Raw genomic sequence first — 57,671 nt, 5'->3', positions numbered from 1 at the left:
ACACGCACTTCACCGACCCCTTCGTCTTCCATGTCGTCGCCATCATCATCAGAATCGTCATCACGCCTCGACTTCATCCGTTTAATCGGACGGTCGCGGAACACAGAAGAGCGTTCCTTACGGCTGGTCCACAGGCCGTGCACCAGTAAGGCTATTATGGCGATTGCGCCAACAATGATTAATATCAGACGCAAATCCTGCATCATTATATTCTCTGTTGTTCTAACACCTTGCCACTGCGGCAAACATTTACTCACTAAGAGTATTTGCCCATCTGCTCAAGTGCAAGTCCACTCACGTTTTTCTCCGCATAAAGATGAAATAAAACGTGTTTTTTGCTGTTTTTTCGACCATTTCCGAACTGGCGATATTTCCGGGCTCGGTTAAGATAGCCTGCGTTGACCCTGGCTGATATTAAAGGAGTAAGCCTCAATATGGTTTCACAATCCGGCGGCACGCCGCGTAGCGGTCTGTATTACTTTTCTCAGGGCTGGAAACTGGTCACGCTGCCAGGCATTCGCCGGTTCGTTATCCTGCCGTTACTGATCAACATTCTACTGATGGGCGGCGCGTTCTGGTGGCTGTTTTCCCAGTTTGATGTCTGGATCCCGCAGTTGATGTCCTATGTGCCTGACTGGCTGCAATGGCTGAGCTATGTCATCTGGCCGCTGGTGGTGCTTTCCGTGCTGCTGATCTTCGGTTATTTCTTTTCTACTCTGGCGAACTGGATTGCCGCGCCGTTTAACGGCCTGCTGGCGGAACAACTCGAAGCGCGCTTAACCGGCGCTACCCCGCCGGATACCGGCGTGTTCGGCATCATCAAAGACGTGCCGCGCATTATGAAGCGCGAATGGCAAAAGCTTGCCTGGTATTTGCCGCGCGCCATCGTTCTGCTGCTCCTCTACTTTATCCCCGGCATCGGCCAGACCGTCGCACCGGTGCTGTGGTTTTTATTTAGCGCCTGGATGCTGGCCATCCAGTATTGCGACTATCCTTTCGATAACCATAAAGTGCCCTTTAAAGAGATGCGCGTGGCTCTGCGCGAACGCAAGTTTACCAATATGCAGTTCGGGGCGCTGGTTAGCCTGTTTACGCTGATTCCGTTTTTAAATCTGGTGATTATGCCGGTAGCGGTGTGCGGTGCTACCGCGATGTGGGTGGACTGCTACCGCCGCCGCCATGCGCAGTGGCAATAACCGTCAGCCACTGAAACGAGACGGCTTATGCCGTCTCTTATTCTATAATGGTCATCATTATTTCTCATCAGCATATAGATATGCGAATTACTTACTTCCCCCTGGTAGGGAAGTGCGTATGCTAACTCTGTTTCCCAAATTTCATACAGTTAAGGACAGGCCATGAGTAAGATTTATGAAGATAACTCGCTGACTATCGGTCATACGCCGCTGGTTCGACTGAACCGTATCGGTAACGGACGCATCCTGGCGAAGGTAGAATCACGCAACCCAAGCTTCAGCGTCAAATGCCGCATCGGTGCCAATATGATTTGGGATGCCGAAAAACGTGGCGTACTGAAACCGGGCGTAGAGCTGGTTGAACCCACCAGCGGCAACACCGGTATCGCGCTGGCGTATGTCGCCGCCGCACGCGGTTACAAACTGACCCTGACCATGCCGGAAACCATGAGCATCGAACGCCGCAAGTTGCTGAAAGCGCTGGGCGCGAACCTGGTGCTGACTGAAGGCGCGAAAGGCATGAAAGGCGCAATTCAGAAAGCGGAAGAAATTGTCGCCAGCGATCCGGCAAAATATCTGCTGCTTCAGCAGTTCAGCAACCCGGCGAACCCGGAAATCCACGAAAAAACCACCGGCCCGGAAATCTGGGAAGACACCGATGGCCAGGTAGACGTGTTTATCTCCGGCGTGGGTACTGGCGGTACGCTGACCGGCGTGAGCCGTTATATCAAGAACACCAAAGGGAAATCCGAGCTGATCACCGTGGCGGTCGAGCCGACCGATTCCCCGGTTATCGCCCAGGCGCTGGCTGGCGAAGAGCTGAAACCAGGCCCGCACAAAATTCAGGGTATCGGTGCAGGCTTTATTCCGGGCAACCTGGATCTGAAACTGATCGATAAAGTGGTTGCGATCACTAACGACGAAGCCATCTCCACCGCGCGTCGCCTGATGGAAGAAGAAGGCATTCTGGCGGGTATCTCTTCCGGTGCTGCCGTTGCTGCCGCGCTCAAACTTCAGGAAGACGAAGCCTTTACCAACAAGAACATTGTGGTTATCCTTCCGTCTTCAGGTGAGCGTTATCTGAGCACCGCTTTGTTTGCCGATCTCTTTACTGAGAAAGAATTGCAACAATGATGCCAGATTGTTAATTGTGAATAAAAAAGCACCTTTCAGGGTGCTTTTTTGTGCCCTGCTTCAAACTTTCACCGCTCCTGGCATTGCCTCATCTCGCTGGCTCTGGTATTTAAGCATCAATTTATTTCGATGCGTGAAATTAATCATTATTGGATTAGTATCGGCTGAATCGATTTAATGATTTGGTTAAGCTTTGTTATTAGCTGCATAATGATTGATGACGAGCGAAACGCGGGTCGCTTCACGGCGCAGTGCGATTTCGCAGTTCTGGCATTCTGTGCCGCGTTGCCTTGAACGCCGGCACAACTTTCAGGCTAAAGTGTGGCCGCCAGGCTAGACTTTAGTTCCACAACACTAAACCTATAAGTTGGGGAAATATAATGTTCCAGCAAGAAGTTACCATTACCGCTCCGAACGGCCTGCATACCCGCCCTGCTGCTCAGTTTGTTAAAGAAGCGAAAGGCTTCACGTCTGATATCACTGTGACCTCCAACGGCAAAAGCGCCAGCGCAAAAAGCCTGTTCAAACTACAAACTCTCGGTCTGACCCAGGGCACTGTGGTAAGCATCTCTGCGGAAGGCGAAGACGAGCAGAAAGCTGTTGAGCATTTAGTAAAACTGATGGCTGAACTCGAGTAAGTTCCGGGTTCTTATTAATATCAGTCACAAGTAAGGTAGGGTTATGATTTCAGGCATTTTAGCATCCCCGGGTATCGCTTTCGGCAAAGCACTGCTGCTGAAAGAAGATGAGATTGTCATCGACCGGAAAAAGATTTCTGCCGATAAGGTTGATCAGGAAGTTGAGCGTTTCCTGAGTGGGCGTGCCAAGGCCTCTACGCAGTTAGAAGCGATCAAAGTCAAAGCCGGCGAAACTTTCGGTGAGGAAAAGGAAGCCATCTTCGAAGGCCACATCATGTTGCTGGAAGATGAGGAGCTAGAGCAGGAAATCATAGCCCTGATTAAGGACAAGCTCATCACTGCCGACGCGGCAGCTTATGACGTTATCGAAGGCCAGGCGACTGCGCTGGAAGAGCTCGATGACGAATACCTGAAAGAGCGTGCGGCTGACGTGCGCGACATCGGTAAACGCCTGCTGCGTAATATTCTTGGCCTCGCCATTATCGATTTAAGCGCGATTCAGGACGAAGTGATCCTGGTTGCCGTCGATCTGACGCCATCTGAAACCGCACAGCTAAATCTGAAAAAGGTGCTGGGTTTCATCACCGATATCGGTGGCCGTACTTCCCACACCTCTATCATGGCACGTTCCCTGGAACTGCCTGCCATTGTGGGTACTGGCAGCATCACCTCCCAGGTGAAAAACGGCGACTATCTGATCCTCGATGCGGTAAACAATAAAGTTTACGTGAACCCGAGCGATGAAGAGATCGAAACCCTGCGCAACATTCAAACGCAGGTTGCTGAAGAAAAAGCAGAACTGGCGAAACTGAAAGATCTGCCGGCCATCACCCTTGACGGCCACCAGGTTGAAGTTTGCGCCAACATCGGTACCGTGCGCGACGTCGCAGGCGCTGAGCGCAACGGCGCGGAAGGCGTGGGCCTGTACCGTACCGAATTCCTGTTTATGGATCGCGACGCGCTGCCAACCGAAGAAGAGCAGTTCGCTGCTTACAAAGCCGTGGCGGAAGCCTGCGGTTCTCAGGCGGTGATCGTCCGGACTATGGACATCGGCGGCGACAAAGAATTGCCGTACATGAACTTCCCGAAAGAAGAGAACCCGTTCCTGGGCTGGCGTGCCGTGCGCATCGCCATGGACCGCAAAGAGATCCTGCGCGATCAGCTGCGTGCCATCCTGCGTGCCTCCGCTTTCGGAAAACTGCGCATCATGTTCCCAATGATCATCTCCGTTGAAGAAGTCCGTGTGCTGAAAACAGCCATCGAGACCTTCAAACAGGAACTGCGCGATGAAGGCAAAGCCTTTGACGAATCTATTGAAGTTGGCGTGATGGTGGAAACACCGGCGGCGGCGACAATTGCGCGTCATTTGGCCAAAGAAGTCGACTTCTTTAGTATCGGAACGAACGATTTAACACAGTACACCCTGGCAGTTGATCGCGGTAATGATATGATTTCACATCTTTACCAGCCGATGTCGCCGTCTGTACTGACTCTAATTAAGCAAGTGATTGATGCATCTCATGCAGAAGGTAAATGGACCGGAATGTGTGGTGAGCTTGCAGGCGACGAACGTGCTACACTTCTGTTGTTGGGGATGGGTCTGGATGAATTCAGTATGAGTGCCATTTCTATCCCGCGTATCAAGAAGATAATTCGTAATACGAATTACGAAGATGCGAAGGTGTTAGCAGAGCAGGCTCTTGCTCAACCGACAACGGACGAGTTAATGACGCTGGTTAACAAGTTCATTGAAGAAAAAACAATCTGCTAATCCACGAGATGCGGCCCAAATTACTGCTTAGGAGAGAAGGCTAATGGGGTTATTTAGTAAACTGTTCGGTGACAAAGGCAATAGCGACACCGGAACCATTGAGATCGTTGCTCCACTGTCTGGCGAAATCGTTAATATTGAAGATGTGCCGGATGTAGTGTTCGCGGAAAAAATCGTTGGTGATGGTATTGCTATCAAACCAACCGGTAACAAAATGGTTGCACCGGTTGACGGCACCATCGGTAAAATCTTTGAAACCAACCACGCCTTCTCTATCGAGTCCGATAGCGGCATTGAGCTTTTCGTTCACTTCGGTATCGATACCGTTGAGTTGAAAGGCGAAGGCTTCAAGCGTATCGCTGAAGAAGGTCAACGCGTGAAAGTTGGCGATCCGGTTATCGAATTCGATCTGCCGCTGCTGGAAGAGAAAGCCAAATCCACGCTGACGCCGGTTGTTATTTCCAATATGGACGAAATCAAAGAGCTGAATAAGCTGTCTGGTAGCGTGACCGTAGGCGAAACGCCGGTAATCCGCATCAAGAAGTAATGCTGCTTTAGTAAAAATGGCGCCGAAAGGCGCCATTTTTTTATCCTGCTCACTCAGGGATGTTCCGGCAGCGCCAGTTCATCAAACCCTAACGCCAGCGTGTGGCGCATCACGTCGACAACCCGGTCGCTCGCCCCTTTCACTGCTTCGGGAAGGCTCACGCCCTGTAGCAGTTTGCCCGCCAGCGCCGAACAGAACAGATCCCCCGTCCCTTTCAGCTCCGCATTGACGCGAGGATGAACAAACACCTCGATATTTTGCGCTGTCACCAGAGCCACCTGCATACGGTCAGACGGCAGATCCTCGCCTGGCGCGCTGGTGACCGCTACCCACTTTGTGTTCCCGGTCAGCAGCGTTCTGGCGGCGTCTACCGCCTGGGCTAAGGTGGGGCTGGCGCGGCCCGTCAGGCGCTCCAGTTCAAAGGCGTTAGGCGTGATGCCGGTCGCCAGCGGCAATAGTCGTTCGCGATAGGCCTGCGGCAATTCTTGCTTCACATAGATGCCGCTGTCGGTATCACCCATTACCGGATCGATTATCACCCAGAGATGCGGATAGCGTTCGCGCACCTGCTCAAGCCAGCCGGCGAGGATCTCCGCCTGCCCGACGCTGCCGAGGTAGCCGGTAATAATCCCCTTCACATGCCGCACCGCATCGCGTTCCAGCAGGCCGTTGAGATAGCCTTTAAACCACTCGTCAGGAATGGCTCCGCCGTACAGACTGGGATAATGCGGCGTGTTGCTGAGCAGTACCGTGGGAACGGCCATAGCCCTGAAGCCTGCCTGTTGCAGCGTGGGAATGGCGATACTGTTGCCCACGCTGCCGTACACCACCTGCGACTGAACGGAAATAATATCCGTGCGCAGCGCACGCTGCCCGTCGCCAAATAAGATTGCGGTCATCCTTTTATCCTTCCCTGGTCATCAGGGCATGCTATCCGCGAACACAGAAGCGGCTTAAATGCCTGCTCCCTGCGCGTAGCTCTCTTCACCGAATACGCCGGTCGAGAGATAACGGTCGCCGCGATCGCAGATAATCGCTACAACAATTGCGCCTGGATTTTCACGCGCCACCCGCAAAGCGCCAGCCACGGCCCCGCCGGAACTCACGCCGCAGAAGATGCCTTCACGGCTGGCTAACTCGCGCATAGTATTTTCTGCTTCTCGCTGATGAATATCCAGCACAGCATCCACTAAGTCAGCATTATAAATGCCCGGCATGTATTCTTCCGGCCAGCGCCTGATGCCCGGAATGCTGCTGCCCTCTTCCGGTTGCAGGCCGACAATCGTCACGGGTTTTGCCTGTTCGCGCAAAAAGCGGCTGACGCCGGTAATAGTACCGGTAGTGCCCATGCTGGAGACGAAATGGGTGATGCGCCCATCGGTTTGACGCCAGATTTCCGGGCCGGTGGTACGGTAATGCGCCAGAGGATTATCAGGATTGTTGAACTGGTCGAGGATGTAACCTTCGCCGCGATCCGCCATTTCCTGTCCCAGATCGCGCGCGCCTTCCATGCCCTGCTCTTTAGTCACCAGCACCAGATCCGCGCCGTACGCGCGCATCGCCGCGCGGCGCTCCATGCTCATGTTGTCCGGCATCAGCAGCTTCATGCGGTAGCCTTTCAGCGCCGCAATCATCGCCAGCGCAATGCCGGTATTGCCGCTGGTGGCCTCGATTAAGGTATCGCCGGGTTTGATGTCGCCGCGCTTTTCCGCTTCGACGATCATCGACAGCGCCGCCCGATCTTTTACCGACCCCGCAGGGTTATTGCCTTCCAGCTTGACCCAAATTTCACTGCCGTTATCCGGCCCCATACGCTGTAGTTTGACCAGCGGCGTATTGCCAATCGTTTGTTCTAATGTATTCACGTCAGTCTTTCCAGAGCATAAAAAAAGCGGCTACGAAGCCGCTTTCACATCGTCGATCGCAACAAACTATCAAGCTGTCTCAGCGAGAGCAATACTCTCAATTTTCTCGTTGCCGTTATACAAGCGGGCGTGTTGCAGGCCAACAAACAGCCGCTCGCCGCGATGCGGAACATAATCTTCCCGTAAAACAACGGTTAAGGTTTCATCGTACCAGCCGAGTGGCTGTACCACCAATTGCATATAGTGGCCGCGCGGGCTCACCTCCAGCACCTGCACCGGCAGCGGCGAATCCAGGCTGGTGCGGCGGCTAACGTCGACTTCCCACGGGCGCAGGAACAGATCGACCGGTCCCTGATGTGCAGGCGCATAGCCCAGCGGCCAGCGGTGCGCGCCAACGTGGAACTGGCTGCCGCGAATGGTGCCGTGCAGGCGGTTCACTTCGCCGAGGAACTCCAGCACGAAGCGGGTTTCCGGCTCGCGCCAGACGCGCTCCGGCGCATCGGCCTGTTCGATATGGCCCTGGCTCATCACTACGACGCGGTCCGCCACTTCCATGGCTTCTTCCTGATCGTGGGTCACGAACACGCTGGTGAATTTCAGTTCTTCATGCAGTTGACGCAGCCAACGGCGCAGTTCTTTACGCACCTGGGCGTCCAGCGCGCCGAAAGGTTCATCCAGCAGCAGAATTTGCGGCTCAACGGCCAGCGCGCGCGCCAGAGCGACACGCTGTTTCTGGCCGCCGGAAAGCTGGGCCGGGAAGCGGTCTGCTAAATGCGCTAACTGCACCATCTCCAGCAACTGGGTCACTTTTTGTTTGATGGCGCTCGCGCTCGGGCGCTCGCGCTTCGGCAGCACGCTCAGGCCAAACGCGATGTTGTCGAACACCGTCATATGGCGGAACAGCGCGTAGTGCTGGAACACAAAACCCACTTTACGGTCGCGGGCGTGTAAACGGCTGACGTCAGTACCGTGGAAGCGGATATGCCCGCTGGTCTGGTGTTCCAGGCCTGCGATAATACGCAGCAGCGTGGTTTTGCCGGAACCGCTCGGCCCCAACAGTGCCACCATCTGGCCGGATGGGATATCCAGAGAAATATCATTAAGCACCTGGGTGCGGCCAAACGATTTTTTAATTCTGGAAATCTCAATGCTCATGATTGCTCTCCTGTTGCTGGCGCTTTTCCTGATTGTGCAAACGCCATTGCAACGCACTCTTTAAAAACAGGGTCATAATTGCCATTAACGTCAGCAGCGCAGCGGCGGTATAGGCGCCAACCGCGTTGTAATCCTGCTCAAGTAATTCGATTTGCAGCGGCAGCGACAGAGTCTCACCGCGAATGGAGCCAGAAACCACCGACACCGCGCCAAATTCGCCGATGGCGCGGGCATTGGTCAGCACCACGCCGTACAACAGTGCCCAGCGAATATTCGGCAGGGTCACGCGGCGGAACATCTGCCAGCCGGACGCGCCCAGCAAAATAGCGGCTTCGTCTTCATTACTGCCCTGGCTCAGCATCACCGGCACCAGCTCGCGCACCACAAACGGACAGGTCACGAATATGGTCACCAGCACCATGCCAGGCCAGGCAAACATCACCTGCAAATCGTTATCGCCCAGCCAGCCGCCGAGCGGGCCGTTCGAGCCGTAGAACAGCAGATACACCAGACCGGCCACCACCGGGGAAACCGCAAACGGGATATCCAGTAGGGTCAGCAGCAACTGGCGGCCCGGAAAGTTAAAGCGCGTCACCAGCCATGCCAGTAAGGTGCCGAACACCAGGTTAACCGGTACGGTGATCAGCGCGATAAGCACCGTCAACCAGATGGCGTGCAGCATGTCCGGCTCGGCCAGGTTTTGCAGCACCGGCATCAGCCCTTTGCTGAAGGCCTGAATGAAGATATACGCCATCGGTACGACCAGAATCAGCGCGCTTACCAGCACGCCGGTGCCAATCAGAAACCATTTTCCCCAGTTGGTGCCAGGCTTACCGTACGTTTTCAATTCTGTAACCTGCGCCATTAGTGACCTACCACGCGTCGGCCAAAGCGACTTTGCAATGTATTGATAGCAAACAGCAGCAGCAGCGAGGCCGCCAGGATCACCGAGGCGATGGCGCTGGCAGCCGGGTAATCAAACTCCTGCAAACGCACGAAAATCATCAGCGAGGTGACTTCCGTTTTCCAGGCGATGTTACCTGCAATAAAGATCACCGCGCCGAACTCGCCCAGGCTGCGGGTAAACGACAGCGCTACGCCCGCCATCAGCGCCGGAGACAGCTCCGGCAATACCACGCGGGTAAAGCTCTGCCAGCGGCTGGCACCGAGGGTTTCCGCCGCTTCTTCATATTCCGGGCCTAACTCTTCCAGCACCGGCTGCACGGTACGCACCACAAACGGGATACTGGTAAACGCCATCGCCACCGCGATACCCAGCCAGGTGTAGGTGACTTTAATATCCAGCATCGCCAGCCATTCGCCGTACAAGCCGTTGACTGAAAACAGCGACGCCAGGGTCAAACCCGCCACGGCGGTGGGCAGCGCAAAGGGTAAATCCATCAGCGCATCAAGAATGGTGCGCCCCGGAAAGCGGTAGCGGGTCAAAATCCACGCCATTAGCAGGCCGAACACGCCGTTAAACACGGAGGCGACACCCGCTGACAGTAGCGTGACTTTATAGGCGGCGACCACCTGCGGGTTGGTCACCACGTCCCAGTACTGCGCCCAGCTCATCTGGGCTAGCTGCATCACTAACGCGCTTAACGGCAATAACAAAATCAGGCAGACAAACAGCAGGCTGGTGCCCAGGCTTAACGTAAAGCCCGGAAGCACCCGGCGGGTAGCAACTGCAAACATTACTTACGCCCCGCCGCTAACAGCTTGTCCAGTTCGCCGCCGCTGTTGAAATGGGTTTTCATCACTTCAGGCCAGCTACCGAACTGGTCTTCCACGCGGAACAGTTCGGTCTGCGGGAATTTATCCTGCAGTTTCGCCATCACGTCCGGGTTATTCACACGGTAGTAATAATCAGTGATGATGGTCTGCGCTTTCGGGCTGTAGAGATAGTTCAGATAATCCTTCGCCGCTTTCTCAGTGCCGTTGGATTTGACGTTTTTATCCACCCAGGCCACCGGGAATTCCGCCAGCACGTTGACTTTCGGCACCACCACTTCGAAGCCTTCTTTAGCGTACTGGTTGCGGATGTTGTTCACTTCCGACTCAAAGCTAATCAGCACGTCGCCCAGGCCGCGCTCAACAAAGGTGGTGGTCGCGCCGCGTCCGCCGGTATCGAACACTTCAACGTTTTTCAGAAACTGGGTCATAAACTGGGTGGTTTTGGCTTTATCGCCGCCGTCTGCTTTATCGGCTGCGCCCCAGGCCGCGAGATAGGTGTAACGCGCGTTGCCGGAGGTTTTCGGATTCGGGAAGATCAGCTTCACGTCGGAACGCACCAGGTCATTCCAGTCATGAATATTTTTAGGGTTACCCTTACGCACCAGGAACGCCATAGTGGAGTAGAACGGCGAGCTGTTGTTCGGTAAACGGCTCTGCCAGTCCGCCGGGATCAGGTTGCCTTTGTCATGCAGGATCTGCACGTCGGTGACCTGGTTATAAGTTACAACGTCTGCCTTTAAGCCCTGCAAAATCGCCAGCGCCTGTTTCGACGAGCCGGCGTGAGATTGCTTGATGGTCAGCTTATCGCCGTTATTTTCCTGCGCCCATTGCGCCTCGAACGGCGGGTTAAGCGCGGAAAACAGCTCGCGAGACACATCGTAAGAACTGTTCAGTAATTCAGTTGCCTGCGCAGGGCCAGCTAACACCAGGACTGCAAGCGCACTGCAAATTTTTTTCGCTGATTTAACGGCCATTACGCACCCTTATAAATGTGATGTCGATCCTGGCCTCAGTGTATTTATAACGCGTGTTAAAGCAGTAACGCTTTTATATACCGTTTGGTGATTTGGAAGTCGAAAAGAGAATAAGCGCGGCAGAAAACCGCGCTGTGCAGAGATTACAAACTGTTGATGCGGTCCAGCGACGGCGCAAAATAGTAGCCGCCGGTCACCGGTTTAGTGAAGCGCAGCATGGCGTCGCGTTTGCCGTCCAGGTCGCCGAACATGCTCAGTAACTGCTGTTCGATGTTGCGCAGGGTGGCGCAGTAGGCGCAGAAGTAAAGGCCGTGGATGCCGCTGGCGGTGCCGTACGGCAGGCTTTGGCGGACAATCTTCAGCCCTTTGCCGTTCTCTTTGAGATCGACGCGGGTCAGGTGCGAAGTCACCGGGCGCGCATCGCCGTCGATTTCTTCGTTATCCTGTTTGGTGCGGCCAATCATCATCTCCTGATCCGGCACGCTCATCCGGTTCAACTGTTTGAGATTATGCTCCCAGCGCTGAACAAACACGTAGCTGCCACCCGCGTCCATTCCGTCGTTAATCACCGCGACGCTGCGACGCACTTCATCCCCGGCCGGGTTTTCGGTACCGTCGACAAAGCCGCTGAGATCGCGGTCTTCCACCCAGCGGAAGCCGTGAGTTTCCTCCACCACGCTAATCGCGTCGCCAAAGGCGGCGATGGCCGCCTGAGCCACGGAGAAATTCACGTCGTGACGTAGCGACAGAATATGGATCAGTAAATCGTGCTGAGTGGCGGGCGCAAGGCCTTTGCCCAACGGCGCGAAGTTTTTCAGCTCTTCGCCGCCCACGCCGCCGCTGATATCGCGCCAGACGTCGTGCCCGAAGGCCACCACCGCGCCCAAATGCGCGTCGGGGAAGGCCGCCCGTAGCCCGGCCAGCTTACTGTTAAACGCTTTACAACCTTCGCGCACCGCATCCAGATTGTCGGATACCCGCGCTTCAATCCAAATCGCGGCGCGGCAATGTTCGGGCAGAATGCCACTTTGAACCTGAGACATCTCTCCTCCTGAAAACAAGGCCACGGAACGTGACCAGAGATGCCCGGCATTTTACCTGATTTTTCGCGCCGCGCCTTGCCCACGCGCAAGATCGCCGTGCTTAACGACGCCAGACGATTTTGCTGAGTTTCCAGCTTTTTAACGCATCATCAGACGGCATCAGGCCTTCCGGCCCGCGCCACTCGCCGGTAAACAGATACGCGATGTGTTTGCTGTCCGGGGCCAGGCATTCCACGGCGCTGGCGTCATCGCCGCTGCCCTTCTGGCACGCGCCGTAGGCTTTGCTGTACAGGGCGCTAAATTGAGCGCCGATTTTCACTCCGCTGGCGGTTTGCACGTCCGGATCCAGCACCTCAATGCGGCTCACGGTGCCGTTCTCGCCGTTAATTACCATCGCCAGCTTGTCGTCTTTCAGCGCTTCGTAATAGCGCACAATGTTGCCGTTGGCGGTTTTCATCCCGCTGCGCAATCGGTAGTCACCGTCCAGGCCATCGGCGATGGCTTTCTCGTCCATCGCCGTGCTGGCGGTGATATCGCCGACGCCGTTTTCACTGACTTCAACAGAAGAGCTAAACCAGTTGACGGGGTTCATTGCGCCCCAGTTCATCCCCGAAAGGGTTGAACACCCGGAAAGTAAGAGCGGTGCCGCACACACCAGCAAACGCAGTTTCATTCGCGATTCCTTTTTTAAAAAACAACCCACGTTGGAGTGCCGTTGGGCCGAAAAGTGCCAGGTTTACTCATCAGAAGGTGAAAAACACGCTTTTACGCGCGGATTGGTCAACAGCCAGGCCAGTGCCACCCCATCCAGTACCATCAGCGCCAGGGTGATGCCATTTACTGTCTCTTCGCCAAACACCACCGCGATCTGCCAGATTAGCAGTCCAATTTGCGCCGCAATCAATACCCAGCGCCACGCCATCCAGAGCCTCGGCCAGCACCCTCGCCTGCCGCTCAGCAGAAAGGCTATCACCGCCGGAATGCCCGGCAACAGCCCCAGCCAGAACATCTCGCTGTCAGGGTAAAACAGCCGTAACAGCGCCTCACCCTGCTCGCGGGACGCGCCCGCCGCCACAAACAGCACCCATGTCCTGGCCTGTAACAGGAGCACCAGCCAGAAAAAAGCGGGCAATTTCAACCGCCCGTGCTGGTCATAGTCGTTTGGTAAAAACATGTATAGGTCCTGGACAGATGAGTCATCTGAGCGAGAATTATGTCACTGGCATTGCGTTTATGACAAAATTCTCTGCCTCATCACAAATGGAGATTGATATGAAAAAAGCATTTGTGGCAGCGTCCGTCGCTGCCGGTTTGTTATTCAGCGTGACCGCGTTTGGCCAGCAGGCCGGCGGATTTAGCGGCCCGGACGCCACTAAAACCCAAAACAGCCAAACCACGCAAAACACCCAAAAAGGCGGTTTCGTCGGCCCGGACGCCGCAACCACCACGGTCGAACAAGCGAAAGGCCTGCGCGATGATGCGTGGGTGGTGCTGGAAGGCAACATCGTGCGTAAGGTGGGTAAAGAGCGTTACGAATTCCGTGACAGCACCGGCACCGTGAATGTCGATATCGACGACGATAACTGGGGCGGCGTCTCCATCACCCCGAACGACAAAGTGCGTCTCGAAGGTGAAGTGGATAAAGACTGGAACTCGGTAGAAATCGACGTTAAGAAAGTGACCAAAGGTTAAAAAAACAAACCCGCCGCACGGCGGGTTTTTTAATACTCTTCGTCTTCGATAAGCCGTTTACCCAGGCTTAATACATCCTGGTGCTCGTAGCCGAGACGTTCATACATGCCGAGCACCACATCATTTTCTTCACGGATGAGCAGTTGAAGCTTCGGGCACCCGCGTGCGATCAGTTTCTTTTCCAGGCGGCTGAGCAGCGCATTGGCAATACCGCGCCCGCGGAATTCAGGATGCACGCCGAGATAATACGCGGAGCCGCGATGCCCATCATAACCGCCCATCACCGTGCCGACGATCTCTCCGGCAACTTCCGCCACCAGGAACAGCGACACGTCATGGTTGATTTTGCGCTCAATATCCATTTCCGGGTCGTTCCAGGGGCGAAGCAAGTCGCAACGTTCCCACAGGGTGATCACTTCCTCGAAATCGTCCTGACGAAAAACGCGTATCTCCATGGTATTCCCCATTATTTATGGAATAAAAACCGTGATTATGGCGTTAACGGCATCAATAGCCAATATCCCAGGTCAAAACTTCCCGGTTGATGGCATAATAACGGCCCCGTATTTGTCTGAAACGAGCCGTAAAACTTTTCTTATCATAGAAGGTCGTACGGACAACCACGGTAAGCTATAACTCTACTCTTTTGTTCTAACCGAAACTCAGGCCGCATGAGCACGATAAAATTTACCAAACTCACCCGACGCCAGATGCTGTTGACTGGCCTCGCCGCCCTGACCCTCTCAGGTGTGAACAAAGCCTTTGCCCGGGAAGAGAGCAAAGCGCTGAAAACTTCCAACGGACACAGCCCGGCGAAAAAGAAAACATCCGGGGCGCGCCGCGTCGTGGTGCTCGATCCGGGCCACGGCGGGATTGATACCGGCGCCATTGGCGCTAACGGCTCGAAAGAAAAACACGTGGTGCTGGCGATTGCCAAAAACGTGCGCAACATTCTCAAGAGCAAAGGCATTGACGCCCGGTTGACCCGCAGCGGTGACACCTTTATTCCGCTGTACGATCGCGTGGAAATCGCCCATAAGCACGGCGCGGATCTGTTTATGTCGATTCACGCCGACGGCTTTACCAACCCGTCTGCGGCGGGGGCATCGGTGTTTGCCCTGTCTAATCGCGGGGCCAGTAGCGCCATGGCAAAATACCTTTCCGAGCGTGAGAACGCCGCGGATGACGTGGCGGGCAGCAAGGTGAAGCAAAAAGACCAGTATCTGCAACAGGTGTTGTTCGATCTGGTGCAAACCGACACCATCAAAAATAGCCTGACGCTCGGCTCGCATATTTTGCGCCAGATTAAGCCAGTACACCGGTTGCACAGCCGCTCCACCGAACAAGCGGCGTTTGTGGTGCTGAAATCCCCGTCGGTGCCGTCGGTGCTGGTGGAAACCTCGTTTATCACTAATCCTGAAGAGGAACGGCTGCTGGGCACCCAGGCGTTTCGCCAGAAAATCGCTAACGCCATCGCCAGTGGGGTGATCAGCTACTTCAACTGGTTTGATAACCACAAAGCCCACTCCAAACGAGGCTAAGCCATGACGCCGGATATTTCAGCGGTTAAGCAGTTTTTGCTGGACCTACAGGATCGGATTTGCCAACAGCTCAGCGCCATCGACGGCGCAGTCTTCATTGAAGATAACTGGCAGCGCGACGCGGGCGGCGGTGGGCGCAGCCGCGTGTTGCGTGACGGCGGCGTATTCGAACAGGCAGGGGTTAACTTTTCCCACGTTCACGGCGATGCCCTGCCCGCTTCGGCCACCGCGCACCGCCCGGAACTGGCGGGACGCAGCTTCGAGGCGATGGGCGTTTCGCTGGTGGTGCATCCGCGTAATCCGTATATCCCCACCAGCCATGCCAACGTGCGGTTTTTTATCGCAACAAAGCCCGATGCTGAACCGGTGTGGTGGTTCGGCGGCGGTTTCGATTTAACGCCCTATTACGGCTTTGAAGAAGACGCCGTTCACTGGCACCGTACCGCCCGGGATCTGTGCGCGCCGTTCGGCGATGACGTCTATCCGCGCTACAAGAAATGGTGTGATGACTACTTCTTCCTGAAACACCGCAACGAGCCGCGCGGCATCGGCGGCCTGTTCTTCGACGATCTCAACGCCCCGGATTTTACGCGCTGCTTCGCCTTTATTCAGGCGGTAGGCCAGGGTTATCTGGATGCGTACCTGCCCATCGTCGAGCGCCGTAAAGCGCTGGCCTGGGGCGAGCGCGAGCGCGATTTCCAGCTTTATCGCCGGGGCCGCTATGTGGAGTTCAACCTGGTATGGGATCGCGGCACGCTGTTTGGTTTGCAAACCGGCGGGCGTACCGAGTCGATATTGATGTCGATGCCGCCGCTGGTGCGCTGGGAATACAACTTCCAGCCCGAAGCGGGCAGCCCGGAAGCGGCGCTAAGCGACTTTATTCAGGTTAAAGAGTGGTTGAAGCCATAAAAAAAATCAGACGCCGTGGCGTCTGATTTTCATTTCAACGCAGGGTTACAGCGGATTGGTTTGCGCTTCAACCACCGCCAGGGCCACCATATTGACGATACGACGCACCGACGCGATCTGCGTCAACACGTGCACCGGTTTCGCCACGCCCATCAGCACCGGCCCCACGGTCACGCCTTCAGAACTGGAGACGCGCAGCAGGTTGTAGCTGATACGCGCCGCTTCCACGTTTGGCATCACCAGAATGTTGGCAGAGCCTTTCAGCGGGCTGTCCGGCATACGTTCGTTGCGGATGCTTTCAATCAGCGCCGCATCGCCGTGCATTTCGCCATCAATCATCAGGTCCGGGGCGCGCTCGCGTACCAGTTCCAGGGTTTTGCGCATTTTGCTCGCCGCCGGGGAGTTGGACGAACCAAAGTTAGAGTGCGACAGCAGCGCCACTCTCGGCTCGATACCGAAGCGACGCACGGTTTCTGCCGCCATGATAGCGATTTCTGCCAACTGCTCTGGCGTCGGGTCGTCGTTGACATAGGTATCGGTGATAAAGGTGTTGCCGCTCGGCAGCAGCAGCGCGTTCATCGCCCCCGCCGCTTTCACGCCTTCGCGATAGCCGAAGATCTCCTGCACCACGCTGAAATGTTCGTGGTAATCGCCGATGGTGCCGCAAATCATGGCATCCGCTTCACCGCGATGCACCATGATCGCGCCGATCACGGTGGTGTTGCCGATCACCGCTTTCTGCGCCTGCTCCTGGGTAATCCCCCGGCGTTTCATGATGGTGTAGTACTCGTTCCAGTACTCTTTAAAGCGCGGATCGGATTCATTATTGACGATCTCGAAATCAACGCCCGCTTTAATTTGCAGCCCCAGTTTCTGGATACGCATTTCGATCACGCTCGGGCGGCCCACCAGGATCGGCTTCGCCAGGCCCAGGGTAATCAGTTCCTGAGTCGCGTGCAGTACGCGGTTATCTTCCCCTTCGGTCAGCACCACGCGTTTGGGATCTTTACGCGCCTGAGAGAAAATCGGCTTCATAAACAGGTTAGTTTTGTAGACAAACTCGGTGAGTTTATCAATGTAGGCATCGAAATCTTCGATTGGGCGGGTCGCTACGCCGGAATCCATTGCCGCTTTTGCCACCGCTGGGGCAATCTTCACAATCAAACGCGGGTCAAACGGTTTCGGGATGATGTATTCCGGGCCAAAGCTCAGGTCCTGGTCGCCATACGCTGAGGCCACGACTTCGCTTTGCTCCGCATGAGCCAGCTCGGCAATAGCATGAACCGCCGCCAGTTTCATCTCTTCGTTGATAGCGGTTGCGCCCACGTCCAGCGCGCCGCGGAAGATGAACGGGAAGCACAGCACGTTGTTGACCTGGTTCGGATAGTCGGAGCGGCCGGTACAGATAATCGCGTCCGGGCGCACCTCTTTCGCCAGCGGCGGCAGAATTTCCGGTTCCGGGTTAGCCAGCGCCAGGATCAGCGGCGCGCGCGCCATTTTTTTGACCATCTCTGGCGTCAACACTTTCGGGCCAGAACAGCCCAGGAAGATATCCGCGCCGTCAACCACATCGTCCAGCGTGCGCTTGCCGTCATCCTCGACCGCATAAGCCGCTTTGGTTTCCGCCATGTTCGGCTCGCGATCTTTATAGATGACGCCTTTGGAGTCGCATACCACGATGTTGTGTTTCTGCATGCCCAGCGCCACCAGCAGGTTCATACAGGCAATCGCCGCCGCCCCTGCGCCTGATACCACCATGCGCACATCAGAGAGATTCTTTTCCACCACGCGCAGGCCGTTCAGGATAGCGGCAGTACTGATGATCGCCGTGCCATGCTGGTCGTCGTGGAATACCGGAATATTCATGCGCTCACGCAGTTGTTGCTCGATATAAAAACATTCCGGCGCTTTGATATCTTCGAGGTTGATGCCGCCAAACGTCGGTTCCAGCGCGGCGACAACGTTAATAAATTTATCCGGGTCCAGTTCATCCACTTCAATATCGAAGACGTCGATACCGGCAAATTTTTTGAACAGGACGCCCTTGCCTTCCATCACCGGTTTACCGGCCAGCGCGCCAATATTGCCAAGTCCCAGCACCGCGGTGCCGTTGGAAATCACCGCGACCAGGTTGCCACGCGCCGTGTATTTAAAGGCCGCCAGCGGATCTTTTTCAATCTCAAGACAGGGAGCGGCCACGCCTGGCGAATAGGCCAGCGCCAAATCGCGCTGGGTAGCAAGCGGTTTGGTTGGAGAAACCTGAATTTTCCCTGGTACCGGAAACTCGTGGAAATCGAGGGCACTTTGTTTCAACTGTTCATCCATTTTTCTGGTCCTTTACCTTTCGTTCTGGGAAGTGACTGGAGGGCAATGCGTACCGCGCCCTTTTTGAGTGGGCCATAGTATGGCCCTTCGACGGCTAACAAACTTTGAACGTTGCCAAACTATCATCAATGTATGGCAAAGATTGTTAGCAATTTATAGAGACTATGTTACCTGCTGTGCCAGGCAATGCCATGCCTGTCTGCTATGCTTTTTTGTTATGCACATCGTTTCTTGTTTAAGGGAGCGCCGGGAAGCTCTCTGATAAGTATTTGTATACAAAGGAGTAAATTTCATGAACCAGCTAGAAGGTATCAAACAGTTCACCACCATCGTGGCCGACAGCGGCGATATTGAGTCAATTCGCCATTATCAACCGGAAGATGCCACCACCAACCCCTCGCTGTTACTGAAAGCCGCCGCCCTCGAGGCCTATAAGCCGTTGGTCAAGGACGCCTTACGCTACGGCAAATCCCGTGGTGATACCCAGGAACAGCAGATTGCCGAAGCCTGCGACAAACTGGCCGTCAACATTGGCGCGGAAATCCTCAAAAGCGTTCCGGGGCGCGTGTCAACCGAAGTGGATGCGCGGCTCTCATTCGATAAGCAAAAAAGCATCGAAAAAGCCCGCCGCCTGGTCGCGCTGTACGCCGAGCAGGGCATTGATAAGTCACGTATTCTGATCAAGCTCGCCTCCACCTGGGAGGGCATCCGCGCGGCGGAAGCGCTGGAAAAAGAAGGTATTAACTGCAACCTGACGCTGCTGTTTTCCTTCGCCCAGGCGCGCGCCTGCGCCGAAGCGGGCGTTTACCTGGTGTCGCCGTTCGTGGGGCGTATTTACGACTGGTATCAGGCCCGTAAACCCATGGACCCCTACGTGGTGGAAGAAGATCCGGGCGTGAAATCGGTGCGTAATATCTATGACTATTACAAACAGCACCGCTACGACACCATTGTGATGGGCGCGAGCTTCCGCCGTACTGAGCAAATTCTGGCACTGGCGGGCTGTGACCGTCTGACTATCTCGCCCGATCTGCTTAAACAGCTCCAGGCCAGCGAAGAGACCGTTCACCGCAAACTGATCCCCACCCCGCAAACCTTTAAACGCCCTGCGCCGATGACCGAAGCGGAATTCCGTTGGGAACATAACCAGGACGCGATGGCGGTAGAAAAATTAGCGGAAGGCATCAGGTCATTTGCCGTCGACCAACGCAAACTCGAGGATTTGCTCGCCGCAAAATCGTAATTCTTTTACTTTGAAAAATAACGGGTTACCCCCTTTATCAGCCATGGAGAACTCTATGTCTCGACAAGCGCTCGCTAACGCTATCCGCGCACTCAGTATGGACGCCGTACAAAAAGCCAACTCGGGGCATCCCGGTGCCCCGATGGGGATGGCGGATATCGCGGAAGTGTTGTGGAACGATTTCCTGAAGCACAACCCCAGCAACCCCACCTGGTACGATCGTGACCGGTTTATTCTCTCCAACGGTCACGCCTCAATGCTGCTGTACAGCCTGCTGCACCTGTCCGGCTATGACCTGCCGATCGAAGAGTTAAAAAACTTCCGCCAGTTGCATTCAAAAACGCCGGGACACCCGGAAATTGGCTATACCCCAGGGGTAGAAACCACCACCGGTCCGCTCGGCCAGGGCCTGGCGAATGCGGTGGGGCTGGCGATTGCCGAGCGCACCCTGGCGGCGCAGTTTAACCAGCCGGATCATGAGATTGTCGACCACTACACCTGGGTGTTTATGGGCGACGGCTGTTTGATGGAAGGCATCTCCCATGAAGTCTGTTCGCTGGCGGGCACGCTGGGGCTGGGCAAGCTGATCGGTTTTTACGACCATAACGGCATCTCGATTGACGGTGAAACCGAAGGCTGGTTTACCGACGATACTGCGAAGCGCTTCGAGGCCTATCACTGGCATGTAATCCCGGATATCGACGGCCATAACCCGGACGCGGTGAAAAAAGCCATCGAAGAAGCCAAAGCGGTGACGGATAAGCCGTCGCTGATTATGTGCCGCACCATTATCGGCTTCGGCTCGCCGAACAAAGCCGGTAAGGAAGAGTCCCACGGCGCGGCGCTGGGCGAGCAGGAAGTGGCGCTGGCCCGTAAACAGCTGGGCTGGAATCACCCGCCGTTTGAGATCCCGAAAGAGATTTATCAGCAGTGGGACGCCCATGAAGCCGGCGAAAAAGCCGAACAGGCCTGGAATGAGAAATTCGCCGCCTATAAAAAAGCCCACCCGGAACTGGCTGCGGAATTTGAGCGCCGGATGAGCGGCGGGATGCCGGAAAACTGGCAGGAAACCACGGCGCAGTACATTAAAAAGCTTCAGGCCGAACCCGCGAAAATCGCTACCCGTAAGGCATCGCAAAACGCGCTGAATACCTACGGTCCGATTCTGCCGGAACTGCTGGGCGGCTCCGCTGACCTGGCGCCGAGTAACCTCACTATCTGGTCAGGCTCCAAATCGCTGAAAGAAGACCTGGCGGGTAACTATATCCACTACGGCGTGCGCGAATTCGGCATGACCGCCATCGCCAACGGCATCGCCCACCACGGTGGATTTGTGCCTTACACCGCCACCTTCCTGATGTTTGTCGAGTACGCCCGTAATGCGGCGCGTATGGCGGCGCTGATGAAAGCGCGCCAGATCATGGTGTATACCCATGACTCCATCGGCCTTGGGGAAGATGGCCCGACGCACCAGGCCGTGGAACAGCTGGCCAGCCTGCGCCTGACGCCTAATTTCAGCACCTGGCGTCCGTGCGATCAGGTCGAAGCCGCCGTGGCGTGGAAAGCGGCAATTGAGCGCCATAACGGGCCGACGGCGTTGATCCTGTCGCGCCAGAACCTCGCTCAAATGGATCGCTCCGCCGAACAGATCGACGCTATCTCGAAAGGGGGTTACGTCCTGAAAGACTGCGACGGCCAGCCGGAGCTGATCCTGATTGCCACCGGTTCGGAGATGGAAATCACCGTTAACGCAGCCAAAACGCTGACCGACGAAGGCCACAAGGTGCGCGTGGTATCACTGCCATCCACCGATGTGTTTGAAGCCCAGGATGAAAGCTATAAAGAATCGGTATTGCCGCGTGACGCGCGCGCGCGCGTGGCGGTAGAAGCCGGGATTGCCGACTACTGGTACAAATATGTGGGCATCGACGGCGCGATTGTCGGGATGACCAGCTATGGCGAATCGGCTCCCGCCGAGAAGCTGTTCCCGTTCTTCGGCTTTACCACCGAGAACGTGGTGAAGAAAGCAAAACAGGTGCTGGGGAAATAAACCAAAAAGCCTGCCCACATGGGCAGGCTTTTTTTATTTAGTGACCCACAGCGTCGGCCAGGCGTCTGGCGTGTTCCAGTCGTCGCAGCTCGGCTCTTCAGCATATTTCACCAACCGAAAACGCTGCCCGTCGTAGCGCCAGCGCGTGGATACGCCGCAGTCGCCTTTGCCGCGCCCTTTCGCCAGCGTCACCAGTTCACGGTTGCGCTCATCAAAACTGGCGTTCATCAGCTCGACATCGGTACTTTCATTGGCGGGGGTAAACGGCAGGCGCAGACGAATTGCCCGTGCGCTCAGCGGCTTTTTACGATCTACCAGCCAGGCTAAATCCACCACGTTATACGCACCCATTTCACAGCTGATAATCATCAGCGCTTTATCGTCGGTCAGCGCGTAGACCCGCACTTCACGGCGCATCGGGTCGAGAGAACACTGGGTGTTGTTCATCTGCCAGCCGCCGTAATCCAGCAGCTCGTTCAGTTCTTCTTTCCCGAGCGGCGTGGGCGTAGGGTTTTTCACCGCCACGGCTTTTAGCGCAGGCGCAGGAGGCACGTTGAGCGGCGGTTCATCCCCTTTAGCCACCCACGCGGTTTCATTGCCTACGCGCTTTTGCTGGGTATCAATAAAGGTCACCGCGTCTTTCAGTCCTGCGAGGGAGATCTTGCCGGTGCCTTGCGCCAGGGTAATTTGTTTCGCATTCTGGATCTGGGCCAGGAAAGCAGTGATGGTGAGCGGCTCGTTATTGATTAACCGACGCGGGGTAATTTGCCATTTTGCGCCTGTGGGGAAAAACGGTTTGTCGTCGAGCAGTAAACGCGGGGCGATAGGCTGCGCATCGCTGGCAGGCTGGGAAAAATTGCCCTTTTCAATACGCATTTCAACATCGGTATGCGCGCCCGCGCTACGGCTCAGGGTCATCACCAGCCCATCGTGATTGCCGGTATTGCGGGCTTTACAGAAATTTTGATTGTTACACGTGACCTGCCAGTCATCGAATTGCTTTTGCACCGGAGCGGCAAAAGCGTGCGTAGCCCAAAAAAGGCTCGTTATGACCAACAATAAGACGCGTAGCAACATGAGGACAGATACCCTGACGAGAAAGAAGAAACAGAGAATACTCTCCGCGCCTATCTTCGTTCCCGGGGGGCCATCACTCAATCAGATTTTTCGGATAGCTTTATTCTAATTTTGTGTAACATAAGCGCCTGTATATCAAGACATAATGTTACGCATCGCCAGAAGCTGTAACAAAATCACGGTTTTTCCATCGCGAATTTGACCGTTTTTCATCATTTCCATTGCACGAATGAATGGGATTTCCAGCACCTCAATATCTTCATCATCAATACCGCCGCCTGCACTGGCGCGCTGTGAATCGTCATATTCGGCAAAATAAAACGAGATAAGCTCAGTGACGCCGCCTGGCGACATATACAGCTCGTAGACTTTTTCCACCTCGCCCACCTGGAAGCCGGTCTCTTCGATGGCTTCTTTACGGGCGCACACTTCCGGCTCGTCATCATCCAGCAGCCCCGCGCAGGCTTCAATCAGCATTCCGTCCTGATTACCGTTCACCCATGTGGCGATACGGAACTGGCGAGTCAACACCACGGTTTTTTTGTGGCGGTTATACAGCAGGATGGTCGCGCCATTGCCCCGGTCATACACTTCGCGGATATGGCGTACCGGCGGTTCGTCGCCTTTGGCGATGTCGTAGGTCACATTGCGCAGAATGAAATAATTATCGGAAAGGATTTTATCTTTAATAACGTTGATTTTGTGCGACACATTTACCACCAGGTCGGGAAGACAGGCGTCTAGTGTACGTCGAAAAGCGCAGAAAAAAAGCCGCCCGTTGCGGGCGGCTTAGCGGCATCAGAAGCCGTGCTTCACGTCGCTCATATCCGGGAGTTTATGGGCGATGCCTTTATGGCAGTCGATACAGGTTTGCCCTTCCTTGATGGCCTGGTCGTGCATTTTGGCGGCGACCGTTTTCTGGGCGGTGAAATCCATATAATCGAAGTTATGGCAGTTACGGCACTCTTGCGAGTTGTTGTTCTGCATACGCCGCCACTCGCTCTGCGCCATTTGTAAGCGGTGATCTTCAAACTTCGCAGGCGTATCGATGATGCCGAAGATCTTGCCGTACAGCTCTTTACTGGCTTGAATTTTACGGATCATTTTCGGGCCCCACTCGTGCGGTACGTGACAATCCGGACAGGTGGCGCGCACGCCGCTGCGGTTGTTGTAATGCACCGTCTCCATATACTCCTGGTAGACGTTATTGCGCATCTCGTGGCAGCTAATACAGAACTCTTCGGTGTTGGCTTTTTCCATACCGGTGTTAAAGCCGCCCCAGAAGATAATCCCCGCCGCGAAGCCGATAAGCAGCAGCGTCCCCAGCGCCAGACGGCTCGGACGTCGCCACCACTGCCAGATCCGGCGGATCAGGCCAGGTTTACGTTTGTTTTCCATATCATCCCTCACTGACCAAAGCCTTTCGAAGGCGTGAAGGTGTTTTCAATGATTGCCGGCGCGTCGGTTTGCGGCACATGGCATTGCAGGCAGAAATAACGACGCGGCGCTACACCAGAAAGCACTTTGCCGTCGCTGTCCATAAAGTGGGTCGGGCTGATGCGCGGCGCGCCGGTAGTGCGATAATGCTCGACACCGTGGCATTGCAGGCAGCGGTTAGTATTGGTGGTGACCTGATACCCGTCCACGCTATGGGGGATCATTGGCGGCTGGTTTACGTAGTTCAGCGCCATTTTCTCTTGCTGTTTAGGCATACGTATGGAGCCCTCCTGCGTGCCCGACACTTCCGGCGACTGTTTAAAGTCGACCGAATCTGCCGCCCACGCCGCACCGCTTATTAACAGCATCAATGCGGTCATCCAGGGAAAGAATCCATTTTTCAGGACTTGGCTTTTCATGATTTTGCTCCCGAACTCCATCTTGTTGTCATTTTTAAAACCTTTTCAGCACAGACATCGACGCAACGACCGCAGGTTATGCAATCGCGATCCGAAATCTCTACCGGGCTTTCCTTATTCAGCACCGGCGACCGTAAAACCTGCGGCTCCGGGCAAACGTGAAAACAATCCATACAACGCGTACAACGTTCACGACCCGCCGCACTCACCGTAAACACACCCTTCTGCCCCGCCAGCGCGTACATCGCGCCTACCGGGCACACGTGGCCGCACCAGCCGTGCTCCACCACCAGCAAATCGAACAGAAACAGCGCCAGCAGTAGCCAGATCCCCGCACCAAACCCGAAGATTAATCCGCGCCCCATCAGCGATACCGGGTTCACCCATTCCCACAGCAGCGAACCGGTGAGCACACTGGCTAACAGCACCATCGCCAGCACCAGATAACGCAGCCAGCGCGGCAGCGTGGCGGACGGCGTGATGTCGAAGCGGCGGCGCAGCCACGCAGCCAGATCGGTCAACGGATTCACCGGGCAGATCCAGCTGCAAAACAGCCGTTTTCCCGCCAGGGCATACAGCGCCAGAATCAGCACGCCGCCGAGCAATGCCAGCACGCCGGGCAGATGACCGCTCAACAGGCTCTGGGCAATCATCAGCGGATCGCTTAACGGCACCGTATCCAGCAGCAGGCTGCTGCTGTAGTTGCCGCGTAAGATCCACACCCCGAACCACGGACCGCTCAGGAACAGCGCCAGCACCAGCAACTGCGTCACGCGGCGCGCCATCAGCCAGCCGTAAGCGCCAAACACCCCTTTTACCGCCAGCGCATCGCGCCCGGCGTCCTGTTTACGATTTGCCATGGTTTCCCTCCAGCCAACCGAAACGGTAGTGATGCCCCAGCTCGCCACGCGCCAGATCCAGCGGCAGCACCTTGATGGCGGCCTGTTCCAGCACGCAGGCTTTCTCGCATTTTCCACAGCCGGTGCAGGCATCGCTGTGTACCGTCGGCAGGAAACGCGCGTGTTTGCCGGTACGGGTATTGCGTTCCAGCTCCAGGGTGATGGCGGTGTCTATTGACGGGCAAACCCGGTAACAGACATCGCAACGCAATCCCTGGAAGTTAAGGCAGTTTTCGTGATCGAGCAGGACGGCGATCCCCATGCGCGCATCGTCAATCGAGGCGATCTCTTTATCCAACGCGCCGCTTGGGCAGGCTTTGGCACATGGAATGTCTTCACACATTTCGCACGGAATATCCCGCGCCACGAAGTACGGCGTACCGGCCTCAGGGCCGGATGCCAGCGTCGCCAGCTTGAGCGTATCGTAAGGACAGGCCTGGACGCATTGCCCGCAACGCACGCAAGCGCGGGAGAACCCCGGCTCGCCCAGCGCGCCTGGCGGGCGTAACCGCACCCCAGTGGCGTGGCTACGCTGCTGCCCAAGCCCCAGCACCACGGCAACGGCGGTCAATCCGCCCGCCGCCCGCGCCATATCGCGCAGGAAGCGGCGGCGAGCCGGTCGTGGTGCGTTTTCCCTGGCCACGGTGGTTACACCTTCTCAACCTTCACGGCGCACTTCTTGAAGTCCGTCTCTTTCGAGAGCGGGTCAGTGGCGTCGAGGGTCAATACGTTAACCAGCTGTGCGGCGTCGAAGAACGGCATGTACACCAGTCCCTGCGGCGGACGGTTACGTCCACGGGTTTCCACAATGGAAACCAACTCGCCGCGACGGGAAAGTACTTTCACCTTGTCGCCGCGACGCAGGCCACGAGACTGCGCATCCAGTGGATGGATAAACAGCACGGCTTCCGGGAACGCGCGGTGCAGTTCCGGTACGCGGCGGGTCATACTGCCGGTGTGCCAGTGCTCCAGCACGCGGCCGGTGGACAGCCACAGATCGTATTCTTTATCCGGCGCTTCCGCCGCAGGCTCAAACGGCAGCGCGAAGATCACCGCTTTGCCATCCGGCTTGCCGTAGAATTTGTAGCCCTCGCCCGCTTTCACGTACGGGTCGTGGCCTTCGCTGTAGCGCCACTGGGTTTCTTTGCCGTCAACCACTGGCCAGCGCAGACCGCGTGCTTTGTGGTAATCGTCGAACGGCGCCAGGTCGTGACCGTGGCCGCGTCCGAAAGCGGCGTACTCTTCGAACAGACCTTTTTGCAGATAGAAGCCCAGCTCGCGGGATTCATCGTTCAGTTGATCTTCCGCCAGTTCGCTTACCGGGAATTTCTTGACGTTATCGTTCGCGAACAGGACGTCAAACAGGGTTTTGCCACGGTATTCCGGCTTCTGGGCCAGCAACTCTTCCGGCCAGACTTCTTCGACTTTGAAGCGCTTAGCGAAAGTCACTAACTGCCACAGGTCGGATTTTGCTTCGCCCGGTGCCTGAACCTGCTGACGCCAGAACTGCGTGCGGCGTTCGGCGTTGCCGAAGGCCCCTTCTTTCTCAACCCACATGGCGGTCGGCAGGATCAAATCCGCTGCCAGCGCGCTCACGGTCGGGTACGGATCGGAGACGATGATAAAGTTGCGCGGATCGCGCCAGCCTGGCATACGCTCTTCATTGATGTTCGGCCCGGCCTGCATGTTGTTGTTACACATCACCCAGTAGACGTTCAGTTTGCCGTCTTTCAGCGCGCGGTCCTGCGCCACCGCGTGGAGACCGATTTTCGCCGGAATGGTGCCGGTGGGGATCTGCCACATTTTTTCGGTGATATCGCGGTGTTTCTCGTTCGTCACCACCATGTCGGCAGGCAGACGGTGAGCAAAAGTACCCACTTCACGCGCAGTACCGCAGGCGGATGGCTGGCCGGTCAGGGAGAACGGTCCACAGCCTGGCTGGGAGATTTTCCCGGTCAGCAGGTGGATGTTGTACACCAGGTTGTTGGCCCACACGCCGCGAGTGTGTTGGTTGAAGCCCATCGTCCAGTAAGAAATCACTTTCTTCTTCGGATCGGCATACAACTGCGCCAGCGCTTCCAGTTGATCTTTCGGCACGCTGGTCATTTCGGCGGTTTTTTCGAGGGTATATTCCGCAACGAACGCTTTGTACTCGTCAAAGGTCATCGGTTCAGACGCATCTGAGCCCGGATTTTTAGCCGCTTTTTCCAGCGGGTGGGTCGGACGCAGGCCGTAACCGATGTCCGTTGCACCACGGCGCAGGTTGACGTGCTGTTTGAAGAACGACTCGTTAACCGCGTTATTTTGAATGATGTAGTTGGCGATGTAGTTAAGGATCGCCAGGTCGCTCTGCGGGGTAAAGACCATGCCGTTATCCGCCAGCTCGAAGCTGCGGTGCTGGAAGGTCGAGAGAACCGCGACGGTCACGTTCGGATCGGACAGGCGACGGTTGGTGATGCGCGACCACAGGATCGGGTGCATCTCCGCCATGTTGGAGCCCCACAACACGAACGCATCAGTTTGCTCGATGTCGTCGTAGCAGCCCATCGGCTCATCCATGCCAAAGGTACGCATAAAGCCAACCACCGCTGACGCCATGCAGTGACGCGCGTTCGGGTCGATGTTGTTGGTGCGCAGACCGGCTTTGAATAGTTTCGAGGCCGCATAACCTTCCCACACGGTCCACTGGCCGGAACCGAACATACCCACGGAATCCGGGCCTTTTTCCTTGATGGCGGTTTTGAATTTTTGTTCCATCACATCAAAGGCTTGTTCCCAGCTGACCGGGGTAAACTCACCCTCTTTGCTATACTGGCCGTCTTTCATGCGCAGCAGCGGCTGGGTCAGCCGGTCTTTGCCGTACATGATCTTCGGCAGGAAGTAGCCTTTAATGCAGTTCAGCCCACGGTTGACCGGTGCGTCCGGGTCGCCCTGGCAGGCGACCATTTTGCCATTCTGGGTGCCGACTAATACGCCGCAGCCGGTGCCGCAGAAACGGCACGGGGCTTTATCCCATTTAATGGCATCTTGTTGTCCGACGACCGCCCGGGCCACGGACGGTACAGTGATGCCCGCTGCCGCAGCGGCCGCGGCGACGGCGTTAGCTTTCATAAAGCTACGACGACTGAGTTTCATGGTGTTTCCTCACCTTGCTCATCCTGCTGGTGGTAAACCAGCGACACCGCCAGCACGCCTGCGAGATTACGTGCCGACTCAATTCTTTCGATTAAGGCCGCGCTACTGGCGGCTTCCATCACAACCACCAGTTTCCCGGTGGCTTCTTCACTGGCTGCGACCTCGGTATTCGCCATGGCGTTGAGCAACTGCGTCACGCTTTCGGTGGCGTCAGGGCGCGTCTGGACGAATAAACTGGATACGTGCCATTCACTACTCATGACGACTCCTTAGGGTGATAGCTGAGACCGGACAGGCCGGAATACACGCCCCACAAGTGGTACACGAAGACACATCAGGTTCAGGACGGGCGATGCCGTTCAGCGTTGGGCGAAAACGTATCGCCTGAATTTCACAGGCGTCCTGACAACAGCGGCACTCCACCTGGCGGTGCGCCAGGCAGCGTTCGCTAACAGATAACTGGTAATCCCAGGGCGTTGCGCTTTGCGGTAAAAACAACGTTTCCGGACAATGGGCGGCGCAGGCGTAGCAAAATGTGCATTCCGCCTGGTCGAAATCCATTTTCGGGTAACCGCCCGCGCCGATAGTCAGGACGCGGGTCGGGCAGGCGGTAACGCATTGCTGGCAGCGGGTGCAGTGCTCGACGAAATGATCTTCGCCGCCACTCCAGGGCGGACGAAATTCGGGTGCGTGGGTACGCCAGCCCGTTAATAAACGTCGTCTCGACACTTCTGCCATTGGCAATCCTTGCAATCCAGTCGTACTTATAAAGAGGGTGTCCGCATTAACGATGCGGTTATAGGAGTGTGGTAACAATATGTGACAAGGGGTAGAGGGGGCATCACCCTAAGGGGGTAAATCCTGTTGTTGGATCAAGGATGAGGTGGGTTTGGGGCTGGGGGCGGCTTTTTGGCTGAAGCCAGAGGTATTTATTTGTTTGGTGGAATGTTTCGTTCGCTCAGAGTGTGTACATTCATGTGACATCGGAGTACGCGAACGAGTCAGGGATGCTCGCCGCCGCGCCCCCAACCCGTTCGCGTACACCTGCGCTTAAGATTAACTCGAAAGCCCAGGCGAACGGAACAATTCCACCGAACGGAACGTTCTCAATGGGCCACCTGCTCCTCCAACGCCAGATACTTCAAAATCCCCCTCGCCGCATGGCGCCCTTCCGCCATTGCCGTCACTACCAGATCCGCCCCGCGCACCGCATCGCCCCCTGCGAAAATCTTCGGATTGGTCGTCTGATACCGATACTCGCTCTGCACATTCGCCTGAATCCGACCCCAGTCGTCAAGCCTCACGCCCTGGGCTTCCAGCCACGGCATCGCATGAGGATGGAAGCCGAACGCCATCACCACCGCATCGGCAGGCATCACAAATTCACTGCCCGGGATCGGCTGCGGACGGCGGCGACCCTGCCCGTCTGGCTCACCCAGCGCGGTACGCAAAAACCGTACCCCGCAGGCCTTACCAGATTCATCCAGCACCACGTCCACAGGCTGCACGTTAAACTCAAACTGCGCCCCCTCCTCCCGCGCGTTTTTCACCTCTTTGCGCGAGCCGGGCATGTTTTTCTCATCGCGACGGTAGGCGCAGGTGACTTTCGCCGCCCCGTGGCGCAGCGAGGTGCGCACGCAGTCCATCGCGGTATCGCCACCGCCCAACACCACCACCGCTTTACCCGCCATATCGACATACGGCTGGGTATCCAGTTCCGCCAGGCCCATCACCTGTTTGGTGTTGGCAATCAGGAACGGCAGCGCGTCATAGACGCCCGGCGCGTCTTCATTGGGCAAGTCGGCCTTCATTGAACGATAAGTGCCAACGCCGATAAATACCGCGTCGTACTCTTCCACCAGTGTGGCGAGCGGAATGTCTTTACCGATTTCGCAGTTCAACTGGAAGGTGATGCCCATCGACGTGAAGATTTCCCGCCGCCGCTGCATCAGGCTTTTATCCAGTTTGAAAGATGGAATGCCAAAGGTCAGCAAGCCGCCGATTTCCGGGTGCAGATCGTAAACCGTGGTTTGAACGCCGCTGCGCGCCAGTATATCTGCGCACGCCAGCCCCGCCGGGCCCGCACCGATAATCGCCACCCGTCCCGCTTTCGGCTGTACGTGAGAAAGATCGGGCCGCCAGCCGCGGGCAAAGGCGCGGTCAGAAATATAGCGCTCGATATTACCGATGGTCACCGCGCCGTGCTCATCGCGTACCGTACAGGCCCCTTCGCACAGACGGTCCTGCGGGCAGACGCGCCCGGTGATTTCCGGCAGGCAGTTGGTTTGATGGGACAGTTCGACTGCTTCGCTTTCCCGGCCCTGCTTCACCAGCTCAATCCACTGCGGGATGTGGTTATGCAATGGGCATGTCCATTCGCAGATGCTGTGTTCGCCGCAACTCAGGCAGCGTTCAGCCTCTGCGCCCGCCTGTTGGGCGCTGAACGGCAGGTAAATCTCATCGAAACCGGTTTTACGCTGCTCGAGGGGCAGTTTGTCCGGCTCGCCGCGCGGCGGTGTCGCCGCCATCTGACGCACTTTATCACCCACGTCCGGCACGCGGCGTAATGCCAACCCGCCGTGGGGCGACTGCGCTTCGCGACAGGCGGTGTCCACGCGGCGACTGCGCGCCAGGCTCTGGAGCGACTCGCCGCCCACCACGCGCAGGGCATTAGACGGGCACTGCTCCACGCAGGCCGGACCGGCGTCGCGCTGATGGCACAGATCGCATTTATGGGCGTGAGTCGTAACGGTATCGTGCGGGCCGCACGCACTTTCCACCATCTGCATTACGCCAAATGGGCAAGCCAGCATACAGGATTTGCAGCCGATGCATTTGCGCTCATCAAGCTGGATGCTCTGCTGGGTTTTGGTCAGCGCGCCGTTGGGGCAACTGCCCAGGCAGGGTGCGGATTCACAATGATGGCAGGTCACCGCATTGCGCAGGTTCCCCTGTTTCAACACGGTAATACGCGGGCGAAAAGCTGATGCCGTCAGCACGTGCTGCTCGTTATTATGTGCCATCACGCAAGCCACTTCACATGCATGGCATCCAATGCAGCGCGACGGATCTGCAAACACAAATCGGTTCATCATACTCACCCCGTCGATACTCGTATTGTTATAGGGGGTATTTCTTAACCAGTCTGGGGCGGCGGCGCAACGGGCGTTTGCACGAAAAGAGAACAAATTGCCCGGTATGCTGAACCAGATCAATTTATTTTGCTGAAATTGAAACCCCGTTTTGCTGAAATTTTTGTTATCAGGATGTCAGCAGTGTTTTAGCGGCTGGTTATAGATCGAAAAATGCTGCTAGCTGGCGCGAAAGTTTCCTGAAAGGCTGTTTCACGTCCCGTTAGATTCTGGTAGGTTGCGACCACCTTTGCAGTGAGGGAACAGATCGGTGATTGTTCAACGTCCGGTATCCACAAGCCTTGCCCGCGCCTTTTTTTACATCATGCTGCTGTCGCTCTTGTCGACGGGCGTCGCCCTGCTGACCCTCGCCAGCAGCCTGCGCGATGCCGAAGCGGTGAATATCGCCGGTTCGCTGCGGATGCAAAGCTACCGCCTCGGCTATGAGTTGCAGGCCAACGATCCGCAGCTTGAGAGCCATCGGCAGCAGTATGACACCGCGCTGAATTCGCCGGTGCTGATGTTGCTGAACCGCTGGTATGTGCCAGGGGAAGTGCGGGAGCGCTACGCGGCGCTGCACGAGAACTGGCAGGAGATGAACAACCGCCTGCTGGCGCGGGATCTGACCTGGTACCACAACAATATTTCCGGCTACGTGCACCAAATCGATCTGTTTGTTCTGGCCTTGCAACACTATGCCGAGCGGAAAGTGATCCTGGTAGTGCTAACCTCGCTATTTGGCTTTATGGCGATTTTCACGCTGGTGTTCTTTACCCTGCGGCGCATTCGCCAGCAGGTGGTGGAACCGCTGAACAGCCTGGTGCACGCCAGCCGCAGCATTGAGCAGCAGCAATTTGATTACCCGCCGCTCAACACCGAACTGGATAATGAACTGGGCCTGCTGGGCCGTTCCTTTACCCGCATGTCCGGCGAACTGCAAAAGCTGTATCGCTCGCTGGAAGAAAACGTGCGGGAAAAAACCCTGAGTTTACAGGAAGCCAACCGCATGCTCGGCGTGCTGTATCACTGCTCCCAGGCGCTGAACGTCAGCACCATCGACCAGCACTGTTTCCGGCGGATTTTACAAATTGTCCGCCAGCATGAAGCCATCGGCGCAATCGAGATGGAAGTCGGCAGCCACTGGCGGCTCAGCGAAGGCGCAAGCGAACTGATGGCCCCCTGGCATACGCTGCCGCTGGCGATGCAGGAAACCATTTTTGGCCAGTTGCGCTGGCAGTCGCAGGGGAAAAACCCTTCCCCGCAGTTAATGGAAAGCGTGGCTAATATGCTGGGGCGCGGGCTGTTCTTCAACCAGGCGCAAAAGCATTATCAACAGTTATTATTGATGGAAGAACGCGCTACTATTGCCCGGGAACTCCACGATTCGCTGGCGCAGGTACTTTCCTTTTTACGCATCCAGTTGACGTTACTGAAACGCGCAGTGCCGCAGGAAAATGATAAAGCGCAGCAGATTATCAGCGATTTCGACCGCGCGCTGAACGACGCCTACCGTCAACTGCGCGAACTGCTGACCACGTTCCGCTTAACGCTGCAACAGGCAGATTTACCGTCGGCGTTGCAGGAGATGATCGAACCGCTGCGCGGGCAGACCGCCGCCGCGATCCATCTGGATTGCAAAATGTCGCCGCTGGCGCTGGACGCGCAACAGCAGGTGCATTTGCTGCAAATCGTGCGCGAAGCGGTGCTGAACGCCATTAAGCACGCCAACGCCAGCGAGATTTCCGTGAGCTGTTTGACCTCGCCGGACGGCAGTCATGCGGTCTATATCCGTGATAACGGAACCGGGATCGCCAGCCTTGATGAACCTGCCGGTCATTATGGGCTAAATATTATGCATGAACGTGCCGAAAGATTAGGTGGGGTGCTAACCATTTCGCGTCCGGTCAATGGCGGAACCATGATCGGCATCAGCTTTACCACACCCCAGGCAATGTCTGACGTGGCAAACGTCTAATTACAATAATCACACCGTATTACAGGGAGACCAGGATGACGGAAAAACAACAGCACCAGGTATTGATTGTCGACGATCATCCGCTGATGCGCCGCGGGATTCGCCAATTGCTGGAAATCGACGACAGTTTCAATGTGGTCGGTGAAGCCAGTAGCGGGACGGAAGCCATCAGTCTCGCTAATCGTCTTTCACCCGATGTCATCCTGCTGGATCTCAATATGAAAGGGCTGAGCGGCCTTGATACTCTGCATGCCCTGCGCCGTGATGGCGTCAGCGCGCGGATTATCGTGCTGACCGTCTCCGATGCCCGGAATGACGTGTATGCGCTGATCGACGCGGGCGCGGATGGCTATTTGCTGAAAGACAGCGATCCGGAAGAACTGCTGGCAGCGATCCGCCACGGCGCACTGCACGGCGACGCGTTTAGCGAGCAGGTGCGCGAATACTTAAATAATCGTAAAGATAGCGTAAAAAGCGACGATCCCTTTACCACGCTGACCGAGCGGGAACTGGACGTGTTGCAGGAAGTGGCGCGCGGCCAGTCGAATAAACAAATCGCTATGGTGCTGCATATTTCTGAAGAGACCGTAAAAGTCCATATTCGCAACCTGTTACGCAAACTTAACGTGCGTTCCCGTGTGGCGGCGACGGTGCTGTTTCTGGAAACTCGCGGGCTATAACGACCTTCGCAGGCTGGGCCTTCAGCCTGCAAAAACTGAATACTAATTTACACTATCTCCTCAATTTCTCCACGTTTGCCTCGGGGTTAGCGGATACAGTGAAGCGGCCCCTAATAATAACGTCGCGAAGCATTAAGAGGTTTTGACACACATGGCGAATTTTTTTATCGATCGCCCCATTTTTGCCTGGGTGCTGGCCATCATTTTGTGTCTTACTGGCACGTTAGCCATTTTTTCGTTACCTGTTGAGCAATATCCCGACCTGGCGCCGCCGAACGTGCGGATCACCGCCAACTACCCTGGCGCGTCGGCGCAAACCCTGGAAAATACCGTCACCCAGGTCATTGAGCAGAACATGACCGGCCTCGACAATCTGATGTATATGTCGTCGCAAAGCAGCGCGACCGGGCAAGCCTCGATTACGTTAAGTTTTGCCGCCGGGACCGACCCGGACGAAGCCGTCCAGCAGGTGCAAAACCAGTTGCAGTCGGCAATGCGTAAACTCCCCCAGGCGGTGCAGAACCAGGGGGTGACGGTGCGTAAAACCGGCGATACCAATATTCTGACCATCGCGTTTGTCTCTACCGACGGCAGCATGGATAAGCAGGATATTGCTGACTATGTCGCCAGTAATATTCAGGACCCGCTCAGCCGCGTGGATGGCGTGGGGGATATCGACGCTTACGGTTCGCCCTACTCCATGCGCATCTGGCTGGAGCCGGGCAAGCTGATCGGCTATCAGCTCACCACGCAGGACGTGGTGGACGCGATTGAATCCCAGAACAGCCAGATTGCCGTCGGCCAGTTGGGCGGCACGCCGTCGGTGGATAACCAGGCGCTGAATGCCACCATCAATGCCCAGTCGCTGCTGGAAACCCCGGAACAGTTCCGTGACATCACCCTGCGGGTCAATCAGGACGGCTCAGAAGTAAAACTCGGCGATGTCGCCGTGGTAGAGATGGGCGCAGAAAAGTATGACTACCTGAGCCGGTTTAACGGCAATGCGGCATCCGGCCTGGGGATCAAACTGGCCTCTGGTGCCAATGAAATGGCGACAGCGGAACTGGCGCTGAAAAAGCTCGATGAACTGGCCCAGTATTTTCCTCACGGGCTGGAATACAAAGTCGCTTATGAAACCACCTCGTTTGTTAAAGCCTCGATTGTCGATGTGGTGAAAACGCTGCTGGAGGCCATCGCGCTGGTGTTCCTGGTGATGTACCTGTTTTTGCAGAACTTCCGCGCCACGCTGATTCCGACTATCGCCGTTCCGGTGGTGTTAATGGGCACCTTTGCGGTGCTTTACGCCTTTGGCTACAGCATCAACACCCTGACAATGTTCGCCATGGTGCTGGCTATCGGCCTGCTGGTAGACGACGCTATCGTGGTGGTGGAAAACGTCGAGCGCATTATGAGCGAGGAAGGCTTATCCCCCAGGGAAGCCACCCGCAAATCGATGGGGCAGATCCAGGGCGCGCTGGTGGGGATCGCCATGGTGCTTTCCGCCGTGTTTATCCCGATGGCTTTTTTCGGCGGCACGACCGGCGCAATTTACCGGCAGTTCTCCATCACTATCGTTTCCGCCATGGTGCTCTCGGTGCTGGTGGCGATGATCCTCACCCCTGCCCTGTGCGCCACCATGCTAAAGCCGCTGCACAAAGGCGAGCACCACGGCCAGCGCGGCTTTTTCGGCTGGTTTAACCGGATGTTCAGCCGCAACGCGGCGCGCTATGAGCGTGGCGTGGGCAAAATTTTGCACCGCAGCGTGCGCTGGATGCTGATTTATGTGCTGTTGCTCGGCGGTATGGTGATTATCTTTTTACGGCTTCCGACCTCGTTTCTCCCGCTGGAAGACCGGGGGATGTTTATCACCTCGGTACAGTTGCCCAGCGGGGCGACTCAGCAGCAGACGCTGAAAGTGGTTCAGCAGGTGGAGCAGTATTTCTTCACCAAAGAGAAAGAGAACGTGATGTCGGTGTTTGCCACCGTGGGTTCCGGGCCGGGCGGCAACGGGCAAAACGTGGCGCGGATGTTTGTCCGTCTGAAAGACTGGGACGACCGCGACGCCAAAACCGGCAGTTCCTTCGCCATCATCGAACGCGCCACCAAAGCGTTTCAGGGCATCAAAGAAGCACGTGTCTTTGCCAGCAGCCCGCCTGCGATTAGCGGCATGGGCAGTTCGGCGGGCTTTGATATGGAACTTCAGGATCACTCCGGGGCTGGTCACGATGCGCTAATGAAAGCGCGCGACCAACTGCTGGCGCTGGCCGGGGATAATCATCAGTTGACCCGGGTTCGCCACAACGGCCTGGACGACAGCCCGCAGTTGCAAATTGATATCGACCAGCGTAAAGCCCAGGCGCTGGGCGTCTCCATTGACGATATCAATAACACCCTGCAAACCGCCTGGGGTTCCAGCTATGTGAACGACTTTATGGATCGCGGGCGCGTGAAAAAGGTCTACGTTCAGGCCGCCGCGAAATACCGCATGTTGCCGGAAGATATTAATCAGTGGTATGTGCGCAATAAAGACGGCGGGATGGTGCCCTTCTCGGCGTTCGCGACCTCGCGCTGGGAAACCGGTTCGCCGCGCCTTGAGCGTTACAACGGCTATTCGGCGGTGGAAATTGTCGGCGAGGCCGCGCCGGGCGTCAGTACCGGTACTGCGATGGATATCATGGAGAAGCTGGTAAAAGAGCTGCCTGTTGGCTTTGGCGTGGAGTGGACAGCGATGTCCTATCAGGAACGGCTTTCCGGTGCGCAGGCGCCGGCGCTGTATGCCATCTCGCTGCTGGTGGTCTTCCTGTGCCTTGCGGCGCTGTATGAGAGCTGGTCGGTGCCGTTCTCCGTGATGCTGGTGGTGCCGCTGGGCGTAATCGGCGCGCTACTGGCGACCTGGATGCGCGGGCTGGAAAACGATGTCTATTTCCAGGTGGGGTTACTTACGGTGATTGGGTTATCGGCCAAGAACGCCATATTAATCGTCGAGTTTGCTAATGATATGAATGCGCGCGGTAAGGATCTGATAGCGGCTACGCTGGAAGCCTGTCACCAGCGTCTGCGCCCGATACTGATGACGTCGCTGGCGTTTATCTTCGGCGTGTTGCCGATGGCAACCAGCAGCGGCGCGGGCTCCAGCAGCCAGCACGCTGTGGGCACCGGGGTGATGGGCGGCATGATTTCCGCTACCGTGTTGGCCATTTTCTTCGTGCCACTGTTTTTCGTGCTGGTGAGGCAGCGTTTCCCGCTGAAGGAACGTCAGGAAAAGTAAGAATTTTTGTTCAAAAAAAAGCGGCCTGAACAGGTCGCTTTTTTAGTGGGTTTACCCACGATTTATTATTCGAAGAACGTCGTGTTCTTGATTTCATACTGGATGGTTACTTACGCAGCATCCCATCAATAAAATCTTTCCAGTTCCCTAGTTCACGATCAATCATAATTACCTCTCTTATTATATTTCCATTATATGAAAATATATCTTCTTCTGCAGATATTTTAGCCAACTGCTTCACACTTCTTTTTTTGTATTCAGCGTTGTTGGAAAGTACTATGCCGCGTTTCTATTACATAAGTCGTGACAGACCGCAATATTTTGAAATTTGCTTTAAAATAAGAACTTACCCATAAAACAGGTTACAAACCTGTGTAAAACCGGCGTGTTAGCGGCGCGGATGATAACAGACATTTTTCTTTTCCATCACACTTTTCACTGAAATGATTAAACTACATTCATTGCGACGATAATCATTGCTTCTGTTAATATCTATCACCCACAGTATACATTACGGTTATTATTCAGGATTTATTCATCGCCTGTGATAAGCTGTATATTGTCTGCACTATTTAAGCCGGACCGTTATATTACAAGGCGCATAATATTACCCTTTAATTATTCTAAAAATTTGATTTAATAAACTCCATTACTACAAAAGGACTCAATATGGTCATCCTGCACGGCATCAAAAATTGCGACACCATCAAAAAAGCACGCCGATGGTTAGAAAGTCATCAGATCGATTATCAGTTTCACGATTATCGTGTTGATGGGATTAATGCAGAAATGATGCATAAGTTTGCCCATGAACTGGGTTGGGAAGCGCTGTTGAATACCCGTGGCACCACCTGGCGCAAACTGGATGAATCCCGGCGTAACGCCGTTACCGACGCCGCGAGCGCAATTGACTTGATGGTTGAAATGCCTGCAATTATCAAACGCCCATTGCTCTGCGCGCCCGGTAAGCCTATGCTGCTGGGTTTCAATGAAACTCAGTATCAGCAGTATTTCAACGAGGTGTAGTGTTATGTCCTGCCCGGTTATTGAGCTGACACAGCAGCTTATTCGTCGCCCTTCTCTGAGCCCCGATGACGCGGGCTGCCAGGCGTTGCTCATCGAACGATTGCGCGCCATTGGTTTTACCGTCGAGTCGATGGATTTTGGCGACACCCAAAACTTCTGGGCATGGCGCGGTCAGGGCGAAACGCTGGCCTTCGCCGGGCATACCGATGTGGTGCCCGCTGGTGATGCCGACCGCTGGATCAATCCGCCGTTTGAACCCACTATCCGCGACGGCATGCTGTTTGGCCGCGGCGCAGCAGATATGAAAGGCTCCCTCGCCGCGATGGTTGTCGCAGCGGAGCGCTTTGTCGCCCAGCATCCGCGCCATAAAGGACGCCTCGCGTTTTTGATCACTTCCGATGAAGAAGCCAGCGCCAAAAACGGCACCGTCAAGGTGGTAGAAGAACTGATGGCGCGTAAAGAACGCCTGGATTACTGCCTGGTCGGCGAACCGTCCAGCACCGAAGTGGTGGGCGACGTGGTAAAAAACGGTCGTCGCGGCTCGTTAACCTGCAACCTGACCATTCACGGTGTTCAGGGCCATGTGGCCTATCCGCACCTGGCGGACAATCCGGTTCACCGCGCCGCGCCGATGCTGGCGGAGCTGGTGGGCATTGAGTGGGATTGCGGCAACGCCTTTTTCCCGCCGACCAGTATGCAGGTTGCCAATATCAAAGCTGGCACCGGCAGCAATAACGTGATCCCCGGCGATTTGTTTGTGCAGTTTAACTTCCGCTTCAGTACCGAGCTGACGGATGAGCTTATCAAACAGCGCGTGCTCGAAATTCTCGATCGCCATCAACTGCGCTACAGCGTGGACTGGTGGCTATCCGGCCAGCCGTTCCTGACCTCACGCGGTAAACTGGTGGATGCGGTAGTGAATGCGGTTGCGCACTATAATGAAATCAAACCCCAACTGTTGACCACAGGCGGCACCTCTGACGGGCGTTTTATCGCACGGATGGGCGCACAGGTTGTGGAGCTTGGGCCGGTTAACGCCACCATTCATAAAATCAATGAGTGCGTGAACGCCGCCGACCTGCAACTGCTGGCCCGCATGTATCAACGCATTATGGAGCAGCTCGTCGCCTGACGGGCCGTTTCGGGAGGAACTACATGGATTGGTTTGCGAAATATTGGTGGATACTGGTGCTGGTTTTTCTGGTTGGCGTGCTGCTGAACGTCATCAAAGACCTTAAGCGCGTCGATCATAAGAAGTTTTTGAATAACCGACCGGAACTGCCCCCGCACCGTGACTTCAACGATAAGTGGGACGATGAAGACGACTGGCCGAAGAAGAAGCCTTAATACGTCATGCTGAAATGAAAAACCCTCTTGCGAGGGTTTTTTTATATCATCTCAATAATATCGTCATCATTCGGCTTGCCGCCGCTGAGCGCCTCGTCGAAATAGCGCTTCGGTACGGTATAACGCAGATGATCCAGCGCGGCCTGCATACTGCGTCCATCAATGGCATGGCCTAAATCCTCAATGACGTCCAGCGTCACGTCACCACCCGCCTGGGTCAGCGCCTCTTCAGCGTTGACGGCATGAGACAGTTCAATAACCCGGTCTTCATCACCGTGGATCAGATGCACCGTAGTCGCGGTGGTCACTTTCTCTGGAAGCCGGGCAAAGCGCCCGTTAAACGCCACAACGCGTGAAACCAGACCCGGCTGTGCCTTGATACTTTCCAGCGCCATAATCGCCCCCTGCGAGAAGCCGATAAGCGCCGTTGCGCCCGCATCCACACCGCTCTGCTGCTGCCAGTAACGTACGGTTTCGATAAACAGTGGCATGATGTCGTCGATGCGCTGTTGACGATTATCTTCGGTCACGCCAGCCACGGAAAACCACTGTCGGCCTGGCGCTGGCCCGCTCGGGTTGGGGCCGCCGATGCTGACAACCAGCGCGTCAGGAAACAGCGGCGCGAAGTGGCGGCCAATTTCGCCCATGGAGACCGGATTATCGCCCACGCCATGAAATAGCAGCAGCAACTGTTTAGCGGGTGCGGCTGGGCTTTGAATAACAACGTGGTCATGATTCATGGCTATCTCCTTGGTTAGTAAAAGCAGTCTACGCCCGGGAAAAACAATGACCATGCCATTTCACTGAACAAGTCAGTGGAAAAATTGCAATTGCAAAACCTGGTTCTTTAACGCGTCGTGTCGGGCGGGGTCGAGCTGATATAACGCTTGCGACGTTTCCTGACGACATCGCGCCAGCAGCGCCCTGCGCCCGCTCAGACGCAGCATCTGGCACAGTGACGGAACAGACTGGCGAACGTCGAGGCGGCCACGCAGCGCAGAAACGGGCAGTTGGCTTGCGATAACCAGCCTGTTTACGCTTCCCAGACAGGTTTCCAGCGGACGATGGGCGAATGCGAATCCGCCAAGCTCAAGCCAGTCGTCATCATTAAGCGTAGTCGCCATCACGGTTTCTACAGGCAATTTTTCCTCAATCCAGGGTTGCAGAAAAGCCGCATCCCTCTCAAAACGCGCCCGTTCATTCTTCACCAGCGCCTCGCCTGCCGGGGTGAGCGGCAGTAAGGCGATGGCGTTATAACAGCCGCTGCTGGCTTCCCGGTGGCTGCCAATGCGCACCAGCGTAAAACCGCATCGCTGCCAGAAGCGCCACAGGGTTTGGGTATAGCCGAAACTCACCGAAAGATAGTCAATGTCTTTTACGTGGTGCACTCGCGCCCAATGGATTAACGCCTGCCCCAGCCCTTCACGCTGGCGGGCGGGATGCACTGCGATCCGGCTGACCCGTAACCCTTTTAACGTTGCCGCAAAGGGGTCGCCGCCGTGCGCCGCCAGGGATTGCGCCACCAGATTGCCGCGCGGTCGGCGATAGCCCGCCCACACCGCCTGGCTCAGCGCCGGGCTAAGGCCGCCCTCCTCCAGCAGCCACAGCGCCGCCGCCGTTTTATCACCGGCCACTCCGGCGATAATCTGCTGGCCCGGCGCATCCATCATGCGGCGTAAATCAAGGGGAGATGTGCGGTAGTGCGCACCGCATAATAACTGGTATACCGAGGCCATTCGTTCAGGCCCGTTGTCCCACTGCGCCTGCCCCAGGGCGCTGAACTGGACGTCTCCCCGTGGTGCGCGGGTGAAATCCTCATCCTTAAACAGCAAGAGGGTATCCAGAACCCGTTCAAGCGGATCGTTATCTGCCCAGCGGATCGGATGGGACAGCGCGAACTGCCGGATACCCGGCACGCCCGCGCAAAACTTAAGCATAAAACCGCGCCCGGTGCCTTCGTAGCCCTGAATGGTGGTCACCAGCAAAACGCGCGGCCAGGCGGCAATCAGCGCGCTTAACAGCGGGCCAGGAATGGCAGCGGCTTCATCAATCACCAGCCAGTCGGCTTGTGGAGCTTGCGCGGTCTGGATCAGTTCATACAGCGCATCCGGCGCAAAAAAATGAAATTTTTCGGCGGCGTAGTGGGCCAGCACATCCGTGGCGGCGCGGGACGGCGCGGTCACGATGCAAGTGCCCGTACAGTTATTTATCAGCATTCCGGCCAAGGCCGATTTACCACGTCCACGCGGCGCCGTTACCACGGCTACGCCGCTGCGCATAGTCTGCAATGCCCGAAGGATGTCCGCCTGCTGGCGCAGCGGCGCACCGTCTGCGGGATGCCAGTCGGGGCGCGGCAATGAAGGCATAAAATACACGGGTTGATGCTGATGCCAGCACACCACCTCACCGTCCTGCGAGAACGCACGTTGAAGACGGGAAATAAAATGCGGAGTGGCAATGCTGGAAGGACTGTCAGACCAGCGGCGGGAATCTTCATCCGGTGTTTGCAGCCAGCGTTCCCAGGGGGGTGTCAGCAGCACCAGCCAGCTTCCGGCCTTCAACGTCCCGGCGACAATCGCCAGGGCTTCGACATCCAGCCCCTGTCTGGCATCAAAAACGGTATGCCCGAATTCACGGCCTAACAGTGTACGAACGCGGGAGGTGGGAGAATGCAGCTCAAATAGCGGGTTTTCGCCCACCCACAGCCAGTGGGCGGGCAATGCCTCAGCAAGATCGGTAAGGATCGCGTTGCTCCAGTGGCTTTCACCCGCCAGCACCAGCAAACGACGAATACCCGCTCGCGCCATCGCAGCAGTAACAGCGATCAACGAATCCATACCGGCTTCCTTGCTGAATGCGTCAGTTAAAGCTTATTGCCAAAGGTATTACACTGCGCCGGATCGCCACTGTCAAAGCCGCGTTTAAACCAGGTGTAACGCTGTTCAGACGTCCCGTGGGTGAAGCTGTCCGGGATCACGCGCCCCTGGCTTTGCTGTTGCAGGCGATCGTCGCCAATCGCCTCCGCCGCGTTCAGCGCTTCCTGCAAATCTCCCGCTTCCAGCACGCCCTGCTGCTGCATACTGTGGCCCCAGACGCCAGCGAAGCAGTCGGCCTGAAGTTCCATACGCACGGAGAGACGGTTCACTTCCGCTTCAGAAGCGTTACGCTGCATTTCGCGTACTTTCGGCTCAATGCCCATCAGCTTCTGCACGTGGTGCCCCACTTCATGGGCAATCACATAGCCCTGCGCGAAATCGCCTTCCGCACCCAGCTTGCTGTTCATGTCGTCATAGAAAGAGAGGTCGATATAGACGGTGCTGTCTGCCGGGCAATAAAACGGCCCCATTACTGACTGCCCGGTGCCGCAACCGGTACGGGTCGCGCCGCGATACATTACCAGTTTGGGTTGCTGATAAGTGCGGCCCTGACGCTCGAAAATCTGGCCCCAGGTATCCTCAGTCGTTGCCAGAATGACTGAAGTGAATTTGGCTGCTTCATCCTCATTGGGGCTGATAGAACGGCTGGTTTGTTGAGAAACGGGCTGCCCGCCGGTTAACAGCGAGGTGAGATCCACCCCATAGAAACTGGCAATCACCACGATCACCAGCAGGACGACGCCGCCTTTGCCGCCGGGTAAACGAAAACCGCCGCCGCCCATCATCGGGCCACGGGATTCGCCACGTCTGTCATCGATATTGTCGCTGCCGCGACGCCCTTGCCAACGCATGAACCACCTCGAACTTTTATAATAATATTGACTGATCGTAGGCGGTTAACGGACGGATTTCCATAAGAAAAGGGAGCCAGATCGACAAGGGCACGTTAATACGTGCCCCTTAAGCGGTAAACGATTGCGCGGTTAGTCTATATTTACGCCCAGACGACGAGCAACTTCTTCATACGCTTCAATCAGTCCGCCCAGGCTCTGGCGGAAACGGTCTTTGTCCATTTTGTCCATGGTGTTTTTATCCCACAGGCGGCTGCCGTCCGGGGAAAACTCGTCGCCCAGCACCACTTCACCTTTGAACAGGCCGAATTCAAGTTTGAAATCCACCAGGATCAGGCCCGCATCGTCAAACAGCTTTTTCAGCACGTCATTGGCTTTGTAGGTCAGCTCTTTCATGCGCGCCAGATTTTCTTTATTCACCCAGCCGAAGGTTTCGCAGTAGGACTCGTTGACCATCGGATCGTGCATGGCGTCGTTTTTCAGGAACATGTCGAACAGCGGCGGATTCAGTTCGATGCCTTCTTCGATACCCAGGCGCTTCACCAGAGAGCCTGCCGCACGGTTGCGCACCACGCATTCTACCGGCACCATCTCCAGTTTTTTCACCAGGCATTCGGTATCGGAGAGCAGCGCTTCCATTTGGGTCGGGATGCCCGCTTCTTCCAGTTTGGTCATAATGAAATGGTTGAACTTATTGTTCACCATGCCTTTACGATCGAACTGTTCAATGCGCGCGCCGTCTCCTGCTGACGTATCGTTACGGAATTCGAGCACCAACAGATCGGGGTTCTCCGTGCTGTAAACGGTTTTCGCTTTGCCGCGATACAACTCAGCTTGCTTTTGCATCTTTATTACTCCAGGTGTGATGATTCAAAGGTTTTACGCAAAAAATGGGGTGTTTCCGGTGACGCACACGATTGCGTCTGTTCAATAAAAAAAGGCCGGAGTGATCCGGCCCTGGTATTACTTGCTGAATGCGGCCTGGAATACGGCCACCAGCGCATCGTTTTGCGACTGGGTCAGCGTGTGTCCTTTCGGATCGATAAATTGCAGGCTGCTGCGGTTATCCAGATCGCCGACCTGAAGTTTGTAATCGCCGCTGCTCAGGCCCGGATCGCGTGCGCCCAGTGCCTGCCAGTCGCCGTCAGACAACCGTTTGTAGGTTAACGCTACGCTACCGGTTGAACGGGTGGAGTCCGTCACCTTCATACCCACTTTTTCGAGGGTTGCAGGCAGGCGGTTCCATACCACGCTGAACGGCGCGCGTACCACCAGCATTGGCAAACCGGTGTCATCGGCAGCGCTTTGCACGTCAATCTGGCTGGTGCTGCGGTTATCTGCCGCGTTCTGGTTAGCCGTTTGGGTTTTATCCAGCGACGAGGCGATGCTGTTAAGCATTTCCGCGCTATAGCGCTGGAGCGAAGCCGAGTCGGCGACAGGTTTACCGCCCTGCTCCAGATTAACCAGTTTCACCACCAGCGCCTGCTGGTAGCCCTGCGGCTGAACGGTGATCTGATAACGGCCACGGTATTGCTGATCTTCATCCGCACGGTTCCACTGCACCCAGTCGGTGCTGAGGGTCTGGGCGGCATCGTCGCGTTTAGTGATCGCGTAGTTATGAGACTGGACAGCGCTTACTACCTGCGGCCAGAGCGAACCGCTGCGGCCGTTTTCCAGCAGCAACGTGGCGGTATCCCCGGTGAACTGCGTGCGTGCGCCGGTCACCAGAGCCAGCGGCTGTGCTGGCGGACGAATATCCAGTTCTTTACCGACCCGACCGCTGCCGTTGGTCACAGGAATGTTATAGTCGCCGTTTTCAACCGGCAGAATTAACCCCGCCGGGGCATGAAGTTCCGCCAGCGGCGCGGCATCCAGATAAGACTCATCCCCGCTCACCTGGCGCTTATAGCGCGAATCGGAACTACAGGCGGCGAGCAGCATCACCAGTGATACGGTTGCTACTTTCGCCACACGCGACTTCTGTACTGAGTAAGCCATCAAATCTCCCTAAACTTTACAGCAGACCAGCATGCTTAAGCGCGCCCGCAACCTCGTCACGACCGTGGTCGGTGATCGGGGTCATCGGCAAGCGTAGCGTATCGGTCGCCACAAGTCCCAACGCCTTACATGCCCATTTGGCCGGGATCGGGTTGGGTTCAACAAATAGTTTATGATGCAGCGGCATCAAACGCTGGTTAATCACGCGAGCTTCACGGTACTGGCCGGCTGCGGCAAGTTTGCACATTTCAGCCATGTCACGCGCGGCAACGTTAGCGGTAACCGAAATCACGCCATGACCGCCCAGTTGCATAAAGTCCAGCGCGCTGGCGTCATCGCCGCTCACCAGAATGAAGTCGTCTGAAACCAGCTCTTTGATCTGGTTAACCCGCGTTAAGTTCCCTGTCGCTTCTTTAATACCGACAATATTTTTAACTTTCGAGAGTCTGCCTACCGTTTCCGGCAGCATGTCACAGCCGGTACGAGACGGCACATTATACAGGATCTGCGGCAAATCGGTGTGTTCAGCGATGGCTTTGAAATGCTGGAACAACCCTTCCTGGGTAGGACGGTTGTAGTACGGCGTCACGGTCAGGCAGCCCACAATGCCGCTATCGTTGAAACGCTGCGTCAGGCTAATGGCCTCTGAGGTCGCGTTTGCACCGGTACCGGCGATCACCGGGATACGGCCGTCAGCCAGTTCGAGCGTCATCATCACAACGTCGCCATGCTCGTCATGGCTCAGGGTTGCGGACTCGCCGGTAGTCCCTACAGAAACAATCGCCGAGGTTCCGCTGGCGACATGGTAATCAATCAGTTTTTTCAGGCTCGACCGACAGATATTACCTTTGAGATCCATCGGTGTAATCAGCGCGACAATACTTCCCGTGAACATGGGCCATCCTCTGTGCAAACAAGAAACTCAATGGTACGTTTGCTGCCAATATAAAAGCAAGCGCACAAGGGCGTCCAGGTTGTTGTATGGCGGTTTTTTTTATGGTTTCCTTATAATTATTCACAGAGGCACAGGAAGAATCCGTTTGGCACTCTCATCACAACACTATCTTGTCATTACCGCGCTGGGCGCTGACCGCTCGGGTATCGTGAATACCATTACCCGCCATGTCAGCAGCTGCGGCTGTAACATTGAAGACAGCCGACTGGCGATGCTGGGCGACGAGTTCACGTTTATTATGCTGCTTTCCGGGAGCTGGAACGCAATCACGCTGATTGAATCCACGCTGCCGCTCAAAGGCGCGGAGCTTGATTTACTGATTGTGATGAAACGCACCACCGCCCGTCCACGCCAGGCGATGCCCGCCACCGTATGGGTGCAGGTGGAAGTGGAAGACTCCCCGCATCTGATTGAACGATTCACCGCGCTGCTGGACGCGCACAATCTCAATATCGCCGAACTGGTGTCGCGCACCCAACCTGCCGATAACGGTAAAAGCGCCCAGTTGTATATTCAAATGACCGCCCACAGCCCCGCGCTGGATAATGCGACAATAATCGAGCAAGCGTTCAAGGCTCTCTGTACAGAACTGAATGCGCAAGGCAGTATTAACGTCGTTAACTATCAACAGCAAGATGAACAGGACGGAGTGTCGTAATGAACCCACTGAAAGCCGGAGAGAACGCACCAAAATTTAGCTTGCCCGATCAGGACGGTGAACAAGTAAATTTGACCGACTTCCAGGGACAGCGTGTTCTGGTTTACTTTTACCCGAAGGCCATGACGCCTGGTTGTACCGTGCAAGCTTGCGGGCTGCGCGACAACATGGACGATTTGAAAAAAGCCGGTGTTGAAGTATTAGGGATCAGCACCGATAAACCCGAGAAACTCTCGCGTTTCGCAGAAAAAGAGTTGCTTAATTTCACCCTGCTTTCCGATGAAGACCATCAGGTTTGCGAACAGTTTGGCGTATGGGGCGAAAAATCATTTATGGGGAAAACCTATGACGGTATTCACCGCATTAGTTTTCTGCTGGACGGCAACGGCGTCGTTGAACACGTGTTTGACGATTTCAAAACCAGCAACCACCACGATGTGGTCTTAGCCTGGCTGAACGAAAACCGTTAAATACCTTTGATGTAAAAAGCCGACGCGATGTCGGCTTTTTTGTCTGCGTTACGGTTTATCTTCAACCGACAACCCATCCGGCCAGGCATGAACCACGGCCTTAATCAACGTCGCCAGCGGGATGGCGAAAAACACGCCCCAGAATCCCCATAGCCCGCCGAAAATCACCACCGACAGAATAATCACCAGCGGGTGCAGGTTTACGGCTTCCGAGAACAACACCGGCACCAGCAGGTTGCCGTCCAGCGCCTGGATAATCAGGTAAACCGCGAAGCAGCTCCAGAACTCGGTGCCCAGCCCAAACTGGAACAGCGCCACGCAGACGACCGGGATAGTCACCACAAACGCGCCGATATAGGGGATCAAGACTGATAACCCAACAAGCACTGCCAACAGTAGCGAGTAATTCAGGCCAAAGATGCGAAAGCCAATCCAGGTGGCGACGCCGACCACGACCATTTCCAGCACTTTGCCGCGAATATAGTTGGTGATCTGCTGGTTCATTTCAGTCCAGACCTGGCCCGCCAGCCCGCGATTGCGCGGTAAAACCCGGCGCACCGCATTGAGCATCTGCTCTTTGTCTTTCACCAGGAAAAACACCATCAGCGGCACCAGGATCAGGTAAATGGCGAGGGTTAATAACCCCACCAGCGACGCCAGCGAGAATTTCACCACCGAATCGCCGACCACGGTCATGCGGGCGCGCATATTTTCCGCCATGGCGTCGATAATCCCCGCGTCCATCAAGGCCGGGTAGCGTTTCGGCAGGGTAGCGGCAAAATCTGAGAGCTTATTCAGCATCCCCGGCATATCGCGGATTAAATAAATCCCCTGTTGCCAGGCCACCGGGATCACCACAAACGCCATCACCAGCACGATGCCGATAAACAGCACCAGCACCAGCGTTGCCGCCAGAGTGCGAGAACAGCCGATGCGCTCAAGGCGTACCGTGGGCCACTCCAGCAAAAATGCCAGCACGATAGCCACCAGCAGTGGGGCTAACAGGCTGTGAAAAAAGAACAGGATGCAGAAACCCGCAACCAGAATAACCAGCAGCGCTATCGCTTCCGGGTCGGAAAACCGGCGGCGATACCACTGCATTAACATATCGAGCATCTTTCTTTCCCTGAGGTACCAGCTAAAGCGCTATTCGGATTGTATCTAAACGAAACAAAAAAAGAGCCCATTTTTTCTGGCCCCCTCAAGACAATCGCATTCAGGCTAACTAAGATATCTTTTCCTCGCTCAGACGGCCTTTTGCTCTGCAATGAACAAAGCGGCGTCGCGCAGGTCAAAATCAGAGATTCCAGACAGACAGGACGTGGTTATGTTCAGGCAGTTGAAAAAGACACTGGTTGCAACGCTCATTACCGCCATGGTGGCGGGCTCACTGGTTCCCGCATTCGCGCATAGCGCCACTGAACTCCCTGATATGGGCACTTCGGCGGGCAGTACGCTCTCCATTGGGCAAGAGTTGCAGATGGGCGATTACTATGTGCGCCAGCTGCGCGGTAGTGCGCCGCTAATCAACGATCCGCTGTTAGTGCAATATATCAACGGGCTGGGGATGCGCCTGGTCGCCCATGCGGACTCGGTACGCACGCCGTTTCATTTCTTTTTGATCAATAACGACGAAATCAACGCCTTCGCCTTTTTCGGCGGCAACGTGGTATTGCATACCGCGCTGTTCCGCTACGCCGATAATGAAAGCCAACTGGCCTCGGTGATGGCGCACGAAATTTCTCACGTCACCCAGCGCCATCTGGCGCGCGCGATGGAAGATCAAAAGCGTAATGCGCCGCTGACCTGGGTAGGCGCGCTGGGCTCGATTCTGCTCGCCATGGCCAGCCCGCAAGCCGGTATGGCGGCGCTGACCGGTACGCTTGCCGGTACTCAGCAGGGCGTGATCAGTTTTACCCAGCAAAACGAGCAAGAAGCGGACCGCATCGGCATTCAGGTGTTGCAGCGTTCCGGCTTCGATCCTCAGGCGATGCCGACATTTCTGGAGAAACTGCTCGATCAGGCGCGCTACTCCTCGCGCCCGCCGGAGATTTTGCTGACGCACCCGCTGCCAGAAAGCCGTTTATCCGATGCGCGTAACCGCGCCAACCAGATGCGTCCGGTGGTGGCGCAGTCGTCGGAAGATTTCTATATGGCGAAAGCGCGTACCCTGGGGATGTACAACTCCGGGCGCAATCAGCTCACCAGCGATATTCTCGACGCCTGGTCGAAGGGCAACGTTCGTGAACAACATGCCGCTGCCTATGGCAAAGCGTTGCAGGCGATGGTGGCGAAAAACTTCGCCGAAGCGCGCACGCTGTTGCAGCCGCTGATTACCGCCCAACCCGGAAATCCGTGGTATCTGGATCTCTCAACCGATATCGATTTAGGGCTGAATAAAGCCAACGATGCGGTTAATCGCCTGAAAAATGCCCCGGATCTGAAAAATAATCCGGTGCTGCAATTGAACCTGGCGAACGCCTGGCTTGAAGCGAAACAGCCGGGGGAATCGGTGAAAATCCTTAACCGTTATACCTTCTCTCATCCCGATGATTCCAACGGCTGGGATCTGCTGGCACAGGCCCAGGCTGCGCTCGGCAACCGCGACCAGGAACTGGCGGCTCGCGCAGAAGTCATGGCGCTACTGGGCAGGCTCGATCAGTCTATTTCGCTGTTAAGCAGCGCCAGTTCGCAAGTGAAAGTCGGCAGCCTGCAACAGGCGCGCTACGATGCGCGTATTGATCAGTTCCGCCAGTTGCAGATGCGATTCCGCCCCTATGAGAAAATGTAAAAGGAGAAAGAATGTCTCGTAAGGTCACGATTTACCATAACCCACGCTGTTCCAAGAGCCGCGAAACGCTGAATTTACTGAAAGAGAACGGCGTTGAACCGGAGGTGGTGCTGTATCTGGAAACGCCACCGGATGCAGAAACGATCAGACAGCTGCTTAAGCAACTGGGATACAGCAGTGCACGTCACTTAATGCGCCAGAAAGAAGAGATTTATAGCGAGTTGAAGCTCGGCGATCCGGCACTGACGGAAGAACAGCTTATCGCCGCGATGGTTGAAAACCCGAAACTGATTGAGCGCCCGATAGTGGTGACTGACGGGAATGCCCGTATTGGCCGGCCGCCGGAGTCGGTGCTGGAAATCCTTTAACACGCCTTAACCGCAGGCGCAGCAGCCTGCGGTTACAGTCCGAGAATATCTTTCACAAACGGAATCGTTAATTTGCGCTGTGCGGTAATCGAGGCGCGATCCAGCTGATCGAGCGTCATAAACAGCGTGCGCATTTCCCGGTCCAGCCGCTTGAGTAAAAAACGCCCCACATCTTCCGGCAGTTCAAACCCGCGCTGGCGCGCCCGCAGCTGTAGCGCCAGCAATTTATCGTCATCCGACAGCGGCTGAAGCTTGTATATTTGCCCCCAGTCGAGGCGGGAGGCTAAATCAGCAAGCTGGAGATTAAGCTGGCGCGGCGGTCTGTCGCCGGTGATCAACAATCGCGTTTTGCCGGATTCCAGAATGCGGTTATAGAGATTAAAAATCGCCATTTCCCACAGCTCATCGCCCGCGATGCATTCAATATTATCAATGCACACCAGCGACAATTGTTCCATACCATCAAGCACTTCCGGGACAAACCAGGTGCGTTTATCGAGAGGAACATAGCCTACCGCATCGCCGCGCGCCGAGAGTTCCGCGCACGCCGCATGCAGCAGATGGCTGCGCCCTGCCCCTTCGCGAGACCAGATGTAGATATAACCGCTGTGCTCCTGACGTAACACGTTTTGCAGCGCGGCTAATAAAGAAGGGTTATCACCCGGCCAGAAACTTGCGAAAGTTTCATCATCGGGTAGATAGAGTGGCAAAGAGAGCTGTGCCGGTGTGTTCAGAGAGACCTCAACCAGTGCCTGAGTAAAATCGCGCTGAGTTTATCACAGAAAAGGCCGCGTATTGAACCGGGCGGCAGATCCGCCCGGTTTACTACGATCAGGAGGCTTTTTCCTGATCTTCCGCGTCCAGCACCACTTCTTCCGGGCGCAGTACGCTGATTAATTTGAAAATCAGGCTCAGCAGCACACCGACAATGGTCGCCAGCGCCATGCCTTTCAGCTCCGCCGCGCCAACATGCACTTTCGCGCCGCTGACGCCGATGATCAGGATCACCGAGGTGAGGATCAGGTTTTGCGCTTTGCTGTAATCCACTTTGGAGTCGATCAGTACGCGAATACCGGACGCGCCGATCACCCCGTACAGCAGCAGCGACACGCCGCCCATCACCGGAACCGGGATAATCTGGATCGCCGCCGCCAGTTTACCGACGCAGGAGAGCAGAATCGCGATAATCGCCGCGCCGCCGATAACCCAGGTACTGTAAACGCGGGTAATCGCCATCACGCCGATGTTTTCACCGTAGGTGGTGTTCGGCGTGGAGCCGAAGAAACCGGAAATCATGGTGGAGAAACCGTTGGCGAACATGGAGCGATGCAGGCCCGGATCGCGAATCAGGTCTTTCTTGACGATATTGGCCGTTACCACCAGGTGCCCGACGTGTTCGGCAATCACCACCAGCGCCGCAGGCAAGATAGTGAAAATAGCGAACCACTCGAAGCGCGGGGTGTAGAAAGTTGGCAGCGCGAACCAGTGCGCGTCTTTAATTGGCGTGATATCAACCACGCCCATGATGAAGGAGAGCGCGTAACCCGCCAGCACGCCGATCAGGATCGGGATAATCGCCAGGAAGCCGCGAAACAGCACCGAGCCAAATACCGTCACGCCCAGCGTCACCAACGAAATGATAATGGTGGTGGAATCCGGCATCTGCCCTTCCGCTGGCAGCAGACCCGCCATATTGGCCGCCACGCCCGCCAGTTCCAGACCGATAACCGCCACAATCGCGCCCATCGCCGCAGGCGGGAACATCACGTCCAGCCAGCCAGTCCCGGCTTTTTTGACAATCAACGCCACCAGGCAAAACAGCGCACCGCAGACGATAAAGCCGCCCAGGGCCAGTTCATAACCCAACGGCAGCAGTAACAACACCGGAGAGATAAACGCAAAGCTCGACCCAAGATAGGCCGGGATTTTGCCCTTACAGATAAACAGATACAGCAGGGTCCCGATACCGTTAAACAGCAGCACGGTGGCCGGGTTGATATGAAACAGGATTGGCACCAGCACGGTTGCGCCAAACATGGCGAACAAGTGCTGCAAACTAAGCGGGATGGTTTGAAGCAGCGGTGGTCTTTCGCTTACCCCGATAGCACGGCGCGTCATAGTGTTTTCCTCTGAGTGTTGTTGTAATGATTTATGAAATAACGATTACTGATGAATAACCCAAAAAAAAGCCGACTATCGAAGTCGGCTTTTTTTATGCGTTCATTTATTTAGTACCAAAAATCTTGTCGCCGGCATCGCCGAGGCCCGGAATGATGTATCCGTGCTCGTTCAATCCCTTGTCGATAGACGCAGTGTACAACTCTACGTCCGGGTGCGCTTTCTCCAGCGCGGCGATACCTTCCGGCGCGGCAACCAGCACCAGTACTTTAATGCTGTGGCAGCCGGCGTTTTTCAGCAGGTCAATAGTGGCGATCATTGAGCCGCCGGTCGCCAGCATCGGGTCAACCACCAGCGCCATACGCTCGTCGATGTTGGAAACCAGCTTCTGGAAATAAGGAACCGGCTCCAGCGTCTCTTCGTTACGGTAGATACCTACCACGCTGATACGCGCGCTCGGCACGTGCTCCAGTACGCCTTCCATCATGCCCAGACCGGCACGCAGGATCGGCACCACGGTAATTTTTTTGCCTTTGATTTGTTCGACTTCTACCGGGCCGTTCCAGCCTTCGATAACCACTCTCTCGGTTTCGAGGTCGGAAGTCGCTTCATAGGTCAGCAGGCTGCCCACTTCCGAGGCCAGTTCACGAAAGCGCTTGGTGCTAATATCATTTTCACGCATCAGCCCGAGCTTGTGTTTGACGAGTGGGTGTTTCACTTCCACGATCTTCATACTCTTTCTCCCCAGAAAGGTGGCAGCCACAAAAAAAATCGCCGGATTATACCGCTTTTTCGCCGCTGCGCCATATCTAATGGTCATGATCGGGATCAACCGAACTGAAATCAGTCTACGCCATAAGATTTTAAATGCGCTAAATAAGAGGCTCGCAAACGTTTGCCTGCACTGTTAGAATTGCCGCGTTTTCTTACTACCGCAACCGCGTGGGGATTGTGCAGTGACCGATAAAACCTCTCTCAGCTATAAAGATGCCGGCGTTGATATTGATGCAGGTAATGCTCTGGTCGACCGTATTAAAGGCGTCGTGAAAAAAACTCGCCGCCCTGAAGTCATGGGCGGACTGGGCGGATTCGGCGCATTGTGCGCGTTGCCGCAGAAATATCGCGAGCCGGTTCTGGTATCGGGCACCGACGGCGTCGGCACCAAGCTGCGTCTGGCAATGGATTTAAAACGTCACGACACCATCGGCATCGATTTGGTCGCCATGTGCGTTAACGACCTGGTGGTACAGGGCGCAGAACCGCTGTTCTTCCTGGACTACTACGCCACCGGCAAACTGGATGTAGATACCGCAGCCAGCGTCATTACCGGCATCGCCGAAGGCTGTTTACAGTCCGGCTGTGCGCTGGTTGGCGGCGAAACGGCGGAAATGCCGGGTATGTATCACGGCGAAGATTACGACGTAGCTGGTTTTTGCGTGGGTGTGGTCGAGAAGTCAGAGATTATCGACGGTTCCAAAGTGGCCGATGGCGATGTGCTGATTGCGCTGGCTTCCAGCGGTCCACACTCCAACGGCTATTCCCTGGTGCGCAAAATTGTTGACGTCAGCGGTTGCGACCCGCTTACCACGCAACTGGAAGGCAAATCGCTGGCGGATCACCTGCTGGCCCCGACGCGCATTTATGTGAAATCTATCCTGGAGCTGATCGAGCAGGCTGATGTCCATGCTATCGCCCACCTGACCGGCGGCGGCTTCTGGGAAAACATTCCGCGCGTGCTGCCGGACAACACCCAAGCCGTGATCGACGAATCTTCCTGGCAGTGGCCTGCGGTATTTGACTGGATGCAGAAAGCAGGCAACGTCAGCAAACACGAGATGTATCGCACATTTAACTGCGGCGTCGGAATGGTTATCGCGCTGCCTGCGAGCGAGGCCGAAAAAGCGATTTCTTTACTCAATGCGCGTGGCGAAAAGGCGTGGAAAATCGGTATCATCAAGGCTTCTGATTCCGAACAACGCGTGGTTATTGAGTAATGAAACACATTGTGGTGCTGATTTCTGGCAACGGAAGCAACTTGCAGGCCATTATCGACGCCTGCCAACAGAAGAAGATCAACGGCACCATTAGCGCGGTATTCAGCAATAAGGCCGACGCGTTCGGCCTTGAACGCGCCAGAGAGGCGGGCATTCCCGCCCATGCGCTCACGGCCAGCCAGTTCGCCAGCCGCGAAGCGTTCGACCGCGAATTGATGCTGGAAATCGACGCCTATGCCCCGGATCTGGTGGTGCTGGCAGGCTATATGCGCATTCTGAGCCCGGCGTTTGTGGCGCATTACCGTGGACGGTTGATCAACATCCACCCTTCCCTGCTACCGAAATATCCCGGCCTGCATACCCATCAACAGGTGCTGGAAAACGGCGATGAAGAGCACGGCACTTCCGTGCATTTCGTAACCGATGAGCTGGACGGCGGCCCGGTGATTTTGCAGGCGACCGTGCCGGTTTTCGAAGGCGATAATGAAGATGACGTGACGGCCCGGGTGCAGGCCCAGGAGCACGCCATTTATCCGTTGGTGGTCAGTTGGTTTATGGAAGGCCGCCTGACGATGCACGGCAACGAAGCCTGGCTCGACGGCAAACCGCTGCCCGCCCAGGGCTATGCGTCCGAAGAGTAACTGCTTCACGCGTTAAACAACGATCAGGCCTGGTAGATACCGGGCCTGTTTTGTTTTCGGCTTATGGCAAATAAATGAAACAAAAAAGTCACTTAGCGCCGCCACGCTCATGTAGCTGTCATACTTTTGTGGCATCGTTGGACATCGCGGGTCTTCGCTCGCCATAATAGTATCGAGACGGATTTTCCACGTCCCGAGTGAGATAACCGGAGTGTCAGTAGTCATGGGTCAGGAAAAACTATACATCGAGAAAGAGCTCAGTTGGCTGTCATTCAACGAGCGCGTGCTGCAGGAAGCTGCGGATAAAAGCAACCCGCTGATCGAGCGGATGCGTTTTCTGGGGATTTATTCCAATAATCTTGATGAGTTTTATAAGGTTCGCTTCGCCGAACTCAAACGCCGCATTTTGATCAGCGAGGAGCAAGGTATCACCTCGCATTCCCGCCATTTGCTGGGCAAGATCCAGTCGCGGGTCCTTAAAGCCGATCAGGAATTTGACGGGTTGTATAACGATCTGCTGCTGGAAATGGCGCGTAACCAAATCTTCCTGATCAACGAACGCCAGCTTTCACAAAACCAGCAGGGCTGGTTGCGCCACTATTTCAAACACTATCTGCGCCAGCACATTACGCCAATTTTGCTGTATCGCGACACCGACCTGGTGCAGTTTTTAAAAGATGATTACACCTATCTGGCGGTAGAGATCATTCGCGGCGATGAAATCCGCTACGCGCTGCTGGAAATCCCGTCCGATAAAGTGCCGCGCTTCGTAAACCTGCCGCCGGAAACGCCGCGCCGCCGCAAGCCGATGATCCTGCTGGATAATATCCTGCGCTTCTGCCTGGACGATATTTTTAAAGGTTTCTTCGATTACGATGCGCTTAACGCCTATTCGATGAAAATGACTCGCGACGCCGAATACGACCTGGTGCATGAGATGGAATCCAGCCTGCTGGAACTGATGTCTTCCAGCCTGAAACAGCGTCTGACGGCAGAGCCGGTGCGCTTTGTCTACCAGCGAGATATGCCCGACGCCATGGTGGAAATGCTGCGCCAGAAATTATCGATTTCGCGCTATGACTCCATCGTACCCGGTGGCCGTTACCACAACTTCAAAGACTTCATCAGCTTCCCGAACGTGGGCAAAGCCAATCTGGTGAACAAGCCGCTGCCGCGTCTGCGCCATGTCTGGTTTGATAAATTCCGCAACGGCTTCGATGCGATCCGCGAGCGCGATGTGCTGCTTTATTACCCTTACCACACTTTTGAGCACGTGCTGGAACTGCTGCGCCAGGCCTCGTTTGACCCCAGCGTGCTGGCGATAAAAATCAATATTTACCGCGTGGCCAAGGATTCGCGCATTATCGACGCGATGATCCACGCGGCGCATAACGGTAAAAAAGTCACCGTGGTGGTGGAGTTACAGGCGCGTTTTGACGAAGAAGCCAACATCCACTGGGCGAAACGCCTGACGGAAGCGGGCGTACATGTGATCTTCTCCGCGCCAGGCCTGAAAATCCACGCCAAACTGTTCCTGATCTCCCGTAAAGAGGGCGAGGACGTGGTGCGTTATGCGCATATCGGCACCGGTAACTTTAACGAAAAGACCGCCCGGATCTATACCGATTACTCGTTGCTGACCGCCGATGCGCGCATCACCAACGAAGTACGCCGGGTATTCAACTTTATTGAAAACCCATACCGCCCGGTGACATTTGATTATCTGCTTGTTTCACC

Annotated in this window: 56 protein-coding genes (2 of these 56 cut by a window edge); 23 read left to right on the top strand and 33 right to left on the bottom strand. The window is 55.8% G+C overall.

Annotated features, from left to right (window positions below):
* On the bottom strand, positions 1-206 hold the beginning of the coding sequence (zipA, locus tag RT120_RS12795; protein ID WP_312982993.1) for a cell division protein ZipA. Its footprint begins 760 nt before the window's first position; 206 of the gene's 966 nt are visible here — the first part of the coding sequence; the start codon lies at positions 204-206; the stop codon falls past the left edge of the window.
* Between the two features lie 228 nt (positions 207-434).
* Here zipA and cysZ point away from each other — a divergent pair, with 228 nt between their 5' ends.
* The 5 genes from cysZ (at position 435) to crr (ending at position 5,286) form a co-directional block, all read left to right on the top strand.
* A complete protein-coding gene (cysZ, locus tag RT120_RS12790; RefSeq protein ID WP_312982992.1) occupies positions 435-1,196 on the top strand; it encodes a sulfate transporter CysZ in 762 nt (253 codons plus the stop codon).
* Between the two features lie 162 nt (positions 1,197-1,358).
* Positions 1,359-2,330 (top strand): cysteine synthase A, encoded by a 972-nt coding sequence (gene cysK, locus RT120_RS12785; protein WP_312982991.1) that lies wholly within the window; start codon positions 1,359-1,361, stop codon positions 2,328-2,330.
* 380 nt (positions 2,331-2,710) lie between these two features.
* Positions 2,711-2,968, top strand: a complete 258-nt coding sequence (gene ptsH, locus RT120_RS12780; protein ID WP_002463574.1) for a phosphocarrier protein Hpr — start codon at positions 2,711-2,713, stop codon at positions 2,966-2,968.
* A gap of 43 nt (positions 2,969-3,011) precedes the next feature.
* Positions 3,012-4,739 (top strand): phosphoenolpyruvate-protein phosphotransferase PtsI, encoded by a 1,728-nt coding sequence (gene ptsI / locus RT120_RS12775; RefSeq protein ID WP_312982990.1) that lies wholly within the window; start codon positions 3,012-3,014, stop codon positions 4,737-4,739.
* 43 nt (positions 4,740-4,782) lie between these two features.
* Positions 4,783-5,286: a PTS glucose transporter subunit IIA gene (gene crr, locus RT120_RS12770; protein WP_312982989.1), complete on the top strand. Its 504-nt coding sequence runs from the start codon at positions 4,783-4,785 to the stop codon at positions 5,284-5,286.
* A gap of 53 nt (positions 5,287-5,339) precedes the next feature.
* On the opposite strand, the gene pdxK is transcribed toward crr, so the two are convergent.
* The 9 genes from pdxK to RT120_RS12725 all read right to left on the bottom strand — a co-directional run bounded on the left by pdxK (position 5,340) and on the right by RT120_RS12725 (position 13,234).
* Positions 5,340-6,185 (bottom strand): pyridoxine/pyridoxal/pyridoxamine kinase, encoded by an 846-nt coding sequence (gene pdxK, locus RT120_RS12765; RefSeq protein ID WP_312982988.1) that lies wholly within the window; start codon positions 6,183-6,185, stop codon positions 5,340-5,342.
* A gap of 54 nt (positions 6,186-6,239) precedes the next feature.
* Entirely contained in the window at positions 6,240-7,151 is a 912-nt protein-coding gene (gene cysM / locus RT120_RS12760) for a cysteine synthase CysM (RefSeq protein WP_312982987.1), read from the bottom strand.
* Positions 7,152-7,220: 69 nt separating this feature from the next.
* Positions 7,221-8,306, bottom strand: a complete 1,086-nt coding sequence (gene cysA / locus RT120_RS12755) for a sulfate/thiosulfate ABC transporter ATP-binding protein CysA (RefSeq protein WP_312982986.1) — start codon at positions 8,304-8,306, stop codon at positions 7,221-7,223.
* Complete coding sequence (gene cysW / locus RT120_RS12750; protein ID WP_312982985.1) at positions 8,296-9,171, bottom strand: sulfate/thiosulfate ABC transporter permease CysW; 876 nt, start codon at positions 9,169-9,171, stop codon at positions 8,296-8,298. Before cysW ends, cysA begins: the two co-directional genes overlap by 11 nt.
* Complete coding sequence (gene cysT / locus RT120_RS12745) at positions 9,171-10,004, bottom strand: sulfate/thiosulfate ABC transporter permease CysT (protein ID WP_312982984.1); 834 nt, start codon at positions 10,002-10,004, stop codon at positions 9,171-9,173. The genes cysW and cysT overlap by 1 nt, the downstream gene beginning before the upstream one ends.
* On the bottom strand, positions 10,004-11,017 hold the full coding sequence (locus RT120_RS12740) for a sulfate ABC transporter substrate-binding protein (RefSeq protein WP_312982983.1): 1,014 nt from the start codon (positions 11,015-11,017) through the stop codon (positions 10,004-10,006). The genes cysT and RT120_RS12740 overlap by 1 nt, the downstream gene beginning before the upstream one ends.
* Positions 11,018-11,160: 143 nt before the next feature.
* Complete coding sequence (locus RT120_RS12735) at positions 11,161-12,060, bottom strand: Dyp-type peroxidase (RefSeq protein ID WP_312982982.1); 900 nt, start codon at positions 12,058-12,060, stop codon at positions 11,161-11,163.
* A gap of 100 nt (positions 12,061-12,160) precedes the next feature.
* The gene (locus tag RT120_RS12730; RefSeq protein WP_312982981.1) at positions 12,161-12,733 is read right to left on the bottom strand and encodes an RpoE-regulated lipoprotein; all 573 of its coding nucleotides are present in this window, start codon (positions 12,731-12,733) and stop codon (positions 12,161-12,163) included.
* A 63-nt stretch (positions 12,734-12,796) separates the two neighbouring features.
* Entirely contained in the window at positions 12,797-13,234 is a 438-nt protein-coding gene (locus RT120_RS12725; RefSeq protein WP_312982980.1) for a DUF2919 domain-containing protein, read from the bottom strand.
* Between the two features lie 98 nt (positions 13,235-13,332).
* Between RT120_RS12725 and RT120_RS12720 the strand changes: the two genes are divergently transcribed.
* Positions 13,333-13,752 carry a YgiW/YdeI family stress tolerance OB fold protein gene (locus RT120_RS12720; protein WP_312982979.1) on the top strand — a complete coding sequence of 140 codons (420 nt, stop codon included), beginning with the start codon at positions 13,333-13,335 and terminating at the stop codon, positions 13,750-13,752.
* A gap of 29 nt (positions 13,753-13,781) precedes the next feature.
* On the opposite strand, the gene RT120_RS12715 is transcribed toward RT120_RS12720, so the two are convergent.
* The gene (locus RT120_RS12715; protein WP_125295673.1) at positions 13,782-14,207 is read right to left on the bottom strand and encodes a GNAT family acetyltransferase; all 426 of its coding nucleotides are present in this window, start codon (positions 14,205-14,207) and stop codon (positions 13,782-13,784) included.
* Positions 14,208-14,423: 216 nt separating this feature from the next.
* On the opposite strand from RT120_RS12715, the gene amiA reads away from it, so the two are divergent.
* A complete protein-coding gene (gene amiA / locus RT120_RS12710; RefSeq protein WP_312982978.1) occupies positions 14,424-15,293 on the top strand; it encodes an N-acetylmuramoyl-L-alanine amidase AmiA in 870 nt (289 codons plus the stop codon).
* 3 nt (positions 15,294-15,296) lie between these two features.
* Positions 15,297-16,202: an oxygen-dependent coproporphyrinogen oxidase gene (hemF, locus tag RT120_RS12705; RefSeq protein WP_312982977.1), complete on the top strand. Its 906-nt coding sequence runs from the start codon at positions 15,297-15,299 to the stop codon at positions 16,200-16,202.
* A gap of 45 nt (positions 16,203-16,247) precedes the next feature.
* On the opposite strand, the gene maeB is transcribed toward hemF, so the two are convergent.
* Positions 16,248-18,527: an NADP-dependent oxaloacetate-decarboxylating malate dehydrogenase gene (gene maeB, locus RT120_RS12700; RefSeq protein WP_312982976.1), complete on the bottom strand. Its 2,280-nt coding sequence runs from the start codon at positions 18,525-18,527 to the stop codon at positions 16,248-16,250.
* Between the two features lie 292 nt (positions 18,528-18,819).
* On the opposite strand from maeB, the gene tal reads away from it, so the two are divergent.
* Both tal and tkt read left to right on the top strand, forming a co-directional pair.
* Positions 18,820-19,770 carry a transaldolase gene (gene tal / locus RT120_RS12695; protein ID WP_312982975.1) on the top strand — a complete coding sequence of 317 codons (951 nt, stop codon included), beginning with the start codon at positions 18,820-18,822 and terminating at the stop codon, positions 19,768-19,770.
* A gap of 55 nt (positions 19,771-19,825) precedes the next feature.
* Positions 19,826-21,820: a transketolase gene (gene tkt, locus RT120_RS12690; protein WP_312982974.1), complete on the top strand. Its 1,995-nt coding sequence runs from the start codon at positions 19,826-19,828 to the stop codon at positions 21,818-21,820.
* 33 nt (positions 21,821-21,853) lie between these two features.
* Here tkt and RT120_RS12685 read toward each other — a convergent pair whose 3' ends face one another.
* The 10 genes from RT120_RS12685 to aegA form a co-directional block, all read right to left on the bottom strand.
* Positions 21,854-22,897 carry a DUF1176 domain-containing protein gene (locus RT120_RS12685; protein ID WP_312982973.1) on the bottom strand — a complete coding sequence of 348 codons (1,044 nt, stop codon included), beginning with the start codon at positions 22,895-22,897 and terminating at the stop codon, positions 21,854-21,856.
* Positions 22,898-23,032: 135 nt separating this feature from the next.
* Positions 23,033-23,608 (bottom strand): GDP-mannose pyrophosphatase NudK, encoded by a 576-nt coding sequence (gene nudK / locus RT120_RS12680; RefSeq protein ID WP_312982972.1) that lies wholly within the window; start codon positions 23,606-23,608, stop codon positions 23,033-23,035.
* Between the two features lie 87 nt (positions 23,609-23,695).
* Positions 23,696-24,295, bottom strand: coding sequence for a cytochrome c-type protein NapC (napC, locus tag RT120_RS12675; protein WP_312982971.1), 600 nt, complete (start codon positions 24,293-24,295; stop codon positions 23,696-23,698).
* An 8-nt stretch (positions 24,296-24,303) separates the two neighbouring features.
* Entirely contained in the window at positions 24,304-24,753 is a 450-nt protein-coding gene (napB, locus tag RT120_RS12670; protein ID WP_312982970.1) for a nitrate reductase cytochrome c-type subunit, read from the bottom strand.
* Complete coding sequence (gene napH, locus RT120_RS12665) at positions 24,750-25,613, bottom strand: quinol dehydrogenase ferredoxin subunit NapH (RefSeq protein ID WP_312982969.1); 864 nt, start codon at positions 25,611-25,613, stop codon at positions 24,750-24,752. Before napH ends, napB begins: the two co-directional genes overlap by 4 nt.
* Complete coding sequence (gene napG, locus RT120_RS12660; protein ID WP_312982968.1) at positions 25,600-26,295, bottom strand: ferredoxin-type protein NapG; 696 nt, start codon at positions 26,293-26,295, stop codon at positions 25,600-25,602. Before napG ends, napH begins: the two co-directional genes overlap by 14 nt.
* A gap of 5 nt (positions 26,296-26,300) precedes the next feature.
* Positions 26,301-28,787: a nitrate reductase catalytic subunit NapA gene (gene napA, locus RT120_RS12655; RefSeq protein ID WP_312982967.1), complete on the bottom strand. Its 2,487-nt coding sequence runs from the start codon at positions 28,785-28,787 to the stop codon at positions 26,301-26,303.
* Entirely contained in the window at positions 28,784-29,047 is a 264-nt protein-coding gene (gene napD, locus RT120_RS12650) for a chaperone NapD (RefSeq protein WP_002463611.1), read from the bottom strand. Before napD ends, napA begins: the two co-directional genes overlap by 4 nt.
* Entirely contained in the window at positions 29,040-29,525 is a 486-nt protein-coding gene (gene napF / locus RT120_RS12645; RefSeq protein ID WP_312982966.1) for a ferredoxin-type protein NapF, read from the bottom strand. Before napF ends, napD begins: the two co-directional genes overlap by 8 nt.
* Before the next feature lie 368 nt (positions 29,526-29,893).
* Complete coding sequence (aegA, locus tag RT120_RS12640; protein ID WP_312983005.1) at positions 29,894-31,879, bottom strand: formate-dependent uric acid utilization protein AegA; 1,986 nt, start codon at positions 31,877-31,879, stop codon at positions 29,894-29,896.
* A gap of 310 nt (positions 31,880-32,189) precedes the next feature.
* Here aegA and narQ point away from each other — a divergent pair, with 310 nt between their 5' ends.
* The 3 genes from narQ to acrD all read left to right on the top strand — a co-directional run bounded on the left by narQ (position 32,190) and on the right by acrD (position 37,841).
* On the top strand, positions 32,190-33,893 hold the full coding sequence (gene narQ, locus RT120_RS12635) for a nitrate/nitrite two-component system sensor histidine kinase NarQ (protein ID WP_312982965.1): 1,704 nt from the start codon (positions 32,190-32,192) through the stop codon (positions 33,891-33,893).
* 35 nt (positions 33,894-33,928) lie between these two features.
* Complete coding sequence (gene narP / locus RT120_RS12630) at positions 33,929-34,573, top strand: nitrate/nitrite response regulator protein NarP (RefSeq protein WP_125294154.1); 645 nt, start codon at positions 33,929-33,931, stop codon at positions 34,571-34,573.
* A gap of 151 nt (positions 34,574-34,724) precedes the next feature.
* Positions 34,725-37,841: a multidrug efflux RND transporter permease AcrD gene (acrD, locus tag RT120_RS12625; protein ID WP_312982964.1), complete on the top strand. Its 3,117-nt coding sequence runs from the start codon at positions 34,725-34,727 to the stop codon at positions 37,839-37,841.
* A 106-nt stretch (positions 37,842-37,947) separates the two neighbouring features.
* Here acrD and ypfM read toward each other — a convergent pair whose 3' ends face one another.
* A complete protein-coding gene (ypfM, locus tag RT120_RS12620) occupies positions 37,948-38,007 on the bottom strand; it encodes a protein YpfM (RefSeq protein WP_121497584.1) in 60 nt (19 codons plus the stop codon).
* Positions 38,008-38,510: 503 nt separating this feature from the next.
* Between ypfM and RT120_RS12615 the strand changes: the two genes are divergently transcribed.
* Genes RT120_RS12615 through RT120_RS12605 form a run of 3 tightly spaced genes read left to right on the top strand, consistent with a single transcriptional unit; the run spans position 38,511 to position 40,214 of the window.
* Positions 38,511-38,867 carry an ArsC family reductase gene (locus RT120_RS12615; RefSeq protein ID WP_312982963.1) on the top strand — a complete coding sequence of 119 codons (357 nt, stop codon included), beginning with the start codon at positions 38,511-38,513 and terminating at the stop codon, positions 38,865-38,867.
* 4 nt (positions 38,868-38,871) lie between these two features.
* Entirely contained in the window at positions 38,872-39,999 is a 1,128-nt protein-coding gene (gene dapE / locus RT120_RS12610) for a succinyl-diaminopimelate desuccinylase (protein ID WP_312982962.1), read from the top strand.
* A 23-nt stretch (positions 40,000-40,022) separates the two neighbouring features.
* Positions 40,023-40,214 (top strand): YpfN family protein, encoded by a 192-nt coding sequence (locus tag RT120_RS12605; RefSeq protein ID WP_312982961.1) that lies wholly within the window; start codon positions 40,023-40,025, stop codon positions 40,212-40,214.
* Between the two features lie 41 nt (positions 40,215-40,255).
* Here the strand turns inward: RT120_RS12605 and ypfH are convergent, their stop codons facing one another.
* From ypfH to dapA, 6 genes are all read right to left on the bottom strand, one after another.
* On the bottom strand, positions 40,256-40,954 hold the full coding sequence (ypfH, locus tag RT120_RS12600; RefSeq protein ID WP_312982960.1) for an esterase: 699 nt from the start codon (positions 40,952-40,954) through the stop codon (positions 40,256-40,258).
* Positions 40,955-41,026: 72 nt separating this feature from the next.
* On the bottom strand, positions 41,027-43,051 hold the full coding sequence (locus tag RT120_RS12595) for a tRNA(Met) cytidine acetyltransferase TmcA (protein ID WP_312982959.1): 2,025 nt from the start codon (positions 43,049-43,051) through the stop codon (positions 41,027-41,029).
* A gap of 26 nt (positions 43,052-43,077) precedes the next feature.
* The gene (locus RT120_RS12590) at positions 43,078-43,941 is read right to left on the bottom strand and encodes a neutral zinc metallopeptidase (protein WP_312982958.1); all 864 of its coding nucleotides are present in this window, start codon (positions 43,939-43,941) and stop codon (positions 43,078-43,080) included.
* A 132-nt stretch (positions 43,942-44,073) separates the two neighbouring features.
* Positions 44,074-44,787: a phosphoribosylaminoimidazolesuccinocarboxamide synthase gene (gene purC / locus RT120_RS12585; protein ID WP_312982957.1), complete on the bottom strand. Its 714-nt coding sequence runs from the start codon at positions 44,785-44,787 to the stop codon at positions 44,074-44,076.
* 117 nt (positions 44,788-44,904) lie between these two features.
* Positions 44,905-45,939: an outer membrane protein assembly factor BamC gene (gene bamC / locus RT120_RS12580; RefSeq protein ID WP_312982956.1), complete on the bottom strand. Its 1,035-nt coding sequence runs from the start codon at positions 45,937-45,939 to the stop codon at positions 44,905-44,907.
* Positions 45,940-45,955: 16 nt separating this feature from the next.
* A complete protein-coding gene (gene dapA / locus RT120_RS12575; RefSeq protein ID WP_312982955.1) occupies positions 45,956-46,834 on the bottom strand; it encodes a 4-hydroxy-tetrahydrodipicolinate synthase in 879 nt (292 codons plus the stop codon).
* 145 nt (positions 46,835-46,979) lie between these two features.
* On the opposite strand from dapA, the gene RT120_RS12570 reads away from it, so the two are divergent.
* The gene (locus RT120_RS12570) at positions 46,980-47,552 is read left to right on the top strand and encodes a glycine cleavage system transcriptional repressor (protein ID WP_312982954.1); all 573 of its coding nucleotides are present in this window, start codon (positions 46,980-46,982) and stop codon (positions 47,550-47,552) included.
* Positions 47,552-48,022: a thioredoxin-dependent thiol peroxidase gene (gene bcp, locus RT120_RS12565; RefSeq protein ID WP_312982953.1), complete on the top strand. Its 471-nt coding sequence runs from the start codon at positions 47,552-47,554 to the stop codon at positions 48,020-48,022. The genes RT120_RS12570 and bcp overlap by 1 nt, the downstream gene beginning before the upstream one ends.
* Positions 48,023-48,070: 48 nt before the next feature.
* On the opposite strand, the gene RT120_RS12560 is transcribed toward bcp, so the two are convergent.
* Positions 48,071-49,138 carry an AI-2E family transporter gene (locus RT120_RS12560; protein WP_312982952.1) on the bottom strand — a complete coding sequence of 356 codons (1,068 nt, stop codon included), beginning with the start codon at positions 49,136-49,138 and terminating at the stop codon, positions 48,071-48,073.
* Between the two features lie 211 nt (positions 49,139-49,349).
* Between RT120_RS12560 and bepA the strand changes: the two genes are divergently transcribed.
* On the top strand, positions 49,350-50,813 hold the full coding sequence (gene bepA / locus RT120_RS12555) for a beta-barrel assembly-enhancing protease (protein WP_312982951.1): 1,464 nt from the start codon (positions 49,350-49,352) through the stop codon (positions 50,811-50,813).
* Between the two features lie 11 nt (positions 50,814-50,824).
* The gene (gene arsC / locus RT120_RS12550) at positions 50,825-51,181 is read left to right on the top strand and encodes an arsenate reductase (glutaredoxin) (protein WP_312982950.1); all 357 of its coding nucleotides are present in this window, start codon (positions 50,825-50,827) and stop codon (positions 51,179-51,181) included.
* 32 nt (positions 51,182-51,213) lie between these two features.
* On the opposite strand, the gene RT120_RS12545 is transcribed toward arsC, so the two are convergent.
* From RT120_RS12545 to upp, 3 genes are all read right to left on the bottom strand, one after another.
* Positions 51,214-51,915: a DnaA inactivator Hda gene (locus RT120_RS12545; RefSeq protein WP_312983004.1), complete on the bottom strand. Its 702-nt coding sequence runs from the start codon at positions 51,913-51,915 to the stop codon at positions 51,214-51,216.
* Between the two features lie 97 nt (positions 51,916-52,012).
* Positions 52,013-53,299, bottom strand: coding sequence for a uracil permease (gene uraA / locus RT120_RS12540; RefSeq protein ID WP_312982949.1), 1,287 nt, complete (start codon positions 53,297-53,299; stop codon positions 52,013-52,015).
* 106 nt (positions 53,300-53,405) lie between these two features.
* Entirely contained in the window at positions 53,406-54,032 is a 627-nt protein-coding gene (gene upp / locus RT120_RS12535; protein WP_312982948.1) for a uracil phosphoribosyltransferase, read from the bottom strand.
* A 223-nt stretch (positions 54,033-54,255) separates the two neighbouring features.
* On the opposite strand from upp, the gene purM reads away from it, so the two are divergent.
* From purM to ppk1, 3 genes are all read left to right on the top strand, one after another.
* Positions 54,256-55,293, top strand: coding sequence for a phosphoribosylformylglycinamidine cyclo-ligase (purM, locus tag RT120_RS12530; RefSeq protein ID WP_312982947.1), 1,038 nt, complete (start codon positions 54,256-54,258; stop codon positions 55,291-55,293).
* Positions 55,293-55,934, top strand: coding sequence for a phosphoribosylglycinamide formyltransferase (purN, locus tag RT120_RS12525; protein WP_312982946.1), 642 nt, complete (start codon positions 55,293-55,295; stop codon positions 55,932-55,934). The genes purM and purN overlap by 1 nt, the downstream gene beginning before the upstream one ends.
* 223 nt (positions 55,935-56,157) lie before the next feature.
* Positions 56,158-57,671, top strand: the 5' portion of a protein-coding gene (gene ppk1 / locus RT120_RS12520) for a polyphosphate kinase 1 (protein WP_312982945.1). The gene runs 547 nt beyond the window's last position; 1,514 of the gene's 2,061 nt are visible here — the first part of the coding sequence; it begins with the start codon at positions 56,158-56,160; its stop codon lies off the right edge, out of view.

This window comes from Atlantibacter sp. (assembly GCF_032062175.1).
GTDB lineage: Bacteria > Pseudomonadota > Gammaproteobacteria > Enterobacterales > Enterobacteriaceae > Atlantibacter.
This window is presented reverse-complemented; position numbering and strand designations above follow the sequence as displayed.

Excerpts from the sequence above, each read along its gene's own strand:
- cysZ (WP_312982992.1), top strand. The coding sequence starts at position 435 with ATGGTTTCACAATCCGGCGGCACGCCGCGTAGCGGTCTGTATTACTTT.
- cysK (WP_312982991.1), top strand. The coding sequence starts at position 1,359 with ATGAGTAAGATTTATGAAGATAACTCGCTGACTATCGGTCATACGCCG.
- ptsH (WP_002463574.1), top strand. The coding sequence starts at position 2,711 with ATGTTCCAGCAAGAAGTTACCATTACCGCTCCGAACGGCCTGCATACC.
- ptsI (WP_312982990.1), top strand. The coding sequence starts at position 3,012 with ATGATTTCAGGCATTTTAGCATCCCCGGGTATCGCTTTCGGCAAAGCA.
- crr (WP_312982989.1), top strand. The coding sequence starts at position 4,783 with ATGGGGTTATTTAGTAAACTGTTCGGTGACAAAGGCAATAGCGACACC.
- pdxK (WP_312982988.1), bottom strand. The coding sequence starts at position 6,185 with ATGACCGCAATCTTATTTGGCGACGGGCAGCGTGCGCTGCGCACGGAT.
- cysA (WP_312982986.1), bottom strand. The coding sequence starts at position 8,306 with ATGAGCATTGAGATTTCCAGAATTAAAAAATCGTTTGGCCGCACCCAG.
- cysW (WP_312982985.1), bottom strand. The coding sequence starts at position 9,171 with ATGGCGCAGGTTACAGAATTGAAAACGTACGGTAAGCCTGGCACCAAC.
- cysT (WP_312982984.1), bottom strand. The coding sequence starts at position 10,004 with ATGTTTGCAGTTGCTACCCGCCGGGTGCTTCCGGGCTTTACGTTAAGC.
- RT120_RS12740 (WP_312982983.1), bottom strand. The coding sequence starts at position 11,017 with ATGGCCGTTAAATCAGCGAAAAAAATTTGCAGTGCGCTTGCAGTCCTG.
- RT120_RS12735 (WP_312982982.1), bottom strand. The coding sequence starts at position 12,060 with ATGTCTCAGGTTCAAAGTGGCATTCTGCCCGAACATTGCCGCGCCGCG.
- RT120_RS12730 (WP_312982981.1), bottom strand. The coding sequence starts at position 12,733 with ATGAAACTGCGTTTGCTGGTGTGTGCGGCACCGCTCTTACTTTCCGGG.
- RT120_RS12725 (WP_312982980.1), bottom strand. The coding sequence starts at position 13,234 with ATGTTTTTACCAAACGACTATGACCAGCACGGGCGGTTGAAATTGCCC.
- RT120_RS12720 (WP_312982979.1), top strand. The coding sequence starts at position 13,333 with ATGAAAAAAGCATTTGTGGCAGCGTCCGTCGCTGCCGGTTTGTTATTC.
- RT120_RS12715 (WP_125295673.1), bottom strand. The coding sequence starts at position 14,207 with ATGGAGATACGCGTTTTTCGTCAGGACGATTTCGAGGAAGTGATCACC.
- amiA (WP_312982978.1), top strand. The coding sequence starts at position 14,424 with ATGAGCACGATAAAATTTACCAAACTCACCCGACGCCAGATGCTGTTG.
- hemF (WP_312982977.1), top strand. The coding sequence starts at position 15,297 with ATGACGCCGGATATTTCAGCGGTTAAGCAGTTTTTGCTGGACCTACAG.
- maeB (WP_312982976.1), bottom strand. The coding sequence starts at position 18,527 with ATGGATGAACAGTTGAAACAAAGTGCCCTCGATTTCCACGAGTTTCCG.
- tal (WP_312982975.1), top strand. The coding sequence starts at position 18,820 with ATGAACCAGCTAGAAGGTATCAAACAGTTCACCACCATCGTGGCCGAC.
- tkt (WP_312982974.1), top strand. The coding sequence starts at position 19,826 with ATGTCTCGACAAGCGCTCGCTAACGCTATCCGCGCACTCAGTATGGAC.
- RT120_RS12685 (WP_312982973.1), bottom strand. The coding sequence starts at position 22,897 with ATGTTGCTACGCGTCTTATTGTTGGTCATAACGAGCCTTTTTTGGGCT.
- napC (WP_312982971.1), bottom strand. The coding sequence starts at position 24,295 with ATGGAAAACAAACGTAAACCTGGCCTGATCCGCCGGATCTGGCAGTGG.
- napB (WP_312982970.1), bottom strand. The coding sequence starts at position 24,753 with ATGAAAAGCCAAGTCCTGAAAAATGGATTCTTTCCCTGGATGACCGCA.
- napH (WP_312982969.1), bottom strand. The coding sequence starts at position 25,613 with ATGGCAAATCGTAAACAGGACGCCGGGCGCGATGCGCTGGCGGTAAAA.
- napA (WP_312982967.1), bottom strand. The coding sequence starts at position 28,787 with ATGAAACTCAGTCGTCGTAGCTTTATGAAAGCTAACGCCGTCGCCGCG.
- napD (WP_002463611.1), bottom strand. The coding sequence starts at position 29,047 with ATGAGTAGTGAATGGCACGTATCCAGTTTATTCGTCCAGACGCGCCCT.
- napF (WP_312982966.1), bottom strand. The coding sequence starts at position 29,525 with ATGGCAGAAGTGTCGAGACGACGTTTATTAACGGGCTGGCGTACCCAC.
- aegA (WP_312983005.1), bottom strand. The coding sequence starts at position 31,879 with ATGAACCGATTTGTGTTTGCAGATCCGTCGCGCTGCATTGGATGCCAT.
- narP (WP_125294154.1), top strand. The coding sequence starts at position 33,929 with ATGACGGAAAAACAACAGCACCAGGTATTGATTGTCGACGATCATCCG.
- acrD (WP_312982964.1), top strand. The coding sequence starts at position 34,725 with ATGGCGAATTTTTTTATCGATCGCCCCATTTTTGCCTGGGTGCTGGCC.
- RT120_RS12615 (WP_312982963.1), top strand. The coding sequence starts at position 38,511 with ATGGTCATCCTGCACGGCATCAAAAATTGCGACACCATCAAAAAAGCA.
- dapE (WP_312982962.1), top strand. The coding sequence starts at position 38,872 with ATGTCCTGCCCGGTTATTGAGCTGACACAGCAGCTTATTCGTCGCCCT.
- RT120_RS12605 (WP_312982961.1), top strand. The coding sequence starts at position 40,023 with ATGGATTGGTTTGCGAAATATTGGTGGATACTGGTGCTGGTTTTTCTG.
- ypfH (WP_312982960.1), bottom strand. The coding sequence starts at position 40,954 with ATGAATCATGACCACGTTGTTATTCAAAGCCCAGCCGCACCCGCTAAA.
- RT120_RS12595 (WP_312982959.1), bottom strand. The coding sequence starts at position 43,051 with ATGGATTCGTTGATCGCTGTTACTGCTGCGATGGCGCGAGCGGGTATT.
- RT120_RS12590 (WP_312982958.1), bottom strand. The coding sequence starts at position 43,941 with ATGCGTTGGCAAGGGCGTCGCGGCAGCGACAATATCGATGACAGACGT.
- purC (WP_312982957.1), bottom strand. The coding sequence starts at position 44,787 with ATGCAAAAGCAAGCTGAGTTGTATCGCGGCAAAGCGAAAACCGTTTAC.
- bamC (WP_312982956.1), bottom strand. The coding sequence starts at position 45,939 with ATGGCTTACTCAGTACAGAAGTCGCGTGTGGCGAAAGTAGCAACCGTA.
- dapA (WP_312982955.1), bottom strand. The coding sequence starts at position 46,834 with ATGTTCACGGGAAGTATTGTCGCGCTGATTACACCGATGGATCTCAAA.
- bcp (WP_312982953.1), top strand. The coding sequence starts at position 47,552 with ATGAACCCACTGAAAGCCGGAGAGAACGCACCAAAATTTAGCTTGCCC.
- RT120_RS12560 (WP_312982952.1), bottom strand. The coding sequence starts at position 49,138 with ATGCTCGATATGTTAATGCAGTGGTATCGCCGCCGGTTTTCCGACCCG.
- bepA (WP_312982951.1), top strand. The coding sequence starts at position 49,350 with ATGTTCAGGCAGTTGAAAAAGACACTGGTTGCAACGCTCATTACCGCC.
- arsC (WP_312982950.1), top strand. The coding sequence starts at position 50,825 with ATGTCTCGTAAGGTCACGATTTACCATAACCCACGCTGTTCCAAGAGC.
- uraA (WP_312982949.1), bottom strand. The coding sequence starts at position 53,299 with ATGACGCGCCGTGCTATCGGGGTAAGCGAAAGACCACCGCTGCTTCAA.
- upp (WP_312982948.1), bottom strand. The coding sequence starts at position 54,032 with ATGAAGATCGTGGAAGTGAAACACCCACTCGTCAAACACAAGCTCGGG.
- purN (WP_312982946.1), top strand. The coding sequence starts at position 55,293 with ATGAAACACATTGTGGTGCTGATTTCTGGCAACGGAAGCAACTTGCAG.